This window comes from Phaeodactylibacter sp., assembly GCF_040219495.1.
GTDB lineage: Bacteria > Bacteroidota > Bacteroidia > Chitinophagales > Saprospiraceae > Phaeodactylibacter.
In genome coordinates, this window is the sequence record NZ_JAVJSK010000042.1 from 1 (window position 1) to 41,149 (window position 41,149).

Consider the following 41,149-nt stretch of genomic DNA (forward strand, 5'->3'; position numbering starts at 1 on the left):
GTACAGGGCTGTATCGATTTTCCTAAAAGGGCTCGATATACTCAAACGCAGGGCGCTGAACTTGGCACAGTTTAAACGATATTTAAGCAAAATCACCAAGGGGCAATATCAATTGATTTTTCAAAATGTCTAGTGGTGTGATGAAGGAGAGTTCTTCCAGCTTCGCGTTCTGCAGGCTCTGACACAGGATACGCTGGATGCGCAGGGCGCTTACGCCCCCATCGACAATATCATTTCTCATACCAACCGTTTTGCGCTGGACGGGCTCAGCAAACTCGACAGCATCTACATTCCAACAACGGGCGCCCCCTGGACTTTTACCGTCACCGGCAACAACCACAGCGTTATTGTGCCCGACGACCTGTTAAGCAGCATTGACGGGCAACCCCTGACTACGGATGACTGGATCGGTTTCTTTTACACCGACAACGACACCATGCGTTGTGCCGGCTACGGGCAGTGGACCCCGCAAAACAACACCGTCATCACCGTGTACGGCGACGACAGCCAAACCCCGGAAAAAGATGGCTTTGCACCGGGCGAAACCTTCACCGTTATGGTCTGGCGCACCTCTGAGGCCACCGCTTATGAGGCCGCAGCGACCTATGCACCCACGAACATTCTCATCAGCCATACGGACAGCTACGCCAGCGACGGCATCAGCCAATTGGTGAGCCTGACGGTGACGCTGGACATTTCCCTGGACATCATCCTGGATATAGGCTGGAATACCATCTCCAGCTACGTGATGCCCCCCGATCTCGCGATGGATCAGATCTTCAGCCCGGTAGATAACGATGTGATCATCGTAAAAGATGGCCTGGGCAACTCCTATATCCCCACCTTCAACATCAATGATATTGGGACCTGGGATATGCTGCAGGGGTATCAGGTCAAGATGTCCAACACCCGTGTGCTCACCCTGACCGGCGAACAAATGGACCCACAGACTGAAATCCCGCTCAGCTCCGGTTGGCAGATCGTGGCTTACCTTAAGGACGGCCCCTCTCCTATTAGTAGTGAGCTGTCAGGTATTGGGCCCAACCTGCTGATTGCCAAAAATGGTACGGGTGATACCTATATCCCGACCCTGAACATCGACGACATTGGCAATATGATGCCGGGGCGGGGCTACCACCTGCGGCTTACCGGCCCTGACATCCTGATTTACAGCCCCAACACCCTGATCGACCCTAACATTAATGCCCTGTATGCGTCACCTGATGCTCCGGGCGAACAGGCACTGGAAGAGCGGGCGGCCTACAACTTCTTACCTACCGGCAACAGCGCCACCCTTATCCTACCTGCTACAGTGGCCAACCGGTGGTTGCTACCGGGCGATGAAGTTGTGGTTACCGATGCGGAAGGCCATGTTTTCGGGCGCAGCCGCTACGAAGGGCAGCACTTTGCCCTTACGGTCTGGGGCGATGATGAATCGACCCCGCACCTACAGGAGGCGCTGAAAGCAGGGCAGCCTTACTACCTGCAATTGTGGCGGGGCGGTCACAAGTCCGCAGATTTATACCTGCCGGTATTTGAAGCGGGACAGGCGCCACGCTACCGTCAGGACGATGTGCAGGTTATTACTGGCCTGGAACGGGCAGCGCCCGTAGAGGTAATGCCTCAGGTTGCACCGAACCCCGTACGGGAACAGTTGAATATCGGGCATTACGTTCCGGAAGCTGGCCCTGTTGAGTACCGCGTATTTAGCCTGGACGGGCAGCTCTTGATGCGGGGCACACAGACAGCCACAGCGGCAGGCTGGCAACAGTATCAGATGAGCTTGCAGCACCTGCAGGCAGGCAGCTACTTGCTGCAGGTTACGGATGCATCAAAGACATTCACACAGCAAGTGATTAAACAGTAACTGTACCTTCGCCATGCTCAGAATGGCGAACAACCTCAATCTCTCAGGGGCTGCCATGCGCAGCCCCTTTTTTGTATATTAGAGTTCATGAACGCAAACCACCATGCTATGCAGCAAGTGAAACTCCGGATAACAGGTAAGGTGCAGGGCGTATTTTTCAGAGCGTCGACGCGGGAAAAGGCACAACAGCTTGGCATTACCGGCTGGGTTAAGAATGAGCCCGATGGCAGCGTCACTGCTGTTGGGCAGGGCCCTGAAGCCGATTTGCAAAAGTGGATCAACTGGTGCCATGAGGGCCCGCCTCACGCCCGTGTGGACGCCGTAGATACGAAAGCACAACCTGTTTCTGACTGTCAGCAATTTGAAATCCTAAGATAACGACCTATGCAGATCAATATCCGGCAGGCTACCGCCGAAGACTTGCCCGACATCCATAACCTGGTACTGGAGCTGGCTGAATATGAGCAAGCTGCCCACGAATTCACCGCCACACTGGAGGACTATCAGCGCGACTTCCGGGAAGGCGTTTTTGAAGCCCTGGTTGCAGAAGCCGGGCAGTCGGTGGTAGGCATGGCGCTATACTACATGACCTACTCGACCTGGAAGGGGAAAATGCTTTACCTCGAAGACTTTGTGGTACAGGAAGCCCACCGGCGCCAAGGTATTGGGGAAGCCCTGTTTGAAGCGTTTTTAGGAACCGCAAGAGCCAAAGGCTGCCGCTTGGCGAAATGGCAGGTTTTAGACTGGAATGAGCCTGCGATCCAATTCTACAAGAAAAAGGCTGCAACAATTGAGCAAGAATGGTGGAATGGCAAAATTTTCTTGTAATTGTTAAAATTTGTTGATACATTTGAAATGATGCGGTTAAATTAACCGTTTTCAAGTCCAGTAAAACTACACAACAAACAAAGGCTGTTACCCTCCCGGCCTTCCTTCCGGTTTGTGGTAATTACCTTATGCTAACTCATCGTGGTATTAGGCACTCTGATTTGGAGTACGCCTAAGAATGTGTTTGGAACGACCTTTACGTTGCAAATTAGTGCTTTGTACCCCCCCAGAAATGCGGGGCAGGCTATGGCGTCCGGTTTTCGCGGTCATTTAATCCGCTTAACTTCCTTCAAAACTGTTAGTCAGAACCACAAATCACTACTTTTCAAAAGTAAATTACCTCCAAACATAGTCTAAGCATTTCGTCGTGCTGTGCCTTTTTCAGCCTGTACAGTTATGTGCGGTGATAATACACAGGCATAGTACCTCAGACAGACTAACTTATAGTGTTTCATAGTGTGAGGGGTAGCCACTTTACGGTGGTTGCTCCTTTTCTTTTGCCCATAACTTTGGTTTACGACTCCCGCACCAGTAGCTGTTCAGACAAGGCGCGGAGCTGTTGTTTTCCACTTTCGGGTGCCTGCAATGCGCCCAGGGCACCGAATGCTGCTTCCTGATACTTCTTTTTTTGTGCTTCTGCCCAGGCGGGAATGTCCAGATCCCGCAACAACTGTGTGACCGTCTGTACCTTGTGCGCCTCGTCCTCAGGGGTAGTGCTCATCAGCAGGTGCAAGGTATCATGAGCTTCGCCTTGTGCCAATTCCAGCCCTTTCAGGATCAGAAATGTTTTTTTGTTTTGCAGGATGTCTCCCCCCACCCGTTTCCCAAACTTTTCGGGGTCGCCGAAGGTGTCCAAGATGTCATCCTGCAGCTGAAAGGCAATTCCGATATTGCGGCCAAAAGACCGGAGCTTAGCCTGAGCGGCTTCATCGGCACCGGCAGTGATGCTGCCCATTTGAAGGCTCCCTCCGATCAGGGCAGCAGTCTTGAGCTCGATCATATTAATATATTCCAAAATTGTGACATCAGCCCGGGACTCAAAATCAACATCAAACTGTTGACCTTCGCAGACTTCAATGGCCACCTCATTGAACACTTGCAGCAAATTAGCGACCTCTCCTGGCGCACGTGCCCCCTGTGCGAGGAACTTGTAGGCATAGATCAGCATGACATCACCGCTAAGGATACCTGTATTCAGTCCGTATTTGGCATGTACAGCGGGGCGCCCCCGGCGCAGGGGGGCTTCATCCATAATATCATCATGCACCAGCGAAAAATTGTGGAATATTTCTACCGCCATAGCCACTGGCAGGCATTTAGACAGGTCGCCCTTGAAGAGCGCCGCCCCCATGAGTGCGAGGATAGGCCTTAACCGCTTACCAGGAGAAGACATAATGTACTCTACGGGCTCATAAAGGCCTTTGGGGGGCTGTTCGAACGTGTGCTGCTGGCGGTAAGCTTCAAAGGCTTCGTGAAGCGACTTGATCTCAAGCATAAACGGTCAGGTATTTCGGCAAAGATAGGCAAGCCCTTCCTTTCCACCAATGTGAAATCGGGAGAGTTTTCAGTTTTATGCTTTTTAGCCTACCGGTTAGGAGCGCTGATCTTTGTTGTGGTAAGCACTTGAAGTCTTTCCTGCTGCAGCTGGATTTTCCCCTGACCGCTTATTTGCTATCGTACGGTTGCTTATTTTAACGGCCTCGAAAGGGAAAAGTGCCGCTACCGCTCAGGAGTTGCCTTCTTTTGGAGCAAAAAGCACAGCCTGCCCGGCTGTCCCGAATATCACAAAAACACCTGGCAGACCAAAGACTACAAAAAGGTGACAGGAAAAACGCTAATTAAGCCGTCCGCTTTTCATTTTTTTGTCAAAATAATCCTAACTTTACATTGCCTTACGGCTACAAAGCTCGAAAAAAATATAGCACACACAATTGACAACGGCTCACGCAGCATCATGTCTCTTGCTTTTTGGGATTAGCAATGACAGATAATGCCCGCTGAGAATCGGAGTTCAAACCCAATTAGTGAAATTGGTAATATGGTCAACAAAACAAAAGCACACAATATCCTGCTCATTGAGGATAACCCGGGGGATGTCAGACTTACCCAAGAAGCTTTCAGGGAAAGTAAAAAAGACATTAAGCTTGATGTAGTAACTGATGGCATTGAAGCCATCAAATACTTACGCCGGGAGGCCCCCTACGAAGATGCGCCATTGCCTGATCTTATATTACTGGATTTGAACCTACCTAAATGGGACGGCCGGGAAGTACTTGGGGTCATAAAATCTGATCAGACCCTGAAACGTACTCCTGTTGTTGTGCTCACCACTTCGAACGCAGGCGTAGATATCTTAAAAAGCTACGACTTACATGCCAATTGCTTTATCAACAAACCGATCGACTTTGATAAATTTTTTGAAATCATTCATAAGATAGAAGACTTCTGGCTTTCTACAACGATTTTACCGACCAAGGTTTCGTAAACCCACTGGTTGTACTTTTCCCTGCCGATTATAAATCAGCACCGGTTACGACTAACTTAACACATCTTAAGACCGGATGCACACATAGCCGAGCTGAAACCGTTGTTTCGGTTATGAACTTACCGTGAAACACTATTTAGATTATGCTTGGAGCTTGCTCCTATTGCAAATCAAGGACTTATAAACCCGCAGAAATGCGGTACAGGCTCTGGCCTCACCTTTTTTAGCTCATTTGGTCCGCCAAACGCGCAAAAAAAGATTTAGCCGGCACCACAACTCCTTGATTTTCATGACGAATCCGCTCCAAACATAGTCTTAAGCGACGCGCGATTAATAAGTGTCATGTTTGGCCAGGGCAGTGATTTTTTCTTTAGTCAAAGCCTGCACCGCAGCATTGCGGGATTCCTGCCCTTAGCGGGGCTAAGGGTAGCGGTTCTTCAACGCCGGATAAAGGAAAAAGCACTCCTGGAAAGCAGACAGTTATTTGTTGCGCGTCGCTAAGCATTCAGAAGAATGCAGCTATTGGTGGTACTTACTCTTACTGTTGCAGGTTTAAACAGTCAAGGTAACGTTGCTAAGGTAAGTGCCAGAGAATAAAGACCTGAACCCTTTAGTGGTTTATTGGCGCTGTAACCGAATCTGGACTTGAATATTACAAATGCACGCTTATGATGCGCGCTTAAAATATGCAGACAGACCGGATAGTATTATAGCCTTTACAAGCAGCACAAAGTGGAAAACAGGTATACAAAAACTAAGGAAAGAAGTGGTTAATGGTTATGAGCAATAGTAGTACGAGAATTTTAATCATCGAAGATAACGATTCAGACGTTGTTCTGATTGAGGCTTTCCTTAAGGAAGCCAATTACAAACACACCTTATTCAAGTCTGACTCTTTATCAGAAGGGCTGGAAAAGCTTTGGGAATGCTCACCCGAGATTGTATTATTAGATCTCAATTTACTAGATGTGTCCGGGTTCAAGACTTTACAGCAGTTTCGGGAAAAGGCGCCTGATACCCCGGTTATTGTCATGACAAGTTACAAAAACGAAATCATGGGCATTCAGTCGGTAAGAGCCGGAGCCCAGGATTTTTTGGTAAAGGGCACCTTTGACCACCGCCTACTCGTCAAAACCATCAACTACTCGCTTCAACGGTTCGCTACGCAGTCCAAGCTTCAGAAAAAAGCTGACGATTTAAGTAAGAACGAAGAACGAACGCGCCGTGCACTCAAGATTGCCAGGTTTGGCCGTTGGGAGATGAATATTGTTGACACTTCCATGCACTGGGACGATGAGATTTTCCGGTTTTTCGGATTCCACCCCGGGAGTTTTGTCCCTTCTCTTTCCGAATACCTTAAGTACGTTCATGTTAATGACCGGTCAGAAGTTGAGCAATTCTTTGAAGAAGCGATGAGGGACGGCAAGCCTCATGCCATCAACCACCGGATTGTGATTGATAGCAAGCTGATCAGGCATGTACAGGTCAATGCGCAAGTGAGCTACGTAGAAAAAGACAGTCAGATGATGCTCTTGGGCAGCATTCAGGACATTTCACATCAGCCCTCTGAGCCTGCTAATCCGACTACTCAAGGTGAGCCCGATACAGACGCTGAAACGCCCAACAAGCCCGATACAAGTGATACAAGTGTGGAGCCTGCACCGGGCAAACCGGAGACTAGTAATCCCAAAGTCCTGTTTTCTGACTTCTCTTACAACCTGAGGACCCCGATCGCCTCTGTGATCAATTTTATTTATTTGCTGGAAGAAACTTCGCTTCAGCAACAACAGAAAGATTACATCAGGGGCATTAAGTCCTCTTTAGAAGACCTCAGCTTCGCACTCAATAACTGGATCAACCTGAGTACGCTTCGCACCGAGCAGGTGAACCTAAACTTCACGGAAATCCAGGTTTCGCACATGCTGAAAACTGTTCTGGACATCTCCAAAATCAGAGCTGAAAAGTCAGGTAGTGAGCTCACACTAGACGTATCTCAGAAGCTACCTGATACCATTATCAGTGACCCCCAACGGCTCACTCAGCTCATTTACAACACCATAGAGCTGGCAGTCAACTATACTATTCCTGATGCCAAAATCAGGCTTTCGATGGGGGTACGGGGCAGCCGCAACGCTAATTTGCACCTACTCGTCCGATGCATGTTCCAGTCGGAAGACTTTGACCCGGACGAAGCCACTGAGCTGATGAAGGATGAGGATATCATTAAAGACCATAGCGTGGAATCCAGCCGGATGCTACAGCTAATCATCGCGAAGCAGATCACTTCCATTATGGGCGGCACGATCAAGCTGGTCCGTAAAACAAGCCAGAAGTTTGAAATCAAAGTTGAACTTCCCATTGACACCCCGGATAAGCAGCCAAAGTCTCTGCCTGACAAACCCTTGCAGCAATTGCGCATCTTGCTGGTAGAAGACCACGACCTGCACCGCCTGGCAACCAAGCGCATGCTCTCCAACTGGTCCGACAAAGTAGCTGTCGATTTAGCCTCCAATGGTATGGAAGGGGTCAAACTAGCCAGCCAGAACAGCTATGATCTGATCCTGATGGACCTTGAAATGCCTGTACTCAACGGCATTCAAGCCTCTATCAAAATCAGGGGCCATTCTAAAACCCCTATCATTGCCCTAACCGCCAACGAATCCAAACAGGAACAAGAGCGCTGCCAGTCCATCGGAATCAATGACTACGTTTTAAAGCCCGTTAAGCCCGAACGGCTGTTCAAAAGTATATTACAGCAAGTGGTAGGCCAATCTTAACAACCTTGCCCCCCATTCTTGCGTTGAATGATTGTCTAAAAAATTGGAAGACAATCATGGAAAATTACGATCTAGTCATTATCGGAGGAGGACCAACGGGGCTCAACTGTGCTATAGCGGCCAGTGAAGAAGGGCTCAGTCATTTGGTACTCGAAAAAGGCGTACTCGCCAACTCTATTTACAATTTTCCGGATAACATGACTTTCTTCTCCACATCCAAGCGATTGGAAATCGGGAAGGTGCCTTTTATTTCTCACACGGACAAACCCACCCGCCGGGAGGCACTGGAGTACTACCGGCGTATTCAGCAGACCTGGGACCTCAACATTCAGACTTATGAGCCCGTCATGAGCATGGAACCTCACGAAGGAGGCTATGTGATCACTACCTCGAAGGGGCGGTATCAGGCCAGAGCGGTGGTGGTTGCGACCGGCTTCTACGATTCCCCTAATATGATGGGCGTACCGGGCGAGGACCTTCCCAAGGTCAGGCATTACTATGATGATCCCCACCCGTATATCGGGCAGGAAGTACTGGTCGTTGGTGCGGCCAACTCGGCCTGCCAGGTTGCTCTGGAGCTATGGCGCAAAGGCGCGAAGGTCACTATGGCCATTCGCGGCAATGCCATTTATAAAGGCGTGAAGTACTGGATTAAGCCGGATATTGAAAACCGGATCAAAGAAGGCAGCATCCCTACCTACTGGAATACCACCGTTCAATCTATTCACCCCGGTAAAGTAGTGCTGCAAACCCCGGAAGGCGAGGTGGAACTGCCCAATGACTGGGTGATGGCGATGACGGGGTACCGCCCCAACTACGACCTGCTGTACCGCCTTGGACTGGATATCCCGGAGGATGAAGCACGCATACCCTGCCATGATCCCGATACCTTGGAAACCAGTCTGCCGAATGTGTTTCTCGCCGGAGTCGTCTGCGCAGGCATGAAGACCAATTCCCTGTTCATTGAGAATACCAGGGACCATGGCACGGTCATCGCCAAACAAATCGCCCGGCGCATACCGCAACTGCAAACCACCTAACTCATGGGACTCAGCCTCCACTACCGCGGCACCCTAACTGATAAACGGCAATTAGCGCCCATGCTGGATGAGCTTGAGGATATCGGGCGGTCCGTGCACTGGCAAAGCAGCGTACTAGACGGGCACTGGGACCGCAAACCTGACGCCCGGATAGAACGCAATAGCGCAGGTGCCCATACCATCGTTGGCGCCCTGGGGCTGAAGGGTATTGTTCTTAATGTTCACGAAGCCTGCGACCCGTTGTACTTTTGTTTCGGAGCCTCTGGCGTGCTTACTTCGCCCCTTCAGGTAGCCGTAAGCGCAGCCGACAACTACGCCGTCACCCCAACCTGGATCACCGTCACCACACAGGCAGCGGGCCCTGAAGTGCACGCCGTGGTGGTCAAGCTCCTGCACTATCTCCGGGAAAAGTACCTGCACGACCTGGAAGTGGAGGACGAAAGCGGCTACTGGGAATCCGGCGACGAACAAGCCCTGCTGGCCCAAATGCATCAGGAAAGAACCGGCAGTGAAGAGCTGGCGCGAAAAGCAGTGCAGCTCAAGCGCCGGGATCAAAACGATATTGTAGCAAAAATTGACCAGCTCCTTCGAAAAATGCGCGACCTCGAGGATTAATTATCCTATATTTGCGGTGTTATCGCTAGCTACAAAACGAACCACCTCAAACTTTGCAACTTTCCGACTCGACCAAAGCACTGGGCATCTTCCTGTTTGTTGCGGTAGCCATCCGCCTTATTTCATTTTTCCCCTCCGTGATTGACCACGATGAATCCACCTATCTCGTTATTGCTGATGCGATTGCGCAGGGCTACACCTATCAGGTAGATTACATCGACACCAAACCTATCGGTATTTTCCTGATCCTCGCTGCCCTGAAATCCTTACTGGGCAATGCGATTTGGGGGTACCGGCTGTTTGCCGCCCTGGTGCTTGGGCTGACGTCATTTCTACTCTACCGCGCCAAGCGCATACAAGGCAGCAGTTGGGCAGCGGCTCTTTCAGCCGGCATTATCTATTTGATCCTCAACTCTCTATACACCCGATATGGCGTTTCTCCGAATACAGAAACGTACTTCAACCTCTTTACGGCCGGGGCGCTGTTATTGTTTTTCAAGTACCGTTCTTTTCTGGCTTTTTTTGCTGCGGGGCTGCTCCTCGGCATCGGCTTCGTAATCAAATATGTGGTACTTTTTGATGGGCTGGCTTTTGGGGGCTTTCTCCTTTTCCAGGCACTGCGGCGGGAGGGCAACGTTGTCAGAGCACTCGGCCGGGCACTGACGATGGCATTGGGGGCAGCGCTCCCATTTGCAGCAGTGGTCGGGTACTATTACCAAATTGGAGAATTTGACCGGTTCTGGTTCAACTCCATTACGGTAGCCGGGCGCTATCCTTCGTCCCGGGCATTCATCCATTATATCGTCTTCTTTTTTGAGTTTTTCTTGCGGTTCCTGCCTGTTACTGTATTATTTGTGGTCAGCATTTGGCACAAAAAGACAGACCTGACCGTCCGGCAGTTTGGCCTGATCTGGTCCGCGCTTGTGTTGTTGTCGGTATTGATACCGGGCAATGCTTTCGGGCACTATTACATTCAGTTTATGCTGCCTTTCAGTTACCTTGCCGGTGAGTTCTTCGGGCTGCCCCGACAGGCGGTACCGCGATGGCTACAGTGGATGCGCAACCCTAAAATTGGATACCCTCTGCTCGGCTTGCTGTTCATCACCCACTTGTTCCTGCAGAAGAAAGACTACCTCGACCGCCCCGACAACGTGCGCTACGCCGCAGCGTATATCAATGAGCGCATCAAGCCCGGCGAGGCCATTTACACACAGGAAGATCAGGCGATTTACTTCCTGACCGCCCGGCTGCCCCTCCTCCCCTACGTCCATCCCTCCCTGTTTTGGATGGACAAGCACATTGAGGCTATGGAAATTGATGTGCCCCTGGAAGTTGCCAAAATCGAAGCGGCCCGGCCCCGCTTCATGGTCTTCCGCTACCCGGTGGAAACCGAGCGTTTCGCCGTTTACCGGGCCGCCCACTACGACCGGGTGGCCAATATTGGAGACTATGTTGTAATTTTTGAGCGCAAAGATTAGCCCAGGTATTGCGCCTTTTCCAAAAAGCACTTATATTTGCAATCGCTAAAAGCGGGGGTATAGCTCAGCTGGCTAGAGCGCTTGCATGGCATGCAAGAGGTCGGGGGTTCGAATCCCCCTTCCTCCACTAATTAAAATCACTTCTAAGGGCGCTGATCAGCGCCCTTTTTTGTTGGGAGGAGAAAGTCAGTGAGCCTGGTGTCTTTTAGAGCGTGTTGCGGCAGCCCTTTGCCTGCTGCAGAGATCAAAAACATAGCCCTTCAGGCTGATCTGCAGGGCAGAGAGCTGGGCAGGCAGTTATTGCACTTCCTTATTGCGGAAGCCAGGCGACAAGGCTTCAGGCGGCTACAGGTTGCCACCGGCAATTCCAGTATCTCCCAACTGGCCTTCTACCAAAAAGCTGGCTTTGAAATGCTGCGTATTGACCGGCATTATTTTACGAGAAATTACCCCGAGCCCATTATTGAAAATGGCATCCCCTGCCGGCATAGAGTATGGCTGGAGTTGGAGTTGAGCTAGAGCCCCTCCAACTCAATACCATAAGCCTCATACATCCGCTTATAGCGGTGCCCGTAGCGGCGGTGCCCCTTCATCCAGTCATAATCATCGTAGACTTTAATACTATCCGCCTCGATGACCATACCCTCGGCGATCAGCTCTTTTTGTAATGCCGGAATATCAATGTCCTGTACGGCTACATCTTTCTCCAGTGCCTGAACGATGGCTAACCCTGCGGCATGCCCTGCCTGCATCCAGGTGGACTCCAGGCGATAGGTACAAAAAGCAACATGGCTAAAGGAGGCACAAACCGGCACAAGGAGATTCTTTACTGACGACTTTGGGGGAGTAATGGTGTGATAGGACACTTCGAAAGGCAACAGCACGATTTCCCAAATCCGCCCTTCATTCGTAAAGGTACTGTCAGAAAGGGCGATTCGCTGCACATGATGACTGTCTACCCAATGCGAGCCCAACAGAATGGAGGCTTCCTTTTGCCGGTCCCGGAATACATCGTGCTGCGTGTGCACCTGTGGCCCCAGCATACGCCGCCCTTCCCGGACGTAGAGATAATAGGGGAAATGATTATTGTCCACAAATTCATCTTTGGCATAGCCATGCCGGCGGGTTTCTTCCTGCAAAGTAGCGGGCACTCTCGGATCATTCGCCAGGAAATACAAAAAGCCCTGCGCCCAGTCTTTATGTAGCTGGTAAATCTCCTGACGGGTTGCCCAGTCTCCATCGGTATAGCCTTCGTTGGCACCAAACATCCCCAGAGAGACCAGTGCTTTTTGCTGATTATTGAATTCAAACTTGCCTGCTCCACGGCGGTACCGGCCGATCAGATCCCAGATATGGGTCTCCGGATTAGCAGCCAGGAAATCTGCCAGAAAGTCATAGTCAGCAGCATTGTACCGCTCCGGCCGGTAAATTGGCACTTTGATGCTGTCCACCTCCGTCATAATCGGGCGGAAGTTGTAATTCATAACCCGTTTGTCCCCGCTACCAGGGACCAGCGTGTCGTAGCGATTGAAGTAAGGCAGTAATGCCCCGTTAGCATCAACCGTGCGTGCGCTGAGGGTATCGTCAATCAGGCGCAGCCCTGCCAGCGACTCCCCGTATTGTTCGACGGGCTCCCGGCCGTAATTGTATGGCAGGCCGGCCTGTGCCATGAGGTCGCCCTCGTAGCTGCAATCTACGAAGTAGCGGGCTGTAAATTGCCGCCCGTTGCTGAGCTCTATTTCCTGAATACGACTCTCTTCGACCGTAGTTGCAGTGAGATGGGCTTCGGTGATGAGTTCAACACCAGCCTCTTCAATCATCGTTTCGTAAAGTGCCTGTGCATGTTTCGATTCGAAGAAAAAGGCAGGATCACCCGGTTGAAAGTCCAGATTCCGACCATTACCGAAGGTTTGGAAGTAGGCCGTATCGTAGTAAAGCTGCCCCAGGCGAATGTAGAAATCGCGGGCCCGGCCAGTGATGGCATCATCAACCATGTGCTCGTTCTCTCCGGTATTCAGCCCGCTTGTGCTCATGCCGCCCACCACGTGCATTGGTTCCACCAGCAGTACCCGTGCACCGTGGTCCGCAGCCGTTACTGCCGCAATAATACCCGCAGGGGTCGCGCCATAAACAATAAGATCGTACTGCGGGGCTTCCGGGCTGCAGCTGCTCAGCCACAGGGCGAAGGCTGCCCAAATCCAGGTATTTATGCTTTTCATTTCTCTGTTATTTTTGACTTTTTCGGCTACTCAGACCGTAGTGCTTATCCCATTCCAAAAGTTCCCGTTTCAAAGCACTGACCTTTTCGGGGTATTGCCCAGCCAGATTCCGAACCTCCCAGGGATCCTGCTCCAGATCAAAAAGTTGTAGTGTCTCCACTCCATCAACCCAGTACCGGATGAGCTTTTCATTGCCCTTTCGAATCGCTCCCTGCAGGTCTTTGTACTGAAGATGCAGGACGTTACGGACGGTTTTCTGCTCCCCTTTGATCACCGGGACCAAGCTTCTGCCATCCAGCTCATTCGGCACTTTTGCCCCTGCCAGGTCACACAAAGTGGGGAATAAGTCTATAAGGTAGCATAAGGCAGGGGTTGAATCTCCCCGCGGAATACCCGGCCCGGCGATGAGCAAAGGCACATTGACCGAATGCTGATAAAGATTTTGTTTACCCATCAGCCCATGCTGCCCTACTGCCAGCCCGTTGTCTCCCGCAAATACGACGATGGTATTATCCAGCTGACCGGACTTTTCCAAAGCCTCCAGAATGCGCCCTATCTGAGCGTCAAGGTGGCTGATCATGGCATAGTATTCCAGGATATGCCGTTTGATTTCTCCCGGTTGCCGGGGCGTATCTGCCAACTGCTCATCCCGGATAACCAACTGCCCGTTATCGAATGGATGCTCAGGCATAAAATTAGGTGGCAGAGCTATGCTGTCGGGATGGTACCATTCCAGGTACTCCGGGGGCATACTCCGGGGATCATGCGGAGCCGTGAATGCCGTGTACAGAAAAAAGGGTTTATCGTCCGGGCTGCGGCTTTCAATGAAGCCTATCGCTGCATTGGCAAATACTTCGGAAGCATGAACACCTCCAAATACATACTCACCGGGAAGCGTATCCACTTTATTGCTGTGCCGGTCATCCTGAATAACCGGGCGGCGGTCTGTATAAACCGCATTAGGCTGATAATGGTATAAAGGCGTATTCCAGGGGTCATACATGCCGCCCATAAATATATGCTCACCACTGTTAAAATTCCGGTTGAAAGTATGCCGGCTGTTGTGCCATTTACCAGTCCCAAAGGCATCATAGCCTTTAGCCTGCAGGGTTTCTCCGAGGAGCGCATGATCATCCGGAATATTGAAGCCTTTCGGCAAAAGGCGGCTCAAATGCCGGCCGGTCATGAGCATAGCCCGGCTTGGTGCACAGACCGCACCATTATCTGCACCCATAATGTGCGCTTCCGCAAATAGCATGCCGCTGGACCTCAGGCGGTCCAGGTTGGGGGTCTTGATTGCCGGATTGGTAAGGGTACTGGCCCGCATATCATCAGCAAACAAAAACAGAATATTGGGAGAAGCCCCGGCCTGCTGTCCGGACTGAGCGGCGAGCTGAGGCTGGCAGAAAAGGGCACAAAAGGCCATCAAAATTATTGAGCAGATCAATCTCGTCATGGTTATTCTGTTTGGTTCAAAAAATCAGGGTATGAGCAGCTCTTCAATCGCCCCTTCAATAGAAATATAATCATGCTGTACAATCGCCCTAACCTGATACCTGCCGGATGGCAAATCAGGCAACTGAGCCTGAAAAGCCCCTTTCTTCTTTAGCACTCCGGCATCCAGTGTCTGCCAATCGGTATTGCGGGTGATATCATTTAACCGCTGGGGTTTGAGCCGGTATTTGAAGCCAATCTGCACCTCTGATTGATCGCCCAGTGCGACCAACTCTCCTTCTAACTGCCCGGCTACAACGGGCAACGTCCGAATAACCGGAGGTATAAATGCAGGCTTTACGTGCTCCATTTTAACCACAACTGGATTCGGCCAGCGGTGGTTATTGTAGATACGCTGTGCCCGGACAACGGAAACTTCTATCCCTTTTTCTGCTTTTCGGAAGCGGGAGGTGGCATCCACTTCGGGCATATACTCCACCCATTTATCGGATTGCCCCAGTACGCTAATTTTCGTTTTCTCAGTAGGCGCTACCGCGTGCAGCAGGAATTCCCTCCGCTCGCCTCTCGGCCACTCCCCTTGTCCTCCGAGGATGGCGTACACCACATCCTCATCTCTGGCTTTGGTATACCAAATATCCCCTTCGTGCGTAACCGGCCAGGGTTCCACCCCATCAATGGCTTCATGGTTGATAAAGTACCAGGCGGCCAGTTCTGTAAGATTGCGTTCCTGCTCGAAAGGGAGTTCCCCAAAGCCATCCGGCCCAATATTGAGCAATAAGGCTCCACCCTGCGCCCGGGTTTCAGCCAGGAGCTGAATGACCTGCGAGGTCGGTTTGTAGGATTCATTGGTTGGCTTAAATTGCCACTGCGTGCCCATCGTCATACAGGCCTCCCAAACCCGGTCCGAAGCTACGCCGAGCAGGTGCTGTTCCGGGGTTTCTATTTCCCCGCGAGTGATGAGCACATCCGGTTTGAGCGACCAGCAATAGGGCTTCAGCGCATCAATGAGGAAGTTCTTCTTCCCATCAAAAAACAATACGTCAATGGGCCCATACTGAGTGAGCAGCTCTTTCATTTGAGCTTTTACAAAGTCAATATAGCGTTCGTTGGCTGCTGCCGGGCGATCCCCTTTTTCCCCGCGCTTAATTAACTCCCCCTGCTGATGCAAATAATGAAAATCCTCCGGAGAAAAATATAACCCAACCGCCAGCCCGTATTTTCGGCAGGCTTTGACGTATTCGGCCACAAAATCGCGCTGGTAGGGCGTATTTTCAATACTGAAGTCCGTAGTCTCCGTATGCCAAAGACAGAATCCGGAATGATGCTTAGCGGTCAAAACCATGTACTTCATACCTGCCAGCTTTGCCAGGCGGGCCCAACGGTCCGGGTCGGCAGCCTGAGGGTCAAAAGTCTTGGGCAATTCCTCAAAGTAGCGCCGGGTGTAATCTTCAGAGGCCCCCACCAGAGAATGACTGATGACGGTACCTAACTGTGCATCTACGCTCCAGTGGATAAACATGCCAAACCCCGCATCTCTGAGCCAGGCTTCCCGCTCCGGCTGATTTTGAGCCGTCAGGGTTAGGGTGCCCAGCATGCCTATCAATATTCCTACCCAGTAAATGTTTCGCATGGTTATCTGTTTTGGTAGTCAGCTCCTTTGAGGCTACGGCTAACGGAAGCTCTCCAGGATTTGTGAGCATTGATCAGTTTTGCTTTTATGTTAGGATTCGCTTCACTCTGATCCTTCAGTTCCGCAGGATCTGTGGTTAAATCGTATAACTCGAATGGAGAATCTTTTCCACTTTTGTACAACTTGTACTGCCCATCGATGATGGCCATCTGCTCCTGATAGTCAAAAAACAGGGGCGGAGCGGGCTTATCGGTTCCTCCTTTCAGCCAGGGCAGCATACTTTTGCCATCCAGGGGGCGGTCATCCGGATAGGCAATCTCTGTAAGTTCCAAAATAGTGGGTAAGTAATCGCTGGTGGAAAAAGGCTTGTCAACCGTCTGCCCAGCGGGTAATATTCCAGGGAAACTGACCAGGCCAGGTACCCGTATGCCCCCTTCCTTCAGGCTACGCTTTCGTTCGCTTAATCCTTTGGTAATGCCAAGGCTCCGCGGTCGGCTTTTACGGTTCTCCGGACCATTATCGCTGGTAAAGAAAGTGAGTGTATTCTGGCGCAGACCGAGGTTTTTCAGTGTGGACCTCAGGCGCCCGATTTGTTCATCCATAGCCGATATGCACCCGTAATAATGTTGCTCATTTTCAGCATACGCTTCGTATTGAGCCAGATACTTCGGCCCGGCAACCATCGGCGTATGCGGCGCATGAAACCAAATAACGGCGAAGAAAGGCTCTTCCCGATCAGCCGCTTCTGTGATAAAATCAATAGTCCGGTCCATAATGACACGGCTGTCATCGCCTTTCAGGTTGTTCCCCACACGCTTGCCCAGTTCATTCCAGTAAAAGGTACCGAAATGATTTCCCAGCCCCTGACTCCCAACACCTCCGGCAGCCTTTTCCGGGGTGCGCATGGGGTCCCAGGTGGGTACCTTAGACTCCGTGGAGAAGCAGGTTTCAAATCCATGCAGCCAGGGTGGCGCATATTCGTCGGCAAACTGTGGTTTCCCACCACGGTTCGCGTCAAGCGTATCGCGGGTTAGGGTCCCTAAATGCCACTTCCCGAAATGGCCGGTTCGGTAACCCTGTGCTTTGAGCAGCTCTGCCAGCGTCAGCTCTTCTTTAGGCAGGTGGCCGACATTAGCGCTAAAAATGCTATAGCGATTGGGGTGACGCCCCGTTAGGCAACTGCCACGGGTAGGTGAGCAAACGGGAGCGGCGGCATAGAAGCGGGTGAGCGTCACACCTTCGACAGCCATACTATCCAGATTAGGCGTTTGCAAGACAGGATGCCCATTGTAACCCGTATCCCCCCACCCCAGGTCATCAGCCATAAGCAGGATGATATTTGGTGGTGCAGTGCTTTCTTTGCCTAGGTCCTTTGCCGGGCTGCAGCCCAGCAGCCCGGCAAGCAACGCCGGAAAAATCCACTTTCCAAAACCGTGTCCAATCATAAATGCAAGCTATTCTACCCAAAAGAGGCATATACTGGCGACCTGTAATGATTAGGCACCGCAGTTTGGTGAAGCCTGGTCATGTCTGACTTTTAGCCCCTGCACCATTAGGGCACAATAGATATGCTCAGGTTTTTTAAGAAAGATACAGCCAACCAGCCGCCCAACAAACCAATCACCGACCAGAGCATAATCAGGTAGTATTCCGGATTAAGGTCCTGCACATACATACTCAATCCCATCGCCATAAGGGCGAAGCCCAGGATAAGCGTTTTCATGGTTGCAAAGCATTAAAAACAAATGAGCCGTTATCGCTGAAAAAATAGGTGCATAAACCGAGGACTGCAATGATGAAAGTCGCCATATTCTATGCTCAGTTCAATTTTGGTTTCCCTTGACTACGACCTTCTTTGTACATTAGCTTTCCATATCAATATAAATTTTTCATGAAGTCTCTGCCCTTTACCCTAATGCTCCTACCGCTCTGCATGTTGGCACAGCAGCCCTCCCCAAAGCCTCCCGTTCGCGTAGGCGTTGCCGGCCTGGTCCACACCCATGTACACTGGATACTCGGGCGGGCAGAACGCGGGGATATTGAAATCGTTGGTATTGCCGAGCCCAACCGGGAGCTGGCGGAGCGCTATGCCAAACAGCATGGTTTTTCTATGGACCTGGTCTATCCGGACCTGGAAAGTATGCTGGAAGCAACAAAGCCTGAAGCCGTTACCGCTTTCAATACCATCTACGGGCATTTGGAGGCGGTGGAAGCCTGCGCGCCAAGAGGCATCCATGTTATGGTGGAAAAGCCGCTGGCCGTGAATCTGGAGCATGCGCGGAAGATGGAATCCCTGGCACAGGAACATAATATTTTACTGCTGACCAATTATGAAACCACCTGGTATGGCTCCAATCATAAAGTCAAGTCGCTCGCGGATGAAGGCGTTCTGGGCCCTATCCGTAAAATGGTGATCCACGACGGGCATGAAGGGCCGATTGAAATCGGCTGCAACCCGGAGTTCACCGACTGGCTCTGCGACCCGAAGTGGAACGGCGGGGGTGCCATTATAGACTTTGGCTGCTATGGCGCCAATTTATCAACCTGGCTGATGAAAGGAGAACGCCCAACGTCCATTTTTGCGGTCACCCAGCAAATCAAGCCCCACCTGTACCCCAAAGTGGACGACGAAGCGACCATTGTGCTCACCTACCCCGAAGCCCAGGCCATCATCCAAGCTTCCTGGAACTGGCCCTACAGCCGTAAAGACATGGAAGTCTACGGGAAATCCGGTGCCGCCTTTGCACTCGATGCCACCCGTTTGAAAGTCCGGCTACCGGAAAGCGCCACCTTTGAGCCCCAAACGGCAACAGCCCGGACGGCGCCCTACGATGACCCTTTTGCACTTTTAGCAGCCCTGGTCCGGAAAACCATACCTTATGACAAAATGAGCTTGTCTTCTCTGGAAAATAATATGATCGTCGTGGAAATTTTGCAGGCGGCTGTGCAATCTGCTGAAACGGGTAAAAGGGTGTACTTGCCGCTGGATTAAAAGACGCATCCTAAAAAAAATTGTATTATTTTAAATAAATTTAAAACTTTATATTTATTTTAGCGAGGCATTAATCTCTGTATCATGCCCCAGAACTATCAAATACATCAGCCAGACGACCGCTTTTTCAAGTCAGCTATGAGTGACCCGGAGGTTGCCCAAAGCTACCTGCAATATTTTTATCCAAAGATCGCAGCCATTGCGGACCTCAGCACGCTGCAACAGCAAAATGCACAGGCCCTGCGCCCTAACCTGAAGCTATTTAGCGCTGATGTTGTCTTCCGATGCCGACTGAAAGGTGAAAATGAGCAGCATTTTCATTTTTGCCTTCTTTTCGAGCACAAATCAGAGCCAGATGAGTATGTGGCAGTGCAAATCGGGCTTTATATTTTCCTGCTCCTGCGCGAGCAAGCGAAGGCTAAAAAGCAGCCATTGGAGCCTGTATTGCCCTTGTTGTTTTACAATGGGAAGGCGGCTTGGCAGCCAAAGACCGTGCATGAGCTCTTTAAAGCCCACCCCGCCTACGAAGTGCTACAGCCCTATATGCCTGATTTCCGTTTCCTAATCGAAGATGCGCACCGCCTGCCACCGGAGGAGCTGCTGAAGCTGAGGCTCAGCTACTTCCGCTCCACGATGCTATCGATGGCGCTGCGGCATAGGCAAGACTTGATCTTTGAACATATTGAGGTTATCTTTGAAGGAGCAAAAAACAGCGATCAGGTATTATCCGTTATTACATATATCCTAGGCGTGGCAGAGCGATCACCCAGACAATTTCTGAAGCAATTGGAAAATACCGAATTCAAGACAAAACCGAATGTGATGAGCACATTAGAACAATTACTGGAAATGGGCCGAAAAGAAGGCCTGGAGAAAGGCTTGGAGAAAGGCATTGACAAAGGCATATACAAAAATCGTATTTTCAACTTACTCAAGACTACCATCCGTTTTCCGAAACTGACCGGGGAGGAGCTATCCGATTTCACTGAGCTGGACCTGCCAGTCGTTACCACTTTCCTGTCTGTTAAAACGCAGAAAGATGCCACTGCCCTGAAAAAGCATATCCTGGAGGACTTACTCGCTGATATTCCTGTGAGCAATGCGGAAGAAGAAAAACTGACGAAGCTCATCGAACAACTGTTATGATTGGAGGCATATTGGTAAACACGACAGGCGTTTCAGAGAAGCGTTGGCGCAAGGCGGTAATCAGCTCCCGGATGTTACGGCGCCAGCGCCAGGGTGGATTGAGGCGAAAAGCATCATTGCCGCCCAGCCCGATGACGATGAGGTCAATATCAGTTTCTGCTATTTGCGGGACTGAAGCCTTCCGCATGGGTTTCCACTCCAATACCGGCGATGGTACTCTCGCCCAAAGCTATTACCCGTATTGGCAATCCGCTACCCTTCTCCACTCTACCCTCAGGGCCAGAGGCAGGAGGAAGTTTAGGAACCGATTCGCGGATACGCTTGCCTTGTGCAGCCATCGAAGGCAATAACGGAGCTACTCCCACTGCCCTGATGATATATTTCAAATCTTCCATTTTACCGGAAAATACAGCAAAAGGCTACTCCTTATGATAGACTGATACAAAAATCTCATACCCTAATAAATCCTGATTGCCGATGCGGTTATTGGGTTTCCATATCGGGCTCGGGAGAAAGCATGGAGTTGAGCCGCGGCAACTGCACGGAGGGTGGTGCTTTATAAAACTCTACCCTGGCAGCCCGTTGTGACCTGACCGAGTCACCTTCTTCCTGAATTTGGAAGTAAAGTTCAAGATTGTGCAATCCTTTTTCTAAATGGGTGATATCCAGATAGGTTTGCAACCCCACTTGATAGGGCTTTTGCTTTCGTGTAAACAGATACTCAGCTTCTACAGGCTCACCATCAAGCTGTAAGTTATAAAAGCGGGAGAGGCAATCCATCACAAGCGTATCATGTCCTATGGAATCCTGCCGGGAATCGTAACTGCATGAAGGTTTGATGTACCGGTCTTCGTAGGTCGACTTGTGGACCACGAACACGCTTAGGACATTGCTCTCGATCACATCAGAAGGAATCTGTATCAGACCTGAGGGCTTATCACCCGCCCAATTCGAGTAGTTACCGGGATACATCAGCTGCTCTGCCGAATCAGGAAGCCGCAATGTCAGTGCATCAGCCGGATTGGACTCTAGCCTGAACCCACTGTACAGTAATACCGTAACACTCATAAAAATCAGAATAGCCAGTACCGACTTCCATTTTGCGTGGTTACTGACAAGTCCGTAGTAGATTTTCCGGTACAAAGGAGAGAGTGTCAGCCAGCTCATGACCCGGTAGATGGGCATATAAAACTTTGAGAAATAAGGAATACGCTTTAACAGCCCCAGGGTTAAAAAATCAAGTACGTAAATCCCCCCAATGATGCCGAGTATAGGGTCTAGCGTAGTTAGCTGCTCTGCCCGATCCGGGAAAAAGTACAACCAGGCAGCGAGTAGAGCCACTACTACACCGAGAAAAAAACATCCTCCAAGGAGCAGCATAAACAACAAAAAGCTGACCGCAAAAGTGGTACTGCAAATCTCTTCCAGACGGACAATATTTCGGGTATACTGCGCATCTTTGAAAATCAAACGATTGTAAGATTCGCCCATTTTCAGTCTGGAAATATCCACGCCATTTTTGTACACATAGCTCAACCCCACCAGAGCCACCCAGATGCTGCGCAGTAGCAGGTGTACCATAAAACCTCCGATAAGCCACACGTTAGCGACCTTGAGCACGGCAACCATGCTCTCATCGGCCGTACCACTGGAAAAAACCTCAAAAGAGAAATGGCTAAGAAAGTGTTGCAGTTGCTCCAGCAATGCCGGCAACTGAAAAAGCCCATAGAGCACAATACCGGAAACCAGGATTTCCGGTTCCCAGCTTTGCTCCTGTACACGAATGAGCCAGGCAGGTGTTTCCTGTTCCGGACTTTTATTGGAAGGCTCGTTTTGATGCGCCAAAGGTTAAGCTTTTAGATTTAAAGCTTTAATTTTACGAAAAATCTATAACATGAAAACCCTAATGCTGATTGCGCTCACCTTGTCCCTAAATGTTATAGGTCATACCCAGCAGGAGTGCCTCATTAGCTACCTGCAAAAACTGCAAGAGCCTAAACACATTCCAGCAGGAGTGGATTCTATTTTGACCATCACTTATACCACCACCTCCACCTCCGGTCAATCCGCACCTGACACCACAATAGATTTCAATGGAGAATCTGTAGCGTTGTATCTGATGTCCCGAGGTGTCGAAGAGATTCGTAGTAATGATACCATCATCCGTACGATGTATAACACTAATGGTCAGCCATCTAGGTCTTTCACTTTGACATGCCGGGAGGACGGCAGAATAGAAACGGAGACCGTAAGACTTCTTGCAGATGGACAGCGTATCGTCACAGAGGTCACAAAAGTGTTCGATTTTGATTCAGAAAACCGACCTATCAAAGTGTTGGAGGATGATCAACTGGCACTTCAGATAAGTTATCGAACCAAATGGATTTTTGATACGCTCCGCACCAACAATGGGATGGCCATAGAGAAGTGGGTACCCAAGCAGCATGGCGATACTATTACATATAAGTCGGTCCCTGAAGCTACCGGAGAATTTATTGGTTTTGAAGAGGAATTGAAAGCAATGATGCCTCCCAAAACGATTATACTTATACAGGACAAAGCGTCTGGAAAAATTGATTACTATTCCTACGAAAATGCGATGGGCTCCGATGAAGAGCAGCTTATGGGTTATTATCAACTCAATACTGACTTTCAGCTACTTCAGCACAAAAGTATGGACAGAACCGGGTCTATTAGTTTGCATTACCAAGATAATTTGGATAACGAAGGAAATATTTTGTCTCGTAGAGACCTAGTTACTGACACCACTTACCCTTTCCGATATAATGCAAGTGGCCAGCTAACTGAGTCCTATTTCAATGGACGAAAATCTCTGACTACTTACCAGAAAGGACGAAAAACCAGTGAACTGTTTATTTACACAAATATAGGTGAGATTGAAGCGTTCACCATCTACGAATACAAATAGCATGCTTTTCTACTCTGCGAACTGTTTGCTCAACGCTAAAAATACTGCCCCAGCCCCAGCACAAATCCTCCCATCCCGGTGCCTCGCAGGGAGTGCCCGTAGTCTGCGGAAAAGACGGTGTTGTAAAACTGCTTTAGGATGAACCGCCCTCCTACCCCACCGTGCAGCCGTATGATTTCCGGGTCGGCAAAATCGCTAAAAGTGCCACCGGGCAGGCGCCAGCTTCCGGCATCCACAAAGCCCACTGCCTGCAAGCCGATTTGCCTGTTTTCCAGAAGGGTATACCGGTATTCCGTGTTAAGGGTCAGCATGCCGGTGCCCCGGTCGATGCGGTCGCCAACGCCGCGTATAGAGATGTGATTGTCCAGTGCGAAGGGCGCAAAGGGCGTATTGACATTAGTGCTCAGCCCCCAGGTGAAGCGCAGCGCCCAATTCCCACGCTCGCCGGTGCGTCGGTAGTACTTCCAGGCTTGCCGGATGATGTAGAACGGCTCGGAGCCCAGTTCATCAAGCACCACTTGCGAGTAGGTGTCCACCGACAGGCCCGACCAGTAGAAATAGTGGGGCACGGCTCCCCGGTAGAAGTGGTTGGCCCGGATACCGAGTTTTCCAATATCCAGTTCGCGCGGAAAGAGCGGGCGGTCTTCCTCCGCTACGGTACCCAACCGGTAGGCTTCCTGAAAAAGGCTCATGCCCACCTGATACTCCTGACGCCGGGTAGGCGTTAAAAACGCGGTGGCATTCAGGCTGGAGTTGGAATAGTCGTACCAGGCTGTAGCAGGACCTTTGTATAGGGGTTCATAGGAATTCCAAAGCGTGTAGGACACTTCCGCCCCAAACTTCCCCACCAAAAACGGGTGCCGGTAGAACAGCCCAAGGCTATGCCGCAGGTTGTACTGATAGTAAGCCCCCACACTAATGCCCCGCCCCAGGAAATTGAACTCAGAAAGCCCGCCAATGACCGTGGTGATATCATTGGAAGACCACAGCCCGGCGTAAGGCAGTACTGTTTTCGCTTCCTCCGTCTCCCAGCGCAGGTGGAGCCCGCTATCCGTGGTATCCAGGTGGTAGGCCACAGCGTTAAAAGCCGGTTGCAATACCAGCCATCGCCGCATTTCCTCCAGCGCTTCCCAGGTGACCGTATCTCCGGGCGCGGCCCCGGCAATGCCGTAAAAAAACCCGGGATGGGTACGCTTTAGCCCTTCTGTTTCCACGGATCGCAAAATCATGCCTTGTGCACGCAGGGCAGACAGGCTAAACAAGAGCAATAAAAGAGAAAAAATCAGCCGCATCATAAATTTACATAACGGAAGCCGATATTGTAGGTTGCACCCAGGCCCGAGCTATTGCCAAACAAAAACTGTGCATGCGAAATCTCCAGATTCAGGGCATCTGTGAGCTGATACTTCGCGCCCACCCCGGCCAGTGTAAAGTGCTGACTAAAGTTGTTGCCCAGGTCAATCCGCCGGGCATGCTGCGCATTGATATAAAAGGTAAGGTTAGAACTGGGGAAATAGCTCAAAAAAACAGACACAGGCATAAAGCCGCTGTCGTTGGCATAGCTCTCTTCATCCGGCCCAAACAGGTAATCAAAACTCAGCTCCGTAAACAACTGCCAGTCTCCATTCCCAAAGGAGTGGTCGTAGTAGACTTTGTTGGCCCAAATGGTACTGCGTTCTGCAAAAAACACTCCATTAACAGACTCCTCCTCAAACACAGGCAGCATTAGTGAGGACTGAAAGGACAAGCGCGGCAGGCTCCTAAAGGGCGTGAACCGCACAGAGGGGGCAACATAAGACACCCCACTTCTCGCAAATTCCTCATTGTTGGCGTACCGCAGGGCATCAAGGGCCGGGTGCTCCATTTCTGCGGAAGAGATCAGGGAGGACCGGAAATTGACAATCACACCGGCATTGACCCGCGCATTGGGCGACACCCCCACGAAGCCCTCCAGGATATTGGTCAGGAAGGTCGCACGGGGGCGGTCACTCACCTCCCCATTTTCGTTGGCCCCGCGGGTTTCCGTGTATAAATTATTGAAAAGCTTAACTTCCCAGCTCCCTTTCGGCAAAAGGCGGGAAGGGGTGTAGGTTTGTATAATGGACTGTCCCTGCTCAGGTTGGGCAAAGGCCACATGTATCACGAACAGCAGCAGTAGCGGGGTAAGGAAATACTTCATGGTTCTATCGTTTTGATCTGTGCCTTTAACGTCGAAGCCTCATTTTTAGCTTTCATAAAATGGGCCCGACGTCCGGGCTGCGACACCTGTAACGTGCTACACCGTAGCGGATGTCTCTGCATAAGCCTTGACCTTAGCCCAATCCTCCGCAAAAAAGTCGCGTACCTTTTCCAGTTCCTCCGGTGGGATGAGCGGGGCAGGGTCTACAAAACGCTCGGGCAAAAGCTTTGATGGGTAAAGCACTGCGTAGCTGGCCAGCATCTGCCCTCGCCGGCGCAGCCATCCTACCAGAGTGCGCCCCTTAGTGGTCGAACGCTCTTCTCCAAAGATGTATTTACCCATTTTCCGCATGACCTTCAGTTCCTTCTCCTTGTAGGAAGTATGCACCTTGGCGAGCGAAACCTCTTTTGGTTCGTAGGCAGCATCTGCGTAACCGGCAATTTTGTCAAAAAACGCCCAGGGGTCAGACCGCAGTTCCTCGTAAAACAAGACCAGCGGCTTATGGGTAAAGTGCTTTTCGAGCTGCTCAATGTGGTTGTAAAAAATGAAATCATTGACCTTCCACAAGCCAGTGTCCCCTTCCACATCCAGGAAACCGGTAAAGGGCAGGTGCCCGCCGTTCTTCACATAACGCCGGTACTGAGAAGCCGCCCAGCCATCGTGCCGCCGGAAAATAATAATAGGCTTTACCTCCGGATAGTAGGATGCAAACCAGCTGACCTCCCGCTCCAGTTGCTGATCAAACTCCCGGGAGACGAAGTACCGCCCGTACTTCCCCTTTTTGATGATGTCCGGCACCTGCCGGTAACGGTTAGTGGGGATATAGTGGATTTTTTGCAGCTTCGGGAAAAAGCGGTGCTGCAAATAAGTGGAAGCGACCTTGCCCAGGCCAACGTGGAAAACGATCTCAGGTACTGCCATAATACGGTTGAATATAGCGCAAAAGTACGGGAAAAATTGGCAACACCAGCAGATAGATCTTCGCAATCACATTTTCACCAACTGCACCGTTTTCGCCCCGCCCGCAGACTGGGCATGCAGGAAATACAACCCTTTCGGCAAATGGTCCGCGGGAATTTGTAAGGTCCCATGGCTCATCTGCTGCACCATGACTTTACGACCGGTCGCATCAAATAGCGTAATCTGGATATCAGGGTTACCTTTCTGCTCCGTACTCAGCTGAATGAAATCCTGAAACGGGTTTTGCAGGACCTCAATACTAAAGCCCCTGGCCTCCGGGTGAGAACTAGAGGATGGAAAGTCCGGGTACGCGCCAGCTATGCCCTCAATATCGGCATTGTACTTCATGATCAGGGCATATTTCCCCACGACAAACCCGGTCGAATCGTTTTGAAAATCAACATCGAACAAGGGAATACCCGGAGTAGGTAAGACCTCCCAGCTCACGCCCTGATCTGCAGTACTCAAAATAGTGCCTTCAGGCCCGGAGTCACCTGTAAATACCAGGTGCGCACAGGTTGAAAAAGCCCGGTCCGGGGAAATAAAATTCAAATCCGTAACGTCACCATAATTTCCGCCCTGCAGGTCCCAACTTATGCCCTGATCTGTAGTCTTGAACAACTGCCCATTGTCCAGATGGAGATATCCCGTTTGGGTGTCGGTAAAATCCAAGCCGGGTGCAAACAGAAAATCAGCCCCCAGGTCGGTACCTGCCACCCAGGATGTCCCCTGATCCGTAGTTCTCAAAATGAAGCGGTCCAAACCTCCGGGGATGTCCTCCGCATATCCATAACCTGCTGCCAGCCCCACCTGCTGATCCGCAAAGTGTAAACTGCTGATTTCTCCTGTTTCGTAGCCCGCCCCTTCCAAAGACCATGCCGTTTGCCAGGATTGCCCCTGATCTGTGGACTGGTAAATCCCGGCATAGCCCGCGACCAGAACTACGGCATCGCTAACAGCTGCTATGGCATGAAACGCTTCGGCTTCATCGGAGTACACCACAGACCACGACTGCCCAAGGTCTGTGGACCTTACCATCTGCTCCCTTCCTACAGCGAGGAGCACCGAGTCTCCAAGCCGCTCAATATCCAGGAAATCCATATCCAGGCCGGTGTCAAATCCCTCCCAGGACTCCCCGGCATCATAAGACCGGAAGCAAGCCGACGAGTCCCCCATAGCAAAGAGCGTGGAGTCATTGATGGCTTTAATGACGTGGAGGCTGCCCGGGAAGTCGGTATCCACGTATTTGACTTCCCATTGGCTGTGGGCGGGGGAGAAGAAGAGGGCAACGTACAGGATGGTTAGAAAAGCGCTTTTCATACTTTATGATTTGGGGCAATAAGTTTGCCTGGGGTGAAAGAGATATCAAAAGAGTAGTGTAATTTAACTCCTGTTCACCCAAAAATCCAGTTGTTTGGGATGAGTTGTCATCGGTATTACAATTATCGCAGTTGATCCGATTAAACCACTATCCTGGAATTCGGCAGGTTTTCCCTGAAAAGCTGGGGCAGAGCTCTTGGCATCGCCCTGGATTAAGCTCTACACCAGCAATACTTTGAAGAGCTCAGGCAGCGCAAGGGAGCGCCGTGCTTCACCGCACCACCACCCGCTCCCCAAATACCCCATCAACAGTCTCCACCTGCAGCCAGTACAAGCCGGCGGGCAGGCTGCCCACCTGTAGCTCCCCGGACCAGTATTCCCCTACCATCCATTGGCGGGCTTGCACGGGCTGCCCGTGTGGATTGAAGAGTGTCAGGGCTACCACACCGGCGGCTTGCTGCTTCCCCTGCACGGTGAGGCGGTCACGCGCCGGATTGGGGGCGACTGTCAGCCGATTCTCCTTTTCGCAGGCTGCAATTACCGGCTTTAGCAGGGTGCCATCAGAAAGATAGGCACGGTTGAAACCCGAATCGACCAGCTCAAGTGATTCCGGGGTGTTATTGATCTGCAAAATGGGCTGACCCTCGATTAAAGGGGTATCAGTAGTCCGATAGGCAAGCAGGCGCCAGATACCAGCTGCATATTGGGCTTCTAACTGAAAGCCCTGACTGGTTTCCCAAGCCAAGTGCTCCGGCCCGCGGAAGGACAGCTGGAAGCCGGAAGCTGACAGGCCTTCACGGGTCGGGGCCAGCGCAGCTCCGCCATTACTTACAGGCTTCCAAACCAAGGGCCAGTCTGCCGCTGAGCGCTCATCGGGCGACTGTTGGAAAGCGGTGGCATCTCCATTGACGTCTCCCATTTTTATACCAATACAATCATCAATAGATGCGATAGGAGGCCCTCCATATGGTATGGCATATACGTCTTCTAAACAACTCTTCCACAGACTACTATCAATCTGAATACCATACCAGGGGTTATCCGGAGCAGGGAAAACATAGGCTTCATTCCCAAAAACCCAAGCGGGAACACCGACCACGCCGTTGTCCTCCGGATCTAAAATAGCATTTCTTATGGCTATCAAATCCATGATGGTGATACTTTCGGACTGATTCACATCAGCAGCAATAAGTTGGTAAGGTGTAGAAAGCGGCCCTACTCCTGCAATATGTTTGGAAATCAGTACCATATCAAAAACCGTCACCCCGTTAGTCCAGGAACCGCCCTGAAAGGGCGAAACTTGATAGGGGATGCCTACTTCGACGAAATCAAAGCGCAACTGGTTGTCAAATGTAGTATCAACCTGAAGGGTATCGCCTTCCAGCAGCAATGCGCCGCCCAGCATCGTTAGCGGTTCATTATCTTCTGTATCTGCTCCCAGTACAATAAAACCAAAGTCCGGATCCAACAAGCCTGACATGACCGTCAGCAGAGCGGCATTCGTCGTATCCACTTGCCCATTGCCCCAATGCAGGGCCGCCTGCATGATCAATTGTTCCCCATCAGCATTGCCATGGCGCTGCCTCAGCTGAAAACTTAAATGCCCTTGCTCGCCGGCTACCAACAGCTCTTCCAACTCAAAACGCAGCTGCCCGTCCGGCGTAATCGAGCTACTGCAGGTATGGCTACTGGCACCGGTCTTGAAAGACCATGAATAAAACCCCTCAGGTATCGGAGCTGTAATGACCAAGCCCTGCGATAAACTGTCACTTTCATTCTGAAACCGAACCTCATAGACAATAGGCAGGCCAGGCAAGACCAGGTTCTGTTCCCCTTCTCCGTTTGGATAGGCAACAATACCGACATTAACAGTATCCTGGCTGGAGTCTTCCCTGCAATACTGAATAGTAAAAGGGGCACCATTATGATTGGGATAATCGACTACATAACCAGTACTACTCCCGTTTTGGGCATTCGTCCCACAGGATTCAATCGCCAGTCCCGGAGAGGGCTGACTATACCAACCGGGCGCTGGAGATATCTGCAGGCGCTGTGTCGTACCATTGGCTGCCCGGCTAAATTTATACGTTTCAAAGGCATCTAACTGAATGTTTTCCTGTAGCATGACCAGATCGTCCTCTATGACTACATAACTTCGGGGCTCCCCCATGCCCAATCCCGTGTTTTTAATCGTAAACTTCACGCTATCGCCATCGCAAATCGCATTCAATTCCAATATCGATCCATCCCAGCTGTAGTCTGTAGGATTACAAACCTCATCCGGTGTGAAACTTGCATTCAGGCAATAGGTACTGCCGGGTAAGACATTTGAAGCCATTTCGACCTCCACTGTAAAGCTTCCGGCCTCCATGACTGCTACATCCCCTAACGAAAACACATAGACATCATCTGAATTTTGTACGTAGGGTATGCTACTGCTTACGACCGTTTGTGCAGGGTCAAACTTAAGCTGTGCAGCGGCCGCATTAGCCAAAGCAGTCCCTTCGTTCCGGTAATAGACCGTATAGGTGGAAGTGGTTCCCGGTGCCAGGGATTCTGAAACGACCGAGGCAAATATATACGGGCAGGTTTCTGCTACCTGCAAACCCAGGTTGACCGAATCCTGGTCATTTCCTTCTTCCAGTTCCAAAACTGTGTTGGGGCAGGACTCCCACAGTAAGTTGGGGATCAAAGGTTGCACCTCGTAGGTTGCCGGAGGAAGTTCGACCGAATAGGCACCCTGCGCATCACTTGTGGAATAGAAATGCTGTTGCCCGTCCCAAAATTGAAGGTGGATACCGTTTAGGGTGGTCAGGGTGTCGGAGGGGAAACAAAGGGCTTCCTCATCCAGGTACACCTGCCCGGACAGCGCGACAACAGGCGGGCTGACAAAGGGTAATTCCGCACTGCAGTCCAGATCGCCCCGCTTCACCCCAATGAAATCAAGCCTTTCAATACCATCTGTACTATCAACATTGATAACCAGAGGCGGGCATACCGAATCGGGGTTAGAAGGGTCCTGAAGATCATAATCAGCAGGCAGTATGGACCAGTAAGGTTCCATAATGGCGTCCGGTATCCCCTCTAGCCCCCGAGTGATTCCAATTAAGTCGAACGTGGTCACGCTTCCTGAATTATTAACATCCCCTGCCAGCAACTGATAGGGCGTAAGTGAGAAGCTCCCGGTGGAATCGAACATCGAGTTGGCAATAATCTGCTGATCTTCAGCGTCTACTCCATTCATCATTTCATCGTCCAGGCTTGCATAAACCGTGTAATCCTGCCCGGTCTCCAATTCAATTTGGTAAAAACCTTCCTGGTCGGTGATGGCGGTCAGTTCGCTGCCAAAGTGAACGGTCACCCCGGGCATAGGGTCTCCGCAGTGCGTGGTGATCGTACCGGATACAGGTGCCGTGTTCGCTATTCCCGATATCGAAAACAGGGACAAAAGTGCCGAAAGGAGAAGGTGTCGCGTATTCATGAGCCTTGATTTTTCTTTACGCTACAAATATCAGGGCTTATTAGTAAGCGCACAATGACATTTTCGCCAATTTGTCTCTTTAAAAAATACTAATATCAAACTTAAATCACTACAATACTTAGTTTTTAAATCATAATTTGTCTCTGCAATTAATTTTTCAGCCCATGAAAAACAGTAAACTCTGGCAGGCACTCGAGACGCTTTCATCAGAGGAACGGCATCGGTTTGCCTTGTTTGTGCAGTCGCCCTACTTCAATTCACAGCCTATGGTCACGGCTTTTTTTGATGCCTTTGCTGAGCGTTGCTGGCAAAAGGGCTTGCCACCGGATAAGGCGGCTTTGCATCAGCAACTGTACCCTGCCCTGCCCTATGATGACCATCGGATAAGATTGCTAATGAGCAAGCTGTTTAAACTCCTCGAAGTCTTTTGGAAAGTGGAAAAGTCTGATACCGAAATGCCCTGGTCCGTGCCGCAGGCCTACCGGCAACGACAGCTGCCCAAGCACTTCGAACAAGCGCTCCGCCAGGCCCAACGGCAACTCAGCACCTCACCTGAACGCAGCAGCAGGTATTTCCTGGATCAGTACCTGCTTGCGGATGAGACCTACCGACAGCGGGCACAAGAAAAAAGGACCTCATCCCTTAATTTGCATGAAGCAGACCAATACCTCAATATATTCTACTGCATCGCTAAACTTAGGCAGGCCTGTCTGGCCAAAAGCCATCAGTTCGTCTTCCCGACTGATTATGAAATTGCACTTCTGGAGGAGTTACTACAGCACCTGCGCGGTAATCCTCTGCTGCAAGAACCAGCGGTCGCAGCCTATTACCACAGCTACCACTACCTGCATGAATCTTCTGATGCTGCCCGGCATTTTGATGCTTTTCTTGACCTTATTTCCGGTCCAAAGTTAGCGGTTTTCCCGGCAGAGGAACTACAGGATATGTTCCTGTTGGCCCTCAATTTCTGTACCCGGCAGTATAATCTCGGCAGCAGTGCCTACCTACAGGCCCAACTACAGCTTTACAAACTGGGGCTGGAAAAAGGGTTGCTGCTGCAGCAGGGGCAGCTCTCGCCATTTACCTACCGGAACATCACTACCCTTGGGCTCATATTGGAGGACTACGAATGGGTGGATAACTTTCTGGAGCACTACCGGGCTGCCATGCCCGTAAACAGGGCGGATCAGATGTACCATTTTTGCAAAGCCAGGCTAGAATATGCAAAAGGCAAGTATGGCGCCGCACTTCAACGCCTGAACGAGGTACACTTTGGGGAACCCCTGCTACAGCTCTCTGTTCGTACGGTCAGGCTGAAGCTTTTCTACGAAACCAGCGCCTTTGATGTCCTGGAAGCCCGAATGCACGCCCTCGAAAAATTCATCCGCCGTAAGAAAGCCCTTAGCTATCACCGGGAAAACTACCTGAACCTGCTGCATTTTCTAAGGCAGCTTCAGGAACTACCACCGGGTGAAAAAAATGCGCGGGAGGCGCTTGCCGATGAAATAAAAGCCTGCCCCAACGTTGCAGAAAGGACTTGGCTGCTCAGGCAACTTTCTACCTGAAATCGGGTAGAAATACAGCCTTCCATCCCTCCGCGCTCAAAAAAATTGCCGCCACAGGCAATATTTTTTCAAACGGCCTAATCGGGGCAAAACCAGCTAAAGGTCAACAATTTATAATTAAAAAAATACAAACATAAAGGGAAGAAGCGGAGCCAAAGCAGCGGGCAGGCCAGCAGAAATGCTTGGTCAGATATATTTTTTTTATAACTTTGAGATAGTTATTATTTACATGAGATAGTAAGACGACCTTTTACGACCTACTTTTTTACGACGACCTACAACAAAAAAAAGCTCCGTCTGCGACGGAGCCTCTTGCTAATAACAAATCATAATCTCATGAAATAATAAGACGACCTAATTCTTACAAACAAATCTATATTTTGATGTTGTTCTAGTTGTTTTGGAGCTCCTTGCCAGTTGTTATTCGATCCGGCAAGGAACCCACGGCATTTGGGATTATGATAGCGTACGCTCGTTAGTTGTTCATCCCCTTCTGAGCAGTACATCCGGCTGTTTATCCCGAGCTTTGAGGCTAGAGATGGTACCTTGTATCATAAAACGGTTTTGTTGCTGCCGCAAGCAAATAAACCGTAATAATGTCAAAGAAAGAATGGGCAGCAGTATCAGAAAATTATCCCCACAGTAAAAGTTTTTGGGATATGAATCGGTCTCTGGGAACTGTAGGTAATCTCCCCTACACTGCCGCCCGCTGGTAAAGTATCATTGAAGTTGGTTTTAACAAAAAAACTGGCTTAAATAGTTGTTCGTAGCCTTTGGGATAGCCTCTCAGTTTGATGTTAGTCACTTTACCATTGATCTGTTCTTTCAATTTTCAACACCAATCGTTTTCGGTGCTTTTCTTTTTGAGGCTTTGTCGTTAGCCCCTTTCCTTTTGATTACATTACAAATATGCAGGCTTTCTTCACCTAAGACAAAGACAAAAAAGAGGTTTTGTTGAAAAATAAACAGCAAAAAAAACTCACTTTATCAAAAAAAATACCCGTAAATAATTCATAGACAATATATTAACTAGTAAAAACCCCAATAATACTTGTTGAGATTTAGATCAAAAACAAGCTCCATTTTTCCCTAATTTTTTTTAAAAAAGCTTGCCTCAAGTCTTTTGGAGTGCTTTCTGCCGGAAATAAAGACGATTTCCAATCTTCTGTATTCCAGGTTTTCCTTTTATTTTGAGCACTGAATCCTAAGCCTTACCGAACCTATGAGCCTAAAAAAGACTTACTCCGCTTCCGGAAAAGCAGCACGCCCGCCAATGCTTCCTCAGGGTGCCGAAAAGAAAAAGCGGTTTTGGAGCACAGAGAAAATCATGAGCACCAGCGCAATTATGATCAGCCTCATGTCTTTAATCGCCCTCTTCTACCAAACCAACCTTATGAGAGAGGAGCAAGAGCTGCAGCGCAATGCTCAGCTCAAGTCTACCATGCCTTACCTCATGATCGCTAATGCCAACTACGGAGGACCCAACTTCTCCATCGTACTCAGCAATAAAGGGATAGGTCCGGCAATTGTCGACTCCACGATAGTTATTTATAACGATTCAGCTTATCAAATGGATCTGCCAACATTCTTTTATCAGGAGGTTCCTGAACTCAGCGAAGTCAGCAATATCTACCATTCCAATATCGTACCCGGGCAGCTCATCTCTCCCAATGAAAGAATCGAAATATTCAAGGTGGATAATTCCCAGGAAAGCACAGATCGATTTTTACAGCTCTTAGACGAAGTGGATATAGACTACCGGCTCGTCTACCGAAGTGTCTATGATGAGCGCTGGGCATTGACAGGAGAAAGCTACTTTCCGGTAAAGCTGGAGGAGGAATAAAAAGAAAGCTCTGCCGTAATGGCAGAGCCTCTCACTAATAACAAATCATAATCTCATGAAATAAAAATAAGACGACCTAAGTCTTACATCTTTATAAACGCGCTGATAAATAACAAAGTATCAGCGGTAATCTCTTTTTAACCGTTTGTTAACGAATAATCAACGTTCCGGCAGCGATTTTCTGCCCATCTGCACGGACCAGATAAATATAACTGCCCGCTGGCAGGTCTTTCCGGTCGAAAGTACATTGGTTACCACTGTTTTCTACAGAACGTAATGGCTGCCCGTTTAGGTTCAATAAAGTGAAGGATAACTCATGCTGCCCTTCCAGCCCACGGACCTGCAGGGTCACGTAATCTGTTGCAGGGTTAGGGAACGCAACCACCTCTACATTAGGTGCCCACTCCGGCTCCTCTATGTCTACCGGAATGACCTCTAGCAAATCCCCATACGTCGGTGCATCGATCACATGCCGGGTATGGCCTGTGTATACCGGCGTGTTGTAGTCATAAATGACCAAAGCGCTGTTTTCTACCACCGTCCCCTGAGGGTTGCCGGGCTTTTGCGCCACCCGGTACTCAAAGAAGGCATAATCCGACGGGTTGCTTCCACCTACCGGCAGCTCAAGGTCTTCAAACGTTACTTTGATCACTCCATTATCATAAACATCGTAAGTGGCCGGATGACTGCTTGCACCAAAGCGCACACTAGCCATATTCAATGCTTCCGGAAGGGTATCGCGCACCACCACTCTTATCACGCTATCCTGTGTGATGTTGCGGAAGAAAACCCGGTAAGTCAGCTCCGTCTCCGCTGTAATAAGGGAGTCCTGCCAACCTTTCGGATGAGCGATCATAGCCGCATCAGGCGCGATGCCCAGCACTTCATCCACATGAATGGAAGCCGCCCGGTCCGCATCATTCTCAGACCACTGCGTCACGTACCCTACGCTGTAGCCGCCATCCTCGTCCGTACCGCAGCCTTCTACCGCACGGGTTGGGAAATTGCTGCCCGGGTGACCGTCGACCTGCTCGGCAATGATCCGGTAGGTCGCGCCATTGGCAGGCACTAAAATGGTCGTATCCTGCTCCTCGTCAAGGTCAAAACCATTAGTAAGCAGCATTAAATCATCTTCGACGATGAAGAAACTCTTGGTCGTCAGCATCGCGGCGTTGCCGGTATTAGCCAGCCGGAAGGATACCGTCTCCTCGCCTTCACACAAGCCATCAACAGAAACGCTCGCTCCGTTCCAGCCCGGATCAGCTGGCGTGCAAAGGGTATCTGGAAAAATGCGTGCTGCAACTAAAGCCGATTGATCAACTACAATAGAGTCGCAATCCAAGGCTGTATTAATGGTAAAACTCCCCCCGGTATTATAAGGTATGTCTCCAAGCTCGAACGTGTAGGTATTGTCCTCAAAGGTAAATGGCAGCGAGGCAAATTGAAAGGCCAGCGCTGCATCCAACTGTATTTCTACCCTTGCTTCACCATCGGTGCCTCCGGTGCCTTCATTAGAATAGCTAACCGTGTATTCAATATCGCTACAGTTGGAAAGATAGGGCGTAGAAACATCCACCTCCATCAGGGGGCAGTCAATGTATTTTGCCTTGAGCGGAAAATTCACGCTAACGGTATCGTAAATCTGGTTGAACCCAACATTTACACCACCTGGGAAACAGCTCTCCCAGTAGTCGTTGCGGATGAGGGTTTCTACAAGATAAGAACCGGAATCTACACGGATTTGATACCGGCCCTGCGCATTAGTTGTACCGAAGTACGTCCCCTGAGCACCGGAAGCACGGACAATCCAGCCTTCCAGCCTTGGCTCGCCCGGGTCTAAGTCGCAAGCCACATCAATATCATGGAAAACCTGGCCCCGGATGAAGTTGGAAGTGATCTGCCCTTGCCCGTCCGTTTTGATCAGGGTCATGTAGGTCACAAACAAACCAGACTGCCCACTCCAGCCTGCCATCGCATACCCACCGGATTTGGCAGGAGCGACATCAAGGGCAATATCCGTGGTCTCTAAATCACCATTATCATTGCTCCACAGGAGGTTAAGTTCTTTGTCTACACCCAGAATCAACTGATTGACATTAGAATCATTCAGTTCCGTGTACCCGGCAATCACGTACCCGCCTTCCGGGCTTTCAATGATGCTTTCACCGACGTTACCTTTCCCGAAAAAGTTGAACAGCTGTGTGTTCAGCATTTCGCCACCACTATCGTACTTCCAGACCCCCAGATCCGGGCCCTGTTCTGTAAATCCAGCAATGACAATATTCTCTTCATCATCCACCAAAACATCGTTGCCGGCCTCATCGTGTTCCGTAATCACTTTTCTCTCCCACAAAATTTCACCGGCGCTATCAATCCGGTACGTGACTACATCACTACCGAAGCCCGCCGGCGGAGGGATGGCACCTTCAACCCGGCCTGTGAGCACATAACCATCACCAGCCTGCGCTACCGCATTAGCGCGTTCATTCACCCCGGAGTCAATGGTTTTGTACCACTCCAACTCCTTGGAAGCGTTAATTTTCAGGATGAGAATATCATCGTCTTTTTCCGCCAGGTAGTCGGCAGCACCAACCACCAGGTAGCCTCCATCAGCTGTTGCGATTATATCATTTGTCCGCAGACTGGGAATACCCTCTATGTTAAAAGAGACAGAATCCTGCATCTTGCCGTAGGCATCCACCTCGAGGAGCATCAGGTCAAATGGCCCGCTGGTGGATTGGGCGGAAACATCGGCAGCGATAAGGAAGTGCCCGTTATCCAGCTCTAAGGCAGCCTTGCCGATTTCGTGGAAAGCAGGGTCGTAAGTTTGCTGCCAGATCAAATCGCCATCTACATCCACCTTGACCACAAAAATATCAAAGTCCTGGTCAAAACCATTGGCAAACGACTCACTGTACCCGATTACTAAAAAGCCCCAGTCTGAAGTAGGGATGATGACCTGCCCGTAATCTTCCGAGGCGCCACCATAAACCTTTTCCCAGCCTTGTGCAAATGAGGGGGCAAGCGGAGCACAAAACAGGACCGCCACGAGTAGCATGTAGGCTATCCGTAATCGATTAGATGGAGCAAAAAAGTTTGAAGTCGTCATTAATGAAATTTTTAGGCCGTATGGTGAAAACAAAGCGATTGTACCTCTAATTTTGTCGTAGCGCAACGCTTACTAAGCTAGCATAGCCAACGCCTACTGCTCTGATTTTCAACCGGGTGCACCCTTTGTGTCTATTCAAAGCTACCATTTGAAGCGCGGCTTATCTTTTTCATCCAATACAAAAGTGCTTACAATTCATCAGGGAATCAAAGACAAAAAAGCGAATTTGTTGAAAAAAAAGTGTAATTTTATTACGGTAAATTCTTACAAAAAAGACTTTAAAATCTGTTAATCAACAAAATATACATAAAAAACAAACTCCTGTTTGTTGATCATTTAAATTTAGCCTATTCCATGACAAATAGCCACTTAGTCCTCATATTTCGCACCCTGTCCAAAAAAGAGGAACGAGAACTGCGCAAATGGCTAAATTCTCCGGCACATAATCACCGGGAGGATGTGGTCGAACTCTTTGAGTACCTGATGGCAGGGCAACACCTTTATGAGGAGAAGTTTCTGGAGAAAGAAAGGGTGTTTTCACGTATCTTCCCGGAAGAAGCCTATGAAGATGCTAAACTACGTCAAACCATGCACTTTTTGCTGAAATCTGTAGAGGAATTTCTGATCTATCAGGAACAGCAAAGTGACGAAGTGCGGGCCCGCATGGCCCTGTCGAGTGTTTTCAGAAAGCGAAGGCTGGACCGGGCTTTCCAAAAAGCCATCAACAGCGTAAAGCGCCAGCAGGATAAGTCACTCCTGCGCAACGAAAAATTCCTGCGCAATGAGTATTTGCTCCAACTCGAAAAGTACTCCTTTTATGAGGGCAAAAAGCGGACTGCCGAGATGAATCTTCAGGATGTTTCTGATGCGCTCGACCTGACTTTCATAGCAGACAAACTGCGCCAGGCCTGCCTGATGACCGCTCACCAAACGGTATATAAAACCAAATACCGCATTGGCCTCCTCGATGAAATCCTCGCTTACGTGGAAAAAGAAAACCTGCTCCACCTGCCGGCTATCGCCATCTACTTCTACGGCTACAAAGCGATCACAAGCCCTATCGGTACCGGGGAGCAATATTTCGTCAAGCTCAGGGACGCCATCTGGGAGCACATGCACCTCTTCCCGCAGTACGAGCTCAGAGACATCTACCTTATGTCGATCAACTACTGTGTGGCACAAATTAATGCCGGCCGGGACAATATGCGGGCCGAACTCTTCGACCTTTACAAAAACGGGATTGACAATCAGATCCTGATCGAATACGATACCCTTTCCCATTTCACCTTCCGCAATATTGTCAACCTTGGCACCTCGCTCAAGCAGTTTGGCTGGATCCAAAGCTTCATCGATCAGTATCAGCAGTTCCTGTCGCCAAAGTACAGGAATACCTTTGTGCAGTTTTCCATGGCCAAACTGCACTTTACCAAACGCGAATACAGCCCGGCGCTGGAACTGCTGGCCCAATCCGATTTTGATGACATCCTCATCAACCTGAGTGCCAAAACCATGCTCCTCCAAATTTACTATGAGCTGGATGAATATGATGCGCTCGAATCGTTGCTGGAAAGCCTGCAGATCTACCTGCGGCGCAAAGAGGTCATCGGTTACCATAAGGCCAATTACCAAAACATCGTCCGCCTGGCCAGACGGCTCGTAAGGATTAGCCCCTACGATAAGCAGCAGGTCACTAAACTCAAAACGGACATTGAGCAAATGAAGCCTTTGACAGAAAAAGATTGGTTCCTGCAGCAAATCGACCGGCTTTAGGCCCGCCCGCCGACAGGTCGCCTCCCGATCACACCATTGCTGAAGCCCAATTAATGGAAAGGAAACCTTAGCTTTGCCCTCCAAACTTCGCCATCATTATGCAGACACTTGCCCTTGACACCTACCCTATCCACATAGGCCCGGTTGCCGAATCACTTTCCCGGACGCTGCAACAACAAGCGTTTAGCCAGCTGTTTGTGCTGGCCGACGAAAACACGAAGGCGCACTGCTGGCCCCTCATCGCACCAGTCGTACAGCCCTATAACCCGGTCGTCATTGAAATCAACAGCGGGGAGGCACACAAAAACCTGCGTACCTGTGAATACATCTGGCAGCAACTCATGGAGCACCGTGCCGGGCGCGATGCATTGCTGCTCAACCTTGGTGGCGGCGTGATTGGTGATATGGGTGGCTTTGCCGCCAGCACTTTTAAGCGCGGCATCCCTTTTGTACAAATTCCCACTACCCTGCTGGCTCAGGTCGATGCTTCTATCGGCGGCAAACTAGGCGTGGACTTTATGCAAGTCAAAAACAGCATCGGGCTGTTCTGCAACCCACAGGCCGTACTTGCAGACCCTGCTTTTCTGAGCACCCTCTCCGACCGGGAGCTCCGCAGTGGTTATGCGGAAGTCATCAAACACAGCCTTATTGCCGATGCCGCGCAGTGGGGCCAACTACAAAGCCTCACCAACCTCCGGCAGGCAGACTGGGCACAGATCATCCCCGCCTCCCTCAATATCAAAAAACAGATAGTAGAAACGGACCCCTTCGAAAAAGGCCTGCGCAAGGCACTCAACTTCGGGCATACCATCGGGCACGCCATTGAAGGGCATGCTTTGGAAACGGATGCCCCCCTGCTCCACGGTGAAGCCATCGCTATCGGGATGGTATGCGAGGCCTTTCTGAGTTGCCGCCAGCAAAACCTGCCAAAAGCACAGCTCGAACAGATAGCGGATTACCTGACCCAAGTGTATAGCAAGGTGGCCCTTGACCCCGCCCATTACCCGGTCTACCTGCGCCTAATGGGCAACGACAAAAAGAATGAAGGGCAGGCGATCAACTTTAGCCTGCTGCCTGAAGCCGGCACAGTGGCCGTCAACCAAACCGCTGATGCAGGCCCAATTACCGAAGCGCTGGATTTTTACAACCGCCTTTAGAGCGTGTTGGGACTTTTGTCTTTTAATCGAAAACTAGTGGTTAGACGAGACACGAAAACCGGAGTTTAGCCTTAGCTAAATAGCCTGTCCCGCAGTTTGCGGGAAGGATTTTCGGGACGAAGTATAAGCAAACCTGCCTGCGTGTCGAACACTTCGGTCTCCGGTGGCCAAAGCCCACAGGCGACGAGACACAGGCGGGAAAGTGTCCCGTTTCAGGAAGCGGGACAAACTGATTATTAAAGTCCCAACACGCTCATAAAGCTATTCTCCTGCCAGGCGGTATACGGGGTCTTCAATTAAATTC

General features: G+C 50.3%; 31 protein-coding genes and 1 tRNA gene. 17 read left to right on the top strand and 15 right to left on the bottom strand.

Annotated elements, in window-relative coordinates:
* Nucleotides 1-82: 82 nt before the first annotated feature.
* Nucleotides 83-241: a hypothetical protein gene (locus tag RIC19_RS05710; protein ID WP_350177332.1), complete on the bottom strand. Its 159-nt coding sequence runs from the start codon at nucleotides 239-241 to the stop codon at nucleotides 83-85.
* A gap of 108 nt (nucleotides 242-349) precedes the next feature.
* Between RIC19_RS05710 and RIC19_RS05715 the strand changes: the two genes are divergently transcribed.
* From RIC19_RS05715 to RIC19_RS05725, 3 genes are all read left to right on the top strand, one after another.
* Nucleotides 350-1,867 (top strand): T9SS type A sorting domain-containing protein, encoded by a 1,518-nt coding sequence (locus tag RIC19_RS05715; RefSeq protein ID WP_350177333.1) that lies wholly within the window; start codon nucleotides 350-352, stop codon nucleotides 1,865-1,867.
* Between the two features lie 108 nt (nucleotides 1,868-1,975).
* A complete protein-coding gene (locus RIC19_RS05720; protein ID WP_350177334.1) occupies nucleotides 1,976-2,245 on the top strand; it encodes an acylphosphatase in 270 nt (89 codons plus the stop codon).
* A gap of 6 nt (nucleotides 2,246-2,251) precedes the next feature.
* Nucleotides 2,252-2,695, top strand: a complete 444-nt coding sequence (locus RIC19_RS05725) for a GNAT family N-acetyltransferase (protein WP_350177335.1) — start codon at nucleotides 2,252-2,254, stop codon at nucleotides 2,693-2,695.
* A gap of 514 nt (nucleotides 2,696-3,209) precedes the next feature.
* Here RIC19_RS05725 and RIC19_RS05730 read toward each other — a convergent pair.
* Nucleotides 3,210-4,190: a polyprenyl synthetase family protein gene (locus RIC19_RS05730; RefSeq protein WP_350177336.1), complete on the bottom strand. Its 981-nt coding sequence runs from the start codon at nucleotides 4,188-4,190 to the stop codon at nucleotides 3,210-3,212.
* Between the two features lie 543 nt (nucleotides 4,191-4,733).
* Between RIC19_RS05730 and RIC19_RS05735 the strand changes: the two genes are divergently transcribed.
* The 7 genes from RIC19_RS05735 to RIC19_RS05765 all read left to right on the top strand — a co-directional run bounded on the left by RIC19_RS05735 (nucleotide 4,734) and on the right by RIC19_RS05765 (nucleotide 11,609).
* Nucleotides 4,734-5,180, top strand: a complete 447-nt coding sequence (locus RIC19_RS05735) for a response regulator (RefSeq protein WP_350177337.1) — start codon at nucleotides 4,734-4,736, stop codon at nucleotides 5,178-5,180.
* A 779-nt stretch (nucleotides 5,181-5,959) separates the two neighbouring features.
* Nucleotides 5,960-7,957 (top strand): response regulator, encoded by a 1,998-nt coding sequence (locus RIC19_RS05740; RefSeq protein ID WP_350177338.1) that lies wholly within the window; start codon nucleotides 5,960-5,962, stop codon nucleotides 7,955-7,957.
* Nucleotides 7,958-8,013: 56 nt separating this feature from the next.
* The gene (locus RIC19_RS05745; protein WP_350177339.1) at nucleotides 8,014-8,997 is read left to right on the top strand and encodes a YpdA family putative bacillithiol disulfide reductase; all 984 of its coding nucleotides are present in this window, start codon (nucleotides 8,014-8,016) and stop codon (nucleotides 8,995-8,997) included.
* A gap of 3 nt (nucleotides 8,998-9,000) precedes the next feature.
* Nucleotides 9,001-9,612 carry a hypothetical protein gene (locus RIC19_RS05750; RefSeq protein ID WP_350177340.1) on the top strand — a complete coding sequence of 204 codons (612 nt, stop codon included), beginning with the start codon at nucleotides 9,001-9,003 and terminating at the stop codon, nucleotides 9,610-9,612.
* Between the two features lie 53 nt (nucleotides 9,613-9,665).
* Complete coding sequence (locus RIC19_RS05755; protein ID WP_350177341.1) at nucleotides 9,666-11,090, top strand: ArnT family glycosyltransferase; 1,425 nt, start codon at nucleotides 9,666-9,668, stop codon at nucleotides 11,088-11,090.
* A gap of 53 nt (nucleotides 11,091-11,143) precedes the next feature.
* Nucleotides 11,144-11,217 (top strand) — tRNA-Ala (locus RIC19_RS05760).
* Between the two features lie 71 nt (nucleotides 11,218-11,288).
* Nucleotides 11,289-11,609 (top strand): GNAT family N-acetyltransferase, encoded by a 321-nt coding sequence (locus tag RIC19_RS05765; protein ID WP_350177342.1) that lies wholly within the window; start codon nucleotides 11,289-11,291, stop codon nucleotides 11,607-11,609.
* Here the strand turns inward: RIC19_RS05765 and RIC19_RS05770 are convergent.
* The 5 genes from RIC19_RS05770 to RIC19_RS05790 all read right to left on the bottom strand — a co-directional run bounded on the left by RIC19_RS05770 (nucleotide 11,606) and on the right by RIC19_RS05790 (nucleotide 18,117).
* Nucleotides 11,606-13,309, bottom strand: a complete 1,704-nt coding sequence (locus tag RIC19_RS05770; RefSeq protein ID WP_350177343.1) for an FAD-dependent oxidoreductase — start codon at nucleotides 13,307-13,309, stop codon at nucleotides 11,606-11,608. The two genes, RIC19_RS05765 and RIC19_RS05770, sit on opposite strands and share 4 nt — an antisense overlap.
* 7 nt (nucleotides 13,310-13,316) lie before the next feature.
* Nucleotides 13,317-14,765: a sulfatase family protein gene (locus tag RIC19_RS05775; protein WP_350177344.1), complete on the bottom strand. Its 1,449-nt coding sequence runs from the start codon at nucleotides 14,763-14,765 to the stop codon at nucleotides 13,317-13,319.
* Nucleotides 14,766-14,789: 24 nt separating this feature from the next.
* On the bottom strand, nucleotides 14,790-16,394 hold the full coding sequence (locus RIC19_RS05780; protein WP_350177345.1) for an alpha-L-fucosidase: 1,605 nt from the start codon (nucleotides 16,392-16,394) through the stop codon (nucleotides 14,790-14,792).
* Between the two features lie 2 nt (nucleotides 16,395-16,396).
* Complete coding sequence (locus tag RIC19_RS05785) at nucleotides 16,397-17,839, bottom strand: sulfatase family protein (protein ID WP_350177346.1); 1,443 nt, start codon at nucleotides 17,837-17,839, stop codon at nucleotides 16,397-16,399.
* Nucleotides 17,840-17,946: 107 nt separating this feature from the next.
* Nucleotides 17,947-18,117: a hypothetical protein gene (locus tag RIC19_RS05790; RefSeq protein WP_350177347.1), complete on the bottom strand. Its 171-nt coding sequence runs from the start codon at nucleotides 18,115-18,117 to the stop codon at nucleotides 17,947-17,949.
* 168 nt (nucleotides 18,118-18,285) lie between these two features.
* On the opposite strand from RIC19_RS05790, the gene RIC19_RS05795 reads away from it, so the two are divergent.
* Both RIC19_RS05795 and RIC19_RS05800 read left to right on the top strand, forming a co-directional pair.
* Entirely contained in the window at nucleotides 18,286-19,386 is a 1,101-nt protein-coding gene (locus RIC19_RS05795; RefSeq protein ID WP_350177348.1) for a Gfo/Idh/MocA family protein, read from the top strand.
* 84 nt (nucleotides 19,387-19,470) lie between these two features.
* Nucleotides 19,471-20,532 (top strand): Rpn family recombination-promoting nuclease/putative transposase, encoded by a 1,062-nt coding sequence (locus tag RIC19_RS05800; protein WP_350177349.1) that lies wholly within the window; start codon nucleotides 19,471-19,473, stop codon nucleotides 20,530-20,532.
* Here the strand turns inward: RIC19_RS05800 and RIC19_RS05805 are convergent.
* Together RIC19_RS05805 and RIC19_RS05810 are read right to left on the bottom strand one after the other, a co-directional pair.
* Nucleotides 20,513-20,719, bottom strand: coding sequence for a GDSL-type esterase/lipase family protein (locus tag RIC19_RS05805; protein WP_350177350.1), 207 nt, complete (start codon nucleotides 20,717-20,719; stop codon nucleotides 20,513-20,515). The genes RIC19_RS05800 and RIC19_RS05805 overlap by 20 nt on opposite strands.
* A 296-nt stretch (nucleotides 20,720-21,015) precedes the next feature.
* On the bottom strand, nucleotides 21,016-22,377 hold the full coding sequence (locus RIC19_RS05810; protein ID WP_350177351.1) for a hypothetical protein: 1,362 nt from the start codon (nucleotides 22,375-22,377) through the stop codon (nucleotides 21,016-21,018).
* A 49-nt stretch (nucleotides 22,378-22,426) separates the two neighbouring features.
* On the opposite strand from RIC19_RS05810, the gene RIC19_RS05815 reads away from it, so the two are divergent.
* Nucleotides 22,427-23,461, top strand: a complete 1,035-nt coding sequence (locus RIC19_RS05815; protein WP_350177352.1) for a hypothetical protein — start codon at nucleotides 22,427-22,429, stop codon at nucleotides 23,459-23,461.
* A gap of 35 nt (nucleotides 23,462-23,496) precedes the next feature.
* Here the strand turns inward: RIC19_RS05815 and RIC19_RS05820 are convergent, their stop codons facing one another.
* From RIC19_RS05820 to RIC19_RS05840, 5 genes are all read right to left on the bottom strand, one after another.
* Entirely contained in the window at nucleotides 23,497-24,756 is a 1,260-nt protein-coding gene (locus RIC19_RS05820; protein ID WP_350177353.1) for a BamA/TamA family outer membrane protein, read from the bottom strand.
* On the bottom strand, nucleotides 24,753-25,640 hold the full coding sequence (locus tag RIC19_RS05825) for a hypothetical protein (RefSeq protein WP_350177354.1): 888 nt from the start codon (nucleotides 25,638-25,640) through the stop codon (nucleotides 24,753-24,755). Before RIC19_RS05825 ends, RIC19_RS05820 begins: the two co-directional genes overlap by 4 nt.
* 96 nt (nucleotides 25,641-25,736) lie before the next feature.
* Nucleotides 25,737-26,561, bottom strand: coding sequence for a hypothetical protein (locus tag RIC19_RS05830; RefSeq protein WP_350177355.1), 825 nt, complete (start codon nucleotides 26,559-26,561; stop codon nucleotides 25,737-25,739).
* A 66-nt stretch (nucleotides 26,562-26,627) separates the two neighbouring features.
* Complete coding sequence (locus RIC19_RS05835; protein ID WP_350177356.1) at nucleotides 26,628-27,920, bottom strand: T9SS type A sorting domain-containing protein; 1,293 nt, start codon at nucleotides 27,918-27,920, stop codon at nucleotides 26,628-26,630.
* Nucleotides 27,921-28,191: 271 nt separating this feature from the next.
* Entirely contained in the window at nucleotides 28,192-31,401 is a 3,210-nt protein-coding gene (locus RIC19_RS05840; RefSeq protein ID WP_350177357.1) for a T9SS type A sorting domain-containing protein, read from the bottom strand.
* Between the two features lie 164 nt (nucleotides 31,402-31,565).
* Here RIC19_RS05840 and RIC19_RS05845 point away from each other — a divergent pair, with 164 nt between their 5' ends.
* Both RIC19_RS05845 and RIC19_RS05850 read left to right on the top strand, forming a co-directional pair.
* Nucleotides 31,566-32,966 carry a hypothetical protein gene (locus tag RIC19_RS05845; protein ID WP_350177358.1) on the top strand — a complete coding sequence of 467 codons (1,401 nt, stop codon included), beginning with the start codon at nucleotides 31,566-31,568 and terminating at the stop codon, nucleotides 32,964-32,966.
* A gap of 1,222 nt (nucleotides 32,967-34,188) precedes the next feature.
* The gene (locus RIC19_RS05850; RefSeq protein WP_350177359.1) at nucleotides 34,189-34,809 is read left to right on the top strand and encodes a hypothetical protein; all 621 of its coding nucleotides are present in this window, start codon (nucleotides 34,189-34,191) and stop codon (nucleotides 34,807-34,809) included.
* A gap of 148 nt (nucleotides 34,810-34,957) precedes the next feature.
* Here RIC19_RS05850 and RIC19_RS05855 read toward each other — a convergent pair whose 3' ends face one another.
* Nucleotides 34,958-37,918 carry a DUF7619 domain-containing protein gene (locus RIC19_RS05855; protein WP_350177360.1) on the bottom strand — a complete coding sequence of 987 codons (2,961 nt, stop codon included), beginning with the start codon at nucleotides 37,916-37,918 and terminating at the stop codon, nucleotides 34,958-34,960.
* Nucleotides 37,919-38,272: 354 nt separating this feature from the next.
* Between RIC19_RS05855 and RIC19_RS05860 the strand changes: the two genes are divergently transcribed.
* Entirely contained in the window at nucleotides 38,273-39,688 is a 1,416-nt protein-coding gene (locus RIC19_RS05860; protein ID WP_350177361.1) for a hypothetical protein, read from the top strand.
* Nucleotides 39,689-39,786: 98 nt separating this feature from the next.
* Entirely contained in the window at nucleotides 39,787-40,845 is a 1,059-nt protein-coding gene (gene aroB, locus RIC19_RS05865; protein WP_350177362.1) for a 3-dehydroquinate synthase, read from the top strand.
* Nucleotides 40,846-41,149: the final 304 nt, after the last annotated feature.

Coding starts and splice junctions, on each gene's coding strand:
- RIC19_RS05855 (WP_350177360.1), bottom strand. CDS start 37,918: ATGACGACTTCAAACTTTTTTGCTCCATCTAATCGATTACGGATAGCC.
- RIC19_RS05785 (WP_350177346.1), bottom strand. CDS start 17,839: ATGATTGGACACGGTTTTGGAAAGTGGATTTTTCCGGCGTTGCTTGCC.
- RIC19_RS05725 (WP_350177335.1), top strand. CDS start 2,252: ATGCAGATCAATATCCGGCAGGCTACCGCCGAAGACTTGCCCGACATC.
- RIC19_RS05790 (WP_350177347.1), bottom strand. CDS start 18,117: ATGAAAACGCTTATCCTGGGCTTCGCCCTTATGGCGATGGGATTGAGT.
- RIC19_RS05850 (WP_350177359.1), top strand. CDS start 34,189: ATGAGCCTAAAAAAGACTTACTCCGCTTCCGGAAAAGCAGCACGCCCG.
- RIC19_RS05710 (WP_350177332.1), bottom strand. CDS start 241: ATGAGAAATGATATTGTCGATGGGGGCGTAAGCGCCCTGCGCATCCAG.
- RIC19_RS05820 (WP_350177353.1), bottom strand. CDS start 24,756: ATGATGCGGCTGATTTTTTCTCTTTTATTGCTCTTGTTTAGCCTGTCT.
- RIC19_RS05815 (WP_350177352.1), top strand. CDS start 22,427: ATGAAAACCCTAATGCTGATTGCGCTCACCTTGTCCCTAAATGTTATA.
- RIC19_RS05775 (WP_350177344.1), bottom strand. CDS start 14,765: ATGACGAGATTGATCTGCTCAATAATTTTGATGGCCTTTTGTGCCCTT.
- RIC19_RS05845 (WP_350177358.1), top strand. CDS start 31,566: ATGAAAAACAGTAAACTCTGGCAGGCACTCGAGACGCTTTCATCAGAG.
- RIC19_RS05860 (WP_350177361.1), top strand. CDS start 38,273: ATGACAAATAGCCACTTAGTCCTCATATTTCGCACCCTGTCCAAAAAA.
- RIC19_RS05735 (WP_350177337.1), top strand. CDS start 4,734: ATGGTCAACAAAACAAAAGCACACAATATCCTGCTCATTGAGGATAAC.
- RIC19_RS05770 (WP_350177343.1), bottom strand. CDS start 13,309: ATGAAAAGCATAAATACCTGGATTTGGGCAGCCTTCGCCCTGTGGCTG.
- RIC19_RS05795 (WP_350177348.1), top strand. CDS start 18,286: ATGAAGTCTCTGCCCTTTACCCTAATGCTCCTACCGCTCTGCATGTTG.
- RIC19_RS05780 (WP_350177345.1), bottom strand. CDS start 16,394: ATGCGAAACATTTACTGGGTAGGAATATTGATAGGCATGCTGGGCACC.
- RIC19_RS05825 (WP_350177354.1), bottom strand. CDS start 25,640: ATGAAGTATTTCCTTACCCCGCTACTGCTGCTGTTCGTGATACATGTG.
- aroB (WP_350177362.1), top strand. CDS start 39,787: ATGCAGACACTTGCCCTTGACACCTACCCTATCCACATAGGCCCGGTT.
- RIC19_RS05745 (WP_350177339.1), top strand. CDS start 8,014: ATGGAAAATTACGATCTAGTCATTATCGGAGGAGGACCAACGGGGCTC.
- RIC19_RS05740 (WP_350177338.1), top strand. CDS start 5,960: ATGAGCAATAGTAGTACGAGAATTTTAATCATCGAAGATAACGATTCA.
- RIC19_RS05840 (WP_350177357.1), bottom strand. CDS start 31,401: ATGAATACGCGACACCTTCTCCTTTCGGCACTTTTGTCCCTGTTTTCG.
- RIC19_RS05720 (WP_350177334.1), top strand. CDS start 1,976: ATGCAGCAAGTGAAACTCCGGATAACAGGTAAGGTGCAGGGCGTATTT.
- RIC19_RS05730 (WP_350177336.1), bottom strand. CDS start 4,190: ATGCTTGAGATCAAGTCGCTTCACGAAGCCTTTGAAGCTTACCGCCAG.
- RIC19_RS05830 (WP_350177355.1), bottom strand. CDS start 26,561: ATGGCAGTACCTGAGATCGTTTTCCACGTTGGCCTGGGCAAGGTCGCT.
- RIC19_RS05835 (WP_350177356.1), bottom strand. CDS start 27,920: ATGAAAAGCGCTTTTCTAACCATCCTGTACGTTGCCCTCTTCTTCTCC.
- RIC19_RS05805 (WP_350177350.1), bottom strand. CDS start 20,719: ATGCGGAAGGCTTCAGTCCCGCAAATAGCAGAAACTGATATTGACCTC.
- RIC19_RS05750 (WP_350177340.1), top strand. CDS start 9,001: ATGGGACTCAGCCTCCACTACCGCGGCACCCTAACTGATAAACGGCAA.
- RIC19_RS05800 (WP_350177349.1), top strand. CDS start 19,471: ATGCCCCAGAACTATCAAATACATCAGCCAGACGACCGCTTTTTCAAG.